This window comes from Curtobacterium phoenicis, assembly GCF_047238015.1.
Classification (GTDB): domain Bacteria; phylum Actinomycetota; class Actinomycetes; order Actinomycetales; family Microbacteriaceae; genus Curtobacterium.
In genome coordinates this window covers 1,651,324-1,707,775 of sequence record NZ_JBDFLZ010000002.1, presented here as the reverse complement: position 1 = coordinate 1,707,775, position 56,452 = coordinate 1,651,324, and the positions used below count along the sequence as shown (strand labels likewise).

Sequence of the window (56,452 nt, the reverse complement as noted above, 5' to 3'; positions counted from 1 at the left end):
GTCCGGTGCCGCCCGCTCCGCCGAGGTCGCCGCACCCACGTGCCCGGCGGCGGCGACGAAGACCGTCGGGGGCATCGCCGTGCCGGCCGGGCCGATCGCCGGCTTCTGCCAGGACCGCCTGGTGAACGCCGCGGCCGTGATCCAGGCGGCGAGGGCGCTCGGCATCGGGCCGCACACCCAGGCCGTCGGGGTGATGACGGCGATCGGCGAGTCGAGCCTGGTGAACCTCGACCACGGGGACGCCGCCGGGCCGGACAGCCGCGGGCTCTTCCAGCAGCGCGACAACGGCGCGTGGGGCACGTACGAGCAGCGGATGGACCCCTACACGGCGGCGTCGATGTTCTACGCGAAGCTCGTGAAGATCCCCGGCTGGAAGACGATGACGCCCACCGAGATGGCCCACGCGGTGCAGATCAACGCGGATCCGGGCCACTACGCGAAGTTCTGGCCGGAGGCGAAGGCCGTCGTCGAGGGCCTGACCGGCGAGACGGTCCCCGACACCGCACCGCAGAGCTGACCCCGGCGAGCACGACCGCCGCGTCCGGCACCGCCGCGCCGACCGGCGCGAGCAGCGTCATGCGCCGGCCCCCTCGAGTTCGTCGAGCTCGAGCATCTCGACGCCCCGGTCGTGCACGATCACCTGCCCGCGGAGCCGCACGTGCCGCTCTCCGAACGAGCACGAGACCGCGTCGACCCACTCCCAGTCGACGGCGTGTGCCTGGTCGTTGCCCGGCCGCTCCCACACGACGACGACGTCGTCCGCGCCGACCTGCTCGAGGACGTCGGCGATGAGCGCGGCGAAGTCGTCCACACGGTCGTCCGGTTGGTAGGGCAGGTCGGAGACGGGCAGGAGCAGTGGGATGGGCACGCCCCGTTCGGCGAGGAAGACGACCCAGCACTGGCGGGTCAGCGGGCGACCGATGAGCGTGCGGACGAGGTCGAGGACGTCGCCGTCGGTCCGGACGGGTTCGTCGGTGAGGCGGTCGATCATGTCGGTGTCTGGCATGAGCCCAGCGTCCCGCCGCGCGGCGCCGCAACCAGGCTCCAGGCGGACAGTTGTGGACAACCCCACGGCATCACGACCGTGTGCAGGAGGACGTCAGATCCCGCGCGTGACCGCCGCGTCCACCAGCAGCCGGCAGGCGAAGTACACGGCCACGATCGCCGTGATGCCCACCAGCGGGACCGGCCACGCCATCCGACGTCGGACGATCCGGAACACCGCCCACGCGATCACGATCAGCGCGACGACGCCCACGAGCACCGGCCCGACGTAGACCACCGCTCCCCCGAGTGTGGCGTTGCAGCTGTTCCCCGGGGCGTTGCACGAGCCGAACATCAGCGAGAGGAAGACGATCGCCCACCCCGCGACCAGGGCTTCGAGGACCAGCGCGACCAGCAGCACGACCGAGGCGACCACGTCCGCGACGCGGCGCCCGCCTGCCAGGGGGTGTCGTGCCTCCCGGCCGGTCCGGACAACGGACCCACCCGTCGGGCCGGTCGACGCACCATCGGGACCGGTCGACGCCCCATCGGGACGGACCGAGGCCCTGCCAGGGTCAGGCGTGCGCGCCGCCGTACCCATGCCGGTCACGACCGCTGTCCGCGGGTCGACCAGAGGGCGGCGGCGATCAGCAACGGCTGTCCGAACAGGCGGCCGATGCGCTTCGCGTCGGTGTCGAGACCGAACGCCGACCGGCGGTTGAGCCACTGCGCGACGTTGCCGGGGAAGACCGCGACGAAGAACCACGCGGCGATCGTGCCGACGCGACGCCGGGCCGAGCGCGGTGCGAGGAGCAGCGCTGACCCGAGCCCGACCTCCGCGACGCCGGAGCCGAGCACCACGGCATCGGTGTCGAGCGGGAGCGACTCGGGCACCTGAGCGCGGAAGTCCTCCCGGGCGAACGTCAGGTGCGAGACACCGGCGAACACGAGGAAGAGTCCCAGCAGGACCCGGAGGAAGGAGCGCATGCCTCCATCGTGCTCGTCGGGCAGCCCGGACGCCCGGCGACCGGCGGGAGTCGGACACATCCGTCGAGCGCGGAGGACGGCGGGCGGGGCGCTGCCGGGGTCGGTACGGTCGGGTGCATGGCTGCAGACGCCCGGGACCACGAGCCGCCCGCCGCTCTCGCGACCGTGGCCGTCGTCCTCGCCCCGGTGTCGTTCTACCTCGGCTTGTTCCTGCCAGCGGAGGGCACCGCGAAGCACCTCGTCCTCGGCACCGTGTTCGCCGTCGTCGGCGTGCTGTGTGCGTGGCGGGCGATCCGCATCGCCGGGCGTCGGCGGGCGGTGCGCGTGTGGTCCTGGGTCGGGGGCGTGGTGTGCCTGCTCGGGCTCGTGATGCTCTACTGGCAGGTCCTCGTGCTCGTCACGGGCGGGGCGTTCCCGCCGCCGTTCTGGTCGCCGTACGCGCACCGCTGACCGTCGCTTCCGCGAAAACGACAGAACGCCGCCGCGCGACGGCCAGGATCTGTCGCTTTCCGGGGGCGGTCGGCGCCACCGTCGCGCGATCTGTCACCAGCAGGCAGCGCCCCGCGCCCGGCGCGCCCGAGCACCGGCCTGGAGGCTCGGGTCGGGCCCGCACCGCGCCTCCCGGCCGCTGCTGGGTCACCACCCGGACACGTGACCAACGTCGTTCAGCCCGGTCACGCGACCCGCACGCCTGCGGCGCGTCACCAGCCGAAGGTGCCCGCACCGCCCTTGAACGGACCGACGACGTCCGAGGTGATCCAGCCGCCGTAGAAGTCGCCCTCCTGGGCCTGGACGACCTCGCCGCCGACCTCGCACGAGTCCATCGCCGACGGGTAGATCGCGACCCGGTCCCGCAGCTGCTCGTAGCCCGGCTCCGGGGTCGGGTAGTTCCACGCAGCACGTGGGGCCACGATGCCACCGCCGCGCACGTCGAAGTACCGCGCGCGGCCCTTGAACTCGCACATGCTCGACCCCTCGGCGGGCACGAGCGTGCCCTCCGTGAGGTCGGCGACCGGCAGGTAGTACACCGGCGGGTGCGAGGTCTCGAGGACCCGGACGGCATCGGTCGTGTCCGCGACGACGACCCCGCCGAGCCGGACGACCACGCGCTTCGCGACTGCCTCGACTGCGGGTGGGCGGGGGTAGTCCCACACCGACTCCTGGCCGGGTCCGGGTTCGATCCGCTGTGGTCTGCGCATGCCCCCGTTCTACTGCCGTCGGTCCGGAGTCCGCCGAGAGGTGCAGAGTGGGCGGATGACATCGACGTCACCTCGAGCGACCCTGTTCCGCCGGAAGCCCATCGACACGATCGAGGACGAGGCCGGCGACGAGGGCGGCCTCAAGCGGCACCTCGGTCTCTGGCAGCTCACCGCGATCGGCATCGGCGGGATCATCGGCGCGGGCATCTTCACCCTCGCCGGCACGGTCGCACACGGGGTCGCGGGCCCCGCAGTGCTCATCTCGTTCCTCGTGGCCGGTGTCGCGAGCGCCGCCGCCGCGCTGTCGTACGCCGAGTTCGCGGGGCTCATCCCCAAGGCCGGCAGCGCCTACACGTACGGCTACGCGGTGCTCGGCGAGATCGTCGGGTGGTTCATCGGCTGGGACCTGCTGCTCGAGTACACCGCGATCGTCGCCGTCGTCGCGATCGGCATCTCCGGGTACGTCGGGTTCCTCGTCGGACAGTTCGGCGTCGACCTGCCCGCCTGGATGCTCGGAGCACCCGGCACCGGCGACGGGCACGTGATCGACGTCTTCGCGATCATCCTGTGCCTGCTGACCGCGTTCGTCCTCACGCGGGGCATCCGGAGCGCCGCGCGGTTCGAGCTCGTCGCCGTCGGCATCAAGGTCGGGCTCGTCGTGCTCATCGTCGTCCTCGGGGTGTTCCACATCAACAGCGCGAACTACCAGCCGTACTTCCCGTTCGGGTTCGGCGGCGTGATGACCGGCGCCGCGACGGTGTTCTTCGCCGTGTTCGGCTACGACGCGATGTCGACCGCGGCCGAGGAGTCCGTCGACGCCCGCAAGCACATGCCGAAGGCGATCCTGCTGTCGCTCGGCATCGCGATGGTCCTCTACGTCCTCGCCACCCTCGTGCTCACCGGCATGCAGCAGTACACCGACATCGACCCCGCCTCCGGGTTCTCGTCGGCCTTCGCGTCGGTCGGGCTCGGCGGCGTGGCGAACGTCATCGCGATCGGCGCCATCGTCGGGATCATCACGGTCCTGCTGACGTTCATGCTCGGGGCGTCCCGCGTGTGGTTCTCGATGAGCCGCGACGGGCTCATGCCGAAGTGGTTCGCGCACACCGACCCGAAGCGGCACGTGCCCACCCGCGTCACGTGGATCATCGGCGTCGCAGCGGCAGTCCTCGCGGGCCTGCTGCCGATCGAGATCGTCGCGGAGCTCACGAACATCGGGATCCTGCTCGCGTTCGTCGTGGTGTGCTCGGCCGTGATCGTGCTCCGCTACCGGCAGCCCGACCTGCCCCGCACGTTCAGGCTCCCGTTCATGCCGGTCATCCCGGCGATCGGGGTCATCGCGTCGCTGTGGCTCGTGACGTTCCTGCAGTGGGAGACCTGGGTGCGGTTCGCGGTGTGGTTCGCGATCGGGCTCGGGGTCTACCTGGGGTACTCGCGGAAGCACAGCAAGCTGGCGGCGTCGGAGGGCGCTGTGGACGGCGGCCGCTGAGGGCACGCCCGCACCACAGGTCGTGCGCGCCGCCCGCGCGCCCTTCGCCCGCGCCGCTCGCGCGCCGTTCGTGCGCGCCGCCCGCGGGCCGTTCGCCCGCGCCGTTCGCCCGCGCCGCTCGCGCGCCGTTCGTCCACCCACCGCGGATACTGCGTTCGGGCCGCTACGGTGCGTGCCGCCCCGCTTACCCTGCTGCCGGAGGACGGCATGACCAAGGCAGACCCGAAGGAACACGAGACGAGCGACGACTTCGACGTCGTCGTCTCCACGACGCTCCACCCGGACGACGAGCACGTCATCGGTGAAGCACTGGACGGCGACTTCATCGCCTCCCGCCAGCGCCCGGGGTCGGAACGCAGCGCGACGTAGGCAGGCGCGGGTGCCGCGGGCGGGTCAGCCCTCGCGCCGGTGCTTCCCCTGCGCCGCCGACGGGTCGGCCATCGGGTGCGACCGGAACCACCGCAGCAGCTCCCGCGACCGGCTGCGGTCCGCGCTCCGGTCCCCCTCCGGCAGGAAGTCGCTGAACCCCTCCGGCGGCTGCGTGCCCTGGTCGCCGCGGTCGTACGCCATCGACCAGTCCGGGAAGCGGCGGGTGTGGATCGACTCCTCCGCGAGGAGCACGACGCTGTCGTGTCGGTCGTCGTCGAGGATCCGCCGGTACGTCGCCATCACCTGGTCGTACGGCCCCTCGAGGAGCTGCATGAACCGGCCACCCCGGGCCACGAGGAGCCCGGTCAATCCCTCCTCGGTGTTCCGAGCGCGAGCGTGCTCGAGGACCGCGTCGAGTTCGGCGTCGTCGAACGGGGTCGTGGCCGAGCTCATGTAGACGAGGGACTGCAGCATGGGGTCGATCCTGCCCTCGTTCGGCGCGCGGCGTCTCCCCCAGAACGGGCCGGACGGCGTGCCGCGGGTGCGCGGCGCGACGAAACGGGACGTCGGTGGGTGCTGGCACGATTGACGGGTGCCAGCCGCCCCGATGATCGACGCCGTCGACGTCATCCGCTTCGTCGGACCGCAGGCGTTCGGTCGTGCCCGCGACGTCGTTCGCGCAGGCCTGGTCGACGACGCCACCTGGCACGACGACGACGGCACGGTGACCGCGACGGTCTCCGGCACCGCCGACGACCCGTACGACGTCCGCATCGAGACCACCCCGGCCCGCGGCGAGTTCATCCGTCCGGTCCGCAGCTCGTGCTCCTGCCCCCTCGGTGGCGACTGCAAGCACGTCGCCGCCGCGCTCCTGACCGTCAACGCCCGCTCCCTCGCAGCGGCCGCCGGTCCGAAGACGCAGGCCCCGGCTCCGCCGGCACCGGACTGGAGGCACGAGGTCGCCCGCCTCGCCGGTGACACCGAGCAGGCGGTCGCGCCGCAGGGCACCCCCATGGGCCTCCAGTTCGAGTTGCGCGACGCGGTCACGGCGCGGTTCGCTGCGCGGGCGCGCGCGGCCGGTCGTTCGTTGCCCGCGGCCTCGCGGACGGTGCGGCTCGGCGTGCGGCCGGTCACCCGGAGCGACGCGGGCAACTGGGTCCGCGGGCAGCTGACCTGGAGCACGCTGCCGTACTCCCAGAACCGGCTCGGACTCACACCGGAGCAGCACGCGTGGTTCCTCCAGCTCGCCGCGCTCCACCGTGCCGGGGCGCTCGCCGGCCTTCCGGGTGAGAGCGACTGGATCCACCTCGACGACTTCCAGAGCCCACTGCTCTGGCCGCTGTTCCGGCAGGCCGAGGGGCTCGGGATCGCGTTCGTCACCGGTAAGCAGGCGACCGGCGTGACCCTCGGGTCCGAGGCTCGTGTGCTGCTCGACACCGCGCGCTCCGAGGACGGGCTCGTCATCGGAGCGAGTGCGGTGATCGACGGACGTCCGGTCGTCGCCGGGGCGGCACGCACGATCGGCGACCACGGTGTGTACGCCTTCCGCGAGAGCCCGGCGTTCCAGGTCGCGCTGGCCCCCACCCCGGAGCCGGTGCCGGAGGACCAGCGGCGCATGCTCGTCGAGGGCGCCCGCATCACCGTGCCCGAGGCCGAGGTGTCCGAGTTCCTGGCCGACTGGTCCCCGCGACTCCGTGGGGCCCGCGGCCTCGTCAGCTCGGACGGCTCGGTCAAGCTGCCGGAACGCGGTGCGCCCGAGCTCGTGCTCACGGCGACGTTCGAGCCCGCCCGGGCACCGCGGACGGACGACCGCGTGCACCTGCAGTGGCGCTGGCACGTCGACGGCCGGAAGGACCCGGTCGCCCTGCACGGTCCCCTGCCCGACCTCACCGGGGTCCGCGCCGCCGACGACGCCCCGGTCGGTCCGGGCGGGGGGCTCGACTGGTTCGCCGACGGGGTGATCGACGGGGCCGATGTCGCGGTGTTCGCGAACGAGCTGCTCCCCCAGTTGAGCGCGCACGGCGTCCGCACCGTGGTGCAGGGCGAACGGCTCGACTACGAGCGGCTGAGCGGTCGGCCGAACATCCGCGTGACGACCATGCCGTCCGAGAAGCACGACTGGTTCGACCTCGGCATCATCGTCAGCGTGAACGGCAAGGAGATCCCGTTCACGCCGTTGCTCCGAGCACTCGCGGGGCGTGCTCGGCGGCTCAAGCTCGTCGACAACTCGTACCTGTCCCTCGCCGACCCGGCGTTCGACCGGCTCAAGGAACTCATCGACGAGGCACGCGACCTCGGCGAGTGGGAGCCCGACCAGCCGATGACGGTCACTCCGTTGCAGGCCGGGCTGTGGTCCGAGTTCGACCAGCTCGCCGACGAGACCGCCCACGACGAGCGGTGGCAGGTGATCGCGGCGGGACTGCTCGGTGCGACCCCACCCACCGACACCCCGGTGCCGGACACGGTGCACGCGGAGCTCCGGCCGTACCAGCACGCCGGGTACGCGTGGCTGTCCTTCCTCCGCTCACACGGGGTCGGCGGCGTGCTCGCGGACGACATGGGTCTCGGCAAGACGCTCCAGGTCCTCGCCATGATCGCCGCTGCCCGCGCGGACGAACCGGACGGCAAGCCGTTCCTCGTCGTCGCGCCGACCTCGGTCGTCGGGAACTGGGCGTCCGAGGCTGCCCGGTTCGTGCCGTCGCTCCGGGTGTCGACCGTGACATCGACGTCCCTGAAGGACCCGACGCTCGTCGCCCGCACGGCCGCGGACTCCGACGTCGTCGTGACCTCGTACGCCCTGCTCCGGCTCGACGCCGCCGCGTGGTCAGAGCAGTCGTGGTCGGCGCTCGTCCTCGACGAGGCGCAGTTCGTGAAGAACCCGCAGTCGCAGATCCACCGCGTCGTGACGGACCTCCGCGCACCGGTGAAGTTCGCGATCACGGGCACGCCGCTCGAGAACGGCCTGACCGACCTCTGGGCACTCTTCCACGTCGTGGCGCCGGGGCTGCTGTCGTCGTGGACCCGCTTCGGCGACGACTACGTGAAGCCGCTCGGGTCGCCCGACCTCCGGGGCGACGCCCGACGCCAGCTGACCGAGCGGCTCCGACGACGCATCCGGCCGCTCATGCTCCGGCGGACGAAGGAGAGCGTCGCCGCCGACCTCCCGCCGAAACAGGAGCAGGTCGTCCGGGTCACGCTCGACCCGGCGCACCGAGACCTCTACGAGACGACGCTCAACCGCGAACGGCTCAAGGTCCTCGACCTCATCGACGACCTGCCCCGCAACCGCATGATCGTGTTCCGGTCCCTGACGCTCCTCCGGATGCTCGCGCTCTCCCCCGCCCTCGTGCCCACCGCCGCGCCGTCGGGTGACCTCGACGCGCCGGCCGAGGTGTCGGACATCCCGTCGGCCAAGCTCGACCTGCTGCTCGACGAACTCGACCAGCTCGCTGCCGAGGGCCGGCGGGCACTCGTGTTCAGCCAGTTCACCTCGTTCCTCCGGATCGTCGCCGAGGCGCTCGACGCCCGCGGTCTCGGGTACGAGTACCTCGACGGGTCGACGCGCCGCAGGCCCGAGGTCATCGACCGCTTCCGGAACGGCACCGCACCCGCGTTCCTCATCTCGCTCAAGGCCGGCGGCTTCGGGCTCACCCTGACCGAGGCGGACACGGTCTTCATCCTCGACCCGTGGTGGAACCCCGCCGCCGAGAACCAGGCCGTCGACCGCACGCACCGCATCGGCCAGACCCGGTCGGTGAACGTCAACCGGCTCATCGCGGAGGACACCATCGAGGCGAAGGTCCTCGCCCTCGCCGCGAAGAAGGCCGAGCTGTTCGCCACGATGATCGACGACGACGCCCTGTTCGCCGAGGACCTGTCCGCCGACGACATCCGCTCGCTGCTCGCCTGACACAGCACTCGGCTGGCCGGGCCGGGCTGGGTCGGTTCAGTCGACGTTGAGGGTGGCGATCCACTCCTCGGCGGTGACGACGTCCGCCTGTCGCGGGAACACCTTCTCGGTCAGGACCCGGTGCACCTCGGGGTCGCCGTCCGTGCAGGCGTCCGCGAGGACCGTCAGTCCGAAGTCGAGGTCGGCCGCCTGCCGCAGGGTCGAGAGCACCACGCCGCTCGTGGCGATGCCCGCGAGGACGAGGTCGGTCGCCCCGAGGCCGCGCAGGAGCACCTCGAGGTCCGAGCCCGTGAACGCGCTGACCCGCCGCTTCACGACGACGAGGTCCGCATCGGTCAGGTGGAACGCCCCGTGGACGTCGGTGGCCTCCGGCGGTTGGTCACCCATCCTCGCCCGGGCCGCGCCGAACGTCCGGTTCCGGTCGGCGATCTCCGGCGCGCCGGGCCGGAACGCGACGCGCACGAAGACGACCGGGATGCCCGTCGCTCGGGCGGCGTCGGCGGCGGCGACCGCGGCGTGCAGAGCGCTGTCGGTGCCGAGGCGGTCGACGACGCCGTTCTGGTAGTCCATGACGAGGAGTGCGGTGCTCACGTCCGGAGGCTACCGATGTCGGCAGTGTCCGGCAGGATCGTGAGTCTGCTCGACCCGCACCACCCAGGAGTCCCATCCCCCATGACGTCCCGCCGACGCCGCCGCACCGGTACCGCCTCCGTCCTGCTCGTCCTCGCGCTCGCCCTCGCTGGCTACGCACTGCACGCCGCCGGGCTCCTGCCGACCGACGAGTCCTCCGCGGCGACCGACACGCGCTCGAGCGCGACGGACGGGTCCTCCGACGACCGGGGCGACCAGGCGAGCACGGGGACCGACGTGGCGGAGCCGAGCCGCGCCTCCCGGCCCGGTCCGGACGCGGCCGCGTCGCTCCGCACCCTCGCGAGCCTGCCGGTGAAGGGGAAGGCACCCTCGACGGGGTACGACCGCACCGCGGACTTCGGTACCGCGTGGCTCGACGTCGACCGGAACGGGTGCGACACGCGCGACGACGTCCTCGCGCGCGACCTGACGCACGTCGTCCGGCAGGGGCCGTGCCGGGTGCTGACCGGGACGCTCGTGTCGCCGTACACGGGCGGGACGATCTCGTTCACGCGGGGGCAGACGACCTCGACCGAGGTGCAGATCGACCACGTCGTGGCCCTCGAGAACGCGTGGCGCACCGGTGCGCAGGAGCTGTCGCAGACCGCTCGGGAGGCACTGGCGAACGACCCGGAGAACCTCTTCGCCGTCGACCAGCACTCGAACGCGCAGAAGCGCTCCGGCGATGCGGCGACCTGGCTGCCCGCGGCGAAGGGGTTCCGCTGCACCTACGTCGGGCACCAGGTGGCGGTGAAGGCGAAGTACCACCTGTGGGTGACGCCAGCCGAGCGGGACGCGATGGTGCGGGTGCTCGACCGCTGCTGAGGCCGCGTCGACGGTCGTGGCGCAGGCACCCGCGACCTGCCGCGACCTGCCGCGACCAGGTTGTCCTTCCGAGGTCTGGCCGATCCGGTTCGCCGAGGCCGGACATCGCGCACCCGATCGGTCACTGGACGAACCAAGGTCACCGTCCCGGCAAGCAGCGGCGCGTCTCCGGCAAGCCGTCCGCACTGGCCCGCGCGGCGTCGACGCGAGCCGATCGCCGCCGACGGACGCTTCCGCTCCGCTGTGCCGATGCCGATGCCGATGCCAGCCGCACGGCCGGGCCGTGCGCTCAGCCGAGCGCCGCCATCGCTCCGACCGCGACGGCCCACCAGTACCCGAGCACCGCACCCGCGGGCAGCGCGAGCACCCCGACGACCACCGCTCGCCGGAGCAGTCGGCGCCGAGCAGCCGCGGCAGCGATGTCGCGTTCGAGCCGTTCGAACCGCTGGACGTGCCGCAGGATGTCGTTGACCACCACGGCATCGACGTGCCACGTGCCGCGCTCTTCCGCGAGCATCGAGAGGTACCGGACGGCCTCCGGCGAGTGCACTCTCGGCAAGCCTGCGATCCACGCGCCGACCTGCGCCGGCTCGAGGGTCACCGCTGCCGGGGGCTTGTCACCGAAGCGGAGCCGATCGGCAGCGACGACGATCACGGGCTGCACCGGGATCGGACCGCCGGCAGCCGCGGAGAGCAGGACCGTCGCTCGCTCGCCCTCCTGCACAGCCCGGTGCATGTGTGGTGTCCGGTGCCCGTCGACGAGCAGGGTCCGACCGCCCACCCAGACACTGTGTCCGGAGTGGTTCTTCGTGTTGATCGAGAACACCCCGGTCGGGCCGATCACCACGTGGTCGATGTCGGTCGACCGTTTGCCGACCGGCACCGAGTGCAGCACCGTGTACTCCGGACCGAGCGCCTCGAGGGCAGCGGCCACCTGCCGTTCGCCCTGCGCACCCTTGAACCAACTGGCGGCCTCGGCGCGGAGCGGGTGCGTCCCGGTGAACCGCTGCCACCTGGTCAGCGTCGGCCCCTCGGCCTGGATCGCCAGACACTCCTGCATCACCGCGTACCCGGGCTTCCGTGCTCGGAGCGTCAGGTGCGCGCCTCCGCGGGCGTTCGTCGTGTGTTCCCCCATGCAACGACCATCCCAGTGATCCGCCGGCCGACGCCCGCCCCACTTCTGGGGATCACTCATCTCGAGGTTCGGCAGTTACGCAACAGGTGTAGTCTTACTGCCGATGCAGTCGCATCGATTGGACTCGCTGCCCGCGCCGGGCGCGGACCCCGAGCCCTTCACCGCCGAAGTCCTCAGGAGGCCCCATGTCCACCAGCAGGTTCACCGACCGCGTCGTCCTGATCACGGGCGGCGGATCGGGACTCGGTCGCGCCACCGCCGTCCGGCTCGCATCGGAGGGTGCCGCACTCTCGCTCGTCGACATCTCCGCCGAGGGTCTCGAAGCAACGAAGGCCGCCGTCCTCGAGGTCGCACCCGACGCCGACGTCCTCACCACCGTCGCCGACGTCTCCGACGAGAGCCAGGTCGATGCGTACGTCCTCGACACGACCGAGCACTTCGGCCGGATCGACGGCTTCTTCAACAACGCCGGCATCGAGGGCAAGCAGAACCCGACGGAGTCGTTCACCGCGGCCGAGTTCGACCGGGTCGTGTCGATCAACCTCCGCGGCGTGTTCCTCGGCCTCGAGAAGGTCCTCGGCGTCATGCGCGAGCAGGGCTCCGGGATGATCGTCAACACCGCGAGTGTCGGCGGCATCCGCGGCATCGGCAACCAGTCCGGCTACGCCGCGGCCAAGCACGGCGTCGTCGGCCTCACCCGCAACTCCGCCGTCGAGTACGGCCAGTACGGCATCCGCATCAACGCCATCGCTCCCGGCGCGATCTGGACGCCCATGGTGGAGAACTCGATGAAGCAGCTCAACCCATCGGACCCGCGGGCTACCGCCGAGGAGTTCATCCAGGTGAACCCGACGAAGCGCTACGGCGAAGCCCCCGAGATCGCGGCGGTCGTCGCGTTCCTGCTCTCCGACGACGCCTCGTACGTGAACGCCACGGTCGTGCCGATCGACGGTGGGCAGTCGGCCAAGTACTGAACACGCGTCACGATGGCCAGGCAACGGCCTGGAGGCGCGGCCCGGCTCCGTCGTGTCCGCCGACCGTGCAGCATGGTCGGCTGACACCCTGGAGGGGAACGTATGAGCAGCAACGAGCAGCACGGGTCGGCCTTCGGCCGAGGCGTCGACCAGGCGCCGCCGACGGCGGCCACGGAACTCCGTCGGCGGATGTCGGCTTCGCCGGCGGGGTTCCTGCGCAGTGCGGCCTGGGTGCCGTGGAAGCCCGAAGGTGATCCGGAGGGCGGCAGCGTTGCACACGTGATGATCCACGGGAGGCCGTTCGTCCCGGTCTTCACCGCCCCCGGAGCACTCGCCGCCAGCCTGCCCGAAACCGAGGGACGGCCGGTGCCGATGCACGAGCTCGTGACCGCTCTCCCGGAGGAGTTCGGCATCGTGGTCGACCCGACGAGTGCTGCGGACGCGGACTTCCTGCACGCCGACGTCATCGCGACGATGCGCGCACAGACGCGCGGCGACGTCCTGGTCGAGGACACCGACGCAACACGCGGATAGTGTGGCGCCACCGCACTGAGCTGGGGAGGAGCTTGCGATGCTGACGATCACCGCACTGGCGATCGCAGCCGTCTATGTCCTGGTCATCGTCGTCAGCGCACTCGTGCTCGCACGGCGGCGGCGGCAGGTGCCCGCAGGCGATCGACCGTCACCCGGCCCATTGCTGAGCTTGCTGATCGGAGCCGTGCTCGTCGCACCGGTCGTCTGGGGTGTCGCCACCCTGGCGACCGCGAGCATCGTCGATGTGCTGACCTCAACCGGCAGCTGAAGATCCTCGCGCAGCATCCGTCGGCCACACGCCGTGTCAGTGGCGCGGCTCGACGAGCTCGATGAACCTGGACAGCAACGACAGCCCGGCGATCGACGGGGGCAGCCCCGTCGTGAGCGCCGGCGAGTAGACGAGGTACGCCGCCCACTGCGCCCGGGACAGCGCCACGTTGAGCCGGTTCGGCATGAGCAGAAAGTCGAGCCCGCGCGGGATGTCCGCCGCACTCGATGCCGCGAGCGACGTGATCGACACCACGGCCTCGCGCCCCTGGAACATGTCGACCGTGCCGACCTGGGTTCCGCGGAGACCGGCGCGGTCGAGTTCCTGACGGATGAGCGCACCCTGCGCGTTGTACGGCGCGACGACGATGACGTCCTCGTCCGTGAGAGCCCGCGACACGTCGCCGTCGACCCACCGGCGGCCGATCAGGCTCTGCGCGAGTTCGACGACCCGCGCTGCTTCTTCCGCCGAGGACGTCGTGTTCCCGCTGTGCACGACCGGCACCGGGTGGACACCCGGGCCGAGGTCGTCGAGGTACCGGCCGCTCACGATCGAAGTCAGCTGCCCGTCGTACGACAGCCCCGAGACCGAGGCGGTCAGCGCGGGCTCCATGCGCCGGGTGTGCGCGAGGAAGTAGCCGAACCCCGGCGGGAGCACGTGCTCGCCGTCCGCGAGCCACCCGAGCGCCGACTGGTCCACCGGCTCCGGGTGCGAGCCCTGCGAGACCTGCGGGAGCTGCTGCGGGTCGCCGAGCAGCAACAACCGTGAGGCGGCGATCGAGGACGCGATGGTCGGCGCGAGCGAGAACTGCCCGGCCTCGTCCACGACGAGCAGGTCGAGGGAGCGCCGTGGGATCGTGCTCTCGTTCGCGAACGTCCAGGCCGTGCCGCCGACGACTCCCCCGGTACCGGTCTCGGCGCACGACGACAGGAACGCCGAGATTGCGGCGTTGTTCTTCACCGGGGTCCAGGCGGCGGCCTCGAGCTCGTCCTCGGTCGCGCCGGACTTCGGCACCTTCACCACGCGGTCGGCGGGCACCCCGGCGCGGACGACCGACGACAGGAAGTTCTCGCTCGTCGCGTGGGACTGGCCGACGACCCCGACGTGCCAGCCGTGCTCCCGAACGAGCCGTGCGACGACGTTCGACCCGACGTAGGTCTTGCCCGTGCCGGGAGGACCCTGGATCGCCAGGTACGACCGGTCGAGCCCGAGCAACGTCGTGACGACCGCGGACACCGTGTCGTCGCCCTGCACCGGAACGATCGGCCCACGCGGCGGCACCCGCCGGAGCAGGTCGAACGCAGGGTCCGGCAGCATCGCGGGCAGCGCGTCGAGGACCTCTTGCCCCCACTCGGCGATGGCCTCGGGCTGCGGCTTCGCACGCGGCGGCGCTGCTGGTGCGAGTGCGACCGGAAACTCGGAGTGCGGCTCCCCGCTGCCGACCGGCAGGCTCTCCTTCACCAGCACCTCGAACGCGTCGTTGTTCTCCAACGCATCGAGCACGACCGCGCGGGCAGATGCGCCCTTCGACCCCGGCGCAGGGGCGGTGATCGACGGCGGGAGCGGGTCGTCGTAGACGAGGTGAGGCGTGCCTCCAGGCCGGATCCGCGAGCCGGGCGCGAGCGTCCCCGACAACCGGATCTCTCGCGACTGCGACCGGGCGCGCGGCAGCGTGCCCCAGTCGCGCTCGACCGACGCTCGTTCGACCACGAGGACGTCGCGGGTGTCCGCCCAGTCGTCCACCGGGTTGCGGAGCCGATCGAAGTGGTCCTGCCAGAAGGTCTTGGCCTCGCGGCGGTGGTAGTCGATCGCGGCCGCGGCGAGTGCCAGGGCAGTCTGGTCGTCGTCGCGGTCGAGGGGGTCGACGTCCGCGATCTGCGCGGCGAGCGCCGTGTACACGGGGTTCGGCTCCCGCTCGACGGGGATCGGCGGGAGGAGCGGCTCCTCGCTCGGCTCCTCGGTGCGCAGGGGCCGGAGCGACAGCAGCCAGTCGCGGAGCCGCAGCGTGGAGCGGCAGTCGTAGGCGTTGTAGTCGGCGACCTGGTCGAGCATGCGCTGCCCGGTGACGGGGTCGCCGTTCCGGAGTTCCTCGATCGCCTCGACGTAGGCGGTGATGCTGTCGGCGGCGTTCGTGACGTCGCTGAGGCGGAGGTCCTCGCCCATGTACAGCGGCTCGAGCTTCTTGATCGAGTAGCTGTGGCTGCCGACCACCAGGGCCTTGCGGACGATCGGGTACAGGTCGACGAGGACGCCCGCGCGGAGCAGGTCGTCGACCGCGTCCTCACCCACGCCGTGCCAGGCTGCAAGGGACAGCAGGTGCGTCCGCTCGTACGCCGCATAGTGGTAGATGTGCATGCCCGGGTGCTGGGCGCGGCGTTCCTCGACGAAGGCGAGAAAGTCGATCAGCGCCTGCCGCTCCTCGCGGATCGTGTGTGCCCAGAAGGCGGTGAAGTCGGCGCGGTCGTCGACCAGGCCGAACAGGTAGTCGAGGCCCCAGTGCACGCCGTCCTCGGTGTGCAGGGGGTCGCCCTCGAAGTCGAAGAAGACGTCGCCCGGGTCCGGCTCCGGGATCGCGTCGAGGGCGCGGGGGTCGTGGAGTTCGAAGCGGGGCTTGGTCTTGTTGCTCTGGCCCGCTTGCTGCTCCGCTTCGGTCTCGGTCTGGAGGCGCGCCTGACGAACCAGCCTCTCTTGCGTGCTCCGCGACATACCCGGCACAGCCGCGGTGCGGTCCGCCAGGTCGTCGATCGTCCGCACCCCGGCGCGGATCAGCTTCGTCCGCTGGTCGAGGCGCATGCCCGCGACGAGGACGAGGTCGCGGTGGTCGGCCACCTGCGTCGAGCAGATCGGGCAGCGGCCGCAGCTGGAGTAGCGGGGGTCACCCCAGTGCAGTTCCTCGGTCTCGCTCATGCGCTCGGCGAGCACCCGTTCGAGTTCGGCGCGCTGCGTGCGGTACACGGGGGCGATGTCGGCGAGGTCGTGCGTGGTGGTGCTGCGGTCGCCGAGGACGAGGTGGACCTGCTGCCCGGTCGGGATGCCGTGCGCCTGCATCTGCTCCGCGTAGGCAGCGAGCTGCAGCAGCGCGCTGATCTTGGCGTGGCGGGCGAGCTTGGTGTCGTAGACCTCGTACTCACCGGCGGCGTTGCGGATGATGAAGTCGGCGAAGCCGATGAAGCCCGGAGCATCCGGTGCCGCAGGTCGGTGGAACGTCGGCTGGTAGAGCACGTCCGCGCCGGCGCGCATGCCGTCGAGCGCTGCCTGCGCCGCTGCGGCGTACCCGGCAGGCTCGGGCCGGTCGAACTCGACGACCTCGTGCGACTGCTTGAGGATGTCGAGGTAGTCGAGCTCGTGCTGATCACCGAGCCGGGCCGTCCGCTCGAGCATGTCGTCGTGGACCTCGGGCAGGGGTTCGCCGCGGCCGAGCTTGGCGTCGAGGCGGCGGAGGAACGCCCACTCGCAGGCCGCCCACGTCGACAGGTCGCTCGGACTGAGCAGGACGCTGCCGTCGGTGGTGATCTGCATGCCGGTCCCCCGTCTCGTCGGTGCGTTGCGAGCCTAGGGGCGGCCGCCGACAGCATCCGCCGGGTCATCGGCAGCGAGGTCATCGCCTTCGACCCGCGCGAACCGCGGCCCCTCGTACCCGTCCCGCGACACCCAGGCCGTGAAGTCCGCGAGCGACCGCACCCAGTGCCCCCGCTCCCCGTACAGCGCCTGGTACACGACGACGGGTTCTTCGGTCTCGACGTCCTTCGCCACGAGGACCACCTCGTACTCCCCACCCTTGAAGTGTCGGTAGCGGCCGGGCTCGACCGACGCCGACGCCGACGCAGGGAGCAGCGACGCCATCAGCGCCGACACCCGTCGCTTGATGTCGTCCCGGATCGGCCGGACCTCGTCGATGGCCTTGCCCGCCGGGTCGGTCAGCTCCCAGTCCTCGTACCGCTTGCCGGGGAAGATCGGGCACGCGTCCCCACACCCCATCGTGATGACCGCGTCCGAGTCCTTGACGTCAGAGGTCTGCAGCAGCTGCGGGACCGCACCGGTGATGTCGATCCCTTCCTCCGCCATCGCCGCGACGGCCACAGGGTTGATCGCGGACCCCGGCTCACTTCCGCCCGACAGTACGCGGACCCGGTCACCACCGAGGGCACGGGCGTACCCGGCGGCCATCTGAGACCGCCCGGCGTTGTGGACGCAGACGAACAGGATCGTGGGGACGTCGCTCATGAGGACCAGCCTGCACCACGTCACGCAGTGTCACGACCCACCCGGACGACGGCGAGCCGACGTACCGTCCTGTCATGACCGTCGTCACGGCCGTCGCCGTCCTCGCGGGTGTGCTCGCCGTCGCCACCGTGCTCGGCCTCGTCCTCCGGAATCACACCGGCCGCGCCCGCACGGTCGTGAGCGCGGCAGCACCGAGCGCTGCGCGGCCGGAGCCGAAAGCGGTGAGCCCCAGCACCACCGCCCACGGCATCGCCCCCATCGAGGCCTTCGGCACCCGCGCCACCCTCGTCCAGTTCTCGACGCCGACCTGCGCCCGCTGCCCCGGCACCCGCCGCCAGCTCGACGCCCTCGCCGCCCAGCATCCCGGGGTCGCACGCCTCGAGATCGACGTGGCCGACCGGACCGAGATCGCGACGCGCTACAACGTCCTGCAGACCCCGACGGTCCTGCTCGTCGACGCCGACCACACCGTCCGGACCCGCTTCGGTGGCCCACCGAGGCCCGCCGAACTCTCCGCAGCACTCACCGCCGTCCTCCAGGAGGCTCCCGCATGAGCGACACCACCACCGGCATCGATCCGCGTTCCCCGCGCTTCGGCGCCGCGATCACGACCGTCCTCCTCGCGGTGACGATCGTCCTCACGCTGATCCCCGCGACGTACGCCGTCGGGATCGTCCTGCTCACCATCATCGTCGTGCTCTTCGCTGTCGGTGGCATCGGCGGCATCCGACGCCACCCCTACGGCGCACTCTTCCGCCGCTTCGTCCGCCCGCGCCTCGCCCCGCCCGCCGGCCTCGAGGCCCCGGAGCCCCCGACCTTCGCCCAGCAGGTCGGCCTGTTCGTCACCGCCGTCGCGCTCCTCCTCGCCCTGGTCGGCGTCCCGTACGCCGCCCCGGTCGGTGCCGCCGTCGCCCTCGTCGCCGCGTTCCTCAACGCCGTCTTCGACGTCTGCATCGGCTGCATCCTCTACGTGTGGCTGGTCCGCGCGGGCCTCCTCCGTCCGCGACGCACCACCGTCTGACCGCAGGGAGGCGCGACCCACCTCCGCAACCCACGCCGCGCCGGCAGGGTGATCCGGACTGGAGGCGCGGCCCACCTCCGCAACGCACGCCGCGCTGGCAGGGTGATCCGTGCCTCCAGACCGGGCCGACAGTCCGACTGCGCGCGTGTCCGGACGCTTCCCTAGACTCGCGACATGAGCGCACCGGCACGGACCGAACGTGGTCTCGACCGACTCGTCAACTTCTCCGACGCGACCGTCGCCATCGCGATCACACTGCTGATCCTGCCGTTGGTGGACCTCGCGGGTGAGTTCCACGGGAGCTCGGGGGCCGGCGAACTCCTCCGGGAGCACTGGGGCTCCATCGTCGAGTTCGTCGTCACGTTCTGGGTGATCTCGCGGTTCTGGCGGCTGCACCACCAGGTGTTCGAGCACGTGATGTCGTACAACCCGCTCGTGCTGCGGCTGAACTTCGTGTGGCTCATCAGCATCGTGTTCCTGCCGTTCGCCGCGAACCTGCTCGACGCCGGCGACACCGACCGGATCGCGTACGCCGTCTACCTCGGCACGATGCTCATCACGAGCCTGTCGCTCACCGCGATCGAGTTCGCGCTGCGCCGTTCGCCCGAACTGCTGTCGACACCGCTCGCCACGCGGGACAAGGGGTTCATCGCCGCGGGGCTCCTCGCGGCCGCCCTCGTGCTGGCCGTGCTCTTCCCCGACGTCGGGCTGTTCTGGGTGCTGCTCCTGCTGCTGCAGGGGCCGATCGGCGGGCTGCTGCACCGACGTTCCTCGTAGGGTGGAGCGCATGGGGGACTACGAGGACATCGCTCGCCGAGCGTGGCGGCGGACGACATGGATCGCGATCGGCGGCTTCGTCGTCGGGGCGATCGTGGGTGTCTTCCTTGCGGACGGAGAGTCGGCGCTCAGGAGCCTGCTCATCATCGTCGGGGTCGGGTTGAGCATCGGCGGCTTGAGCGGAGCGGTCTCGCTGTTCACGAGCGCTGCCCGGCTCGCACCGTCGATGCAGTGGCCCGTCCGAGAGCTGGACAGGGCTGACCGCCGGAAGGTGCGTCGGGCCGTGTACTCCGGGCAGCCGATCGAGACGAACGGTTCGGACGTCGCTCACCGTGCGGCCGACTGGGCTCGCGGAGCGGTCGTCACGCTCCCGGTCAACCTCGGGCAGTTCCTGCTGCTCTACCTCGGGATCGGCAGTGCGCAGCTGCCGAACATCATCAACGACGATCCGTGGGCGTCCGGCTTCGCCCGCATCTTCTTCGGCGCACTCGTCCTGGTCGCGATCGGGCTCAGCGTGTCGTTCGTCCGGAACATCCGCGGCGCCCGCCGGTACCTCGCTGCTGTCGGGAGCCGGTAGCCCGTGCCGTTCACCGACGCCTCCACGGTCCTGCTCGGGAAACTCGCGACGTACCTCCCCGACGAGGAGGACTCCGGCGCCGCCGACGTCATCCCCGGCTACGTCCGCGGGGCGATCCGCCGGTTCGAGATCGGCGGTCGGGTCACGCTCACGCCCGAAGTGCTCTGGTTCAGGGCGCACCCGATCAACTACGCCCCGCGCACGCGCTTCGGCATCCCCGTCGAGGAGATCGTCCGGCTCGACGACGTCTCGAGCGGCCTCCGCAGGAAGGTCCGGGTCACCATGCGGAGCGGCATGGCGCCGACGTTCCTGATGTGGGGCATCCCCCGCTTCATCGAGGCGGTCGAGCGGGCGCGCGCCGCGCTCTGACTCCTCACGGCCGGCAAGCGGTCGGCCGGGAGGCGCGGATCACCTGCGCCACGCCCGTCCGGTGCCGGAGAGTCCCCCCATCGAACCCTCCGACCCCGGCCGTGCCCTCGACCGCCGACCCGTGCATGGTCAGGCCGCCGCTGCGCGGGCGGACAACGCCTGCTCGCTCAGCGCGACGAGGTCGTCCGCGCGGAGGGCTGGCCAGCCGTGCAGGAGCTCCCGCCATTCCGTCGGGAGCGCGCTCACCCCGTACAACGCGCCCGCGAGGCCACCCGCGATCGCCGCCACCGTGTCGGTGTCGTTCCCGGTGCGGACCGCTCGGACGAGGGCATCCTCGAGACTCGTGCTCTTCCGCACCGCGGCGTATGCAGCCTGGAACGCCGACACGACCCAGCCGTTCGACTCCGTGAAGTCGACCGGCTCCGAGTGCTCCGCCGTGACGATGCGGTCGACCCAGGTGCGACGCTTGTCGAGGTCGAGCAGGTCGAGACCCGCCATGACGTCGAGCTCGCCCGTGAGGACCGCTTTCCGGATCGCCACGCACCAGAGCACGCACGCGTCCCCCGCGTCGGACTCGTAGTGCGTGAGGTCACTGATCGCTCGAGCGGCCTCGGCCAGCCGGAGCTCCTCGTCGACCGCGCCCGTCAGGTACCCGAGCACCAGCGGCGCAGTTCGCATGAGCGAGCCGTTGCCTGCCGACCGCCCCTTGACCTCATGCTCCTGCCGGGCCGAAGCTCGTGCTGCGGAGGCGACCCGTGCCTCCAGGCCGGTGAGCACGTTGCGCGTCTGGATGCCGACGTCGGGCGCGGTGCGTGCCCAGTCGACCCAAGCGGCCACCAGGCCGTCGAGGGCCGTCTCGCTGGCGGGGTCGCCGCCGCGGGCGAGGGTGCGGAGGATCGGGACGGCCATGCTCGTGTCGTCCGTCCACTCCCCCGGTGCCCAGCCGAAGGAGCCGCCGCCGGCCATCCGGATCGGAGTGGGTTCGGGGACGGCGGGACGGAACTCGTAGCCGGCGCCGAGGGCGTCGCCGGCGGCGGAGCCGAGGACGGCGCCGATCGCGCGGTCGCGGGTGGTGGGGTTCATGGCCGCCTGCCTTCCGGTCGGGGTTTGCTCGGTTCTGCGCAAACTGGGTTTCACTGTCCCACGTCCCCATGGTTTGCGCAAGTGCGCGTAAACTCGGCGGCGTGACTTCGTCTGCGTACCGCGATCCTTCCGGCAAACGCCTGGTCGACTACCCGCGCCCCTCGGTGGCTGTGGACACAGCCGTCCTGACCGTGCCTGTGGGGGAATCGCTGTCGGTCCTCCAGGTGCGCGATGCCGTCGACGGGGACTGGCGGTTGCCGGGGACGTTCGTGCACGAGGGCGAGCGGCTGGCCGACGCTGTGCTTCGGTCGCTGTCCGACAAGGCGGATGTTACCGGGCTGGCACCGTCGCAGCTGCACGTGTTCGACGATCCTGCGCGAGACAGTCGGGGGTGGGTGTTGTCGGTGGCGCATCTCGATGTGGTGCCCGCTACGTCGTTGTTGTCACCCAAGCTGGACGCTTCGCGGGCGCGGCTCGTCCCGGTCGACGACGCGACGGGGATGGTGCACGGGCATGACGAGATCGTGGCGTTCGCGGTGGCCTCGTTGCGAGCGCTCTACGCTGCGGCGCCGGACCCGCGCGGGCTCGTGGCGGAGCCGTTCACGATGACCGAGCTGCGGCGAGTGCACGAGGCGGTAGCGGGGCGGGCGTTGCAGCCGGATTCATTCCGGAGGGCCATGCTGCCGGGGCTCGTGGCGACGGAGGAGAAGCGGGCGGAGGGGCCGGGGAAGCCGGCGGGGACGTACCGGCGGGCGTTGTTCGCAGTCTCAAAGGCCCTATCTGGCACACGAGCCTATATCTCGGCACCGGCACGCCGGGCCGGCTGAACGCCCTCGACGCCAGCGAACGCCGAACCACCTTCGCCACCGACCCTCGCAGGTCCTCGGCGTAATCGCCAGCGGTCCCGTCGCCCTCACCACCGCCGACAAAGCCGCCGAGGACGATCAAGCAACGGCCGCCCGTGACTTCGACGCGCTCGATCTGAAAGCCGACGACGTCTCGACACGCGGCCCATCGGCTCCCTCAAGAAACCCAAAGCACCAGCGTCACCGCTCTACGGCTGGGTTTGGCCAGTCAATTCCGACATAATTACCCACAAACGTAGCGAACACCAGCTCACGTTTCACCCCTTGCTTCCTCGACCGCAGCAGCGAGGCTGACTTGTTGGCGGCAACTTCTCAACTAGATCAGCCAAGTCACGGACGCGACTGATCGTCGATCAAAGCGCGAAACTCGCTTGACGAAACTATCGTGAGATGCCCGCCGGTCACAGCACGAAACTCCTCAAGCAGAGAGGGGTGGCCACGACCACCAGTTTTCCAATCCGGCTTAGAATCGTTCGTGACCCATACAAAACCAGTTCTCTGAAACAGGGTACTCTCATTCTTGTCGCTGATCGGCGGCCAACCAATCGGCTCAGAGTCATTTTGAACTTCTTCCTGCGATACCGACCGTACCGCATCGCCTCCGCACTTCTCCACATCCTGGGGATTGAGCTCGTCCGCTGATCGTTTTCGAGCCATCTCGTCCTTATTGCCGGACTTCAGTCTTACGGCGAGCTGCGGCGAATCCGTCGGCCCATGATTAAGGAACCGCGCGCCTCCCGCCACCTCAGGCGCAGTGTCGAGCATGAGAGTCGAGGCACCCAAGAGGAAGTCACACCAGACGTAAAAGTCACCGAGTGAAGATGATTTCGAACGCTCGTCAGCGAAGCCGGGCGGCATTCGGCTTTCTTGCCGGGCGCGTGCCAGACCCGAGAACATTGAACGGGAAACCATAGGCTTCCGTGCTCCCTCAAGGAGAAGCTCCATCAACTCGAGCGATTTCTTGAGATAGTCCGGTGACTTTTCTGCCTCGAGGTCATCGGCGATAGACGCAATGCGTGTCTGTATATCCTGAACCGCTGCGGAATTCTGCCTGTCGAGGCCACCGTTTTCCAATTTCCTCGCAAGACGCGCAAAATCGGCACCAAACGTTGCCCACTCTTCGCTTGCGAAGACTTTATGGTTGTTCCAGTACTCAAGAACGCTTTGACCCGGGACAATGACCGCGACGCTGTTAGATTTGAGCGAAACGAGCATCGACTCCGTCCAAACACCGTCGTTACGGAATACTTTGAGCACATTGGTGTCAAATCCAACACCCGCCAAGGTAAGCACATCTACAGTCGCGTCCTCGGCGAGGGCAGCCAAATGGTGCTCGACCGAAAGCCGCGACATCGCCATGCGCTGGAAAAGCGCGCTCTCAACTTCACTCAGACGCATACCAAATCCCCACCAAAAGAGCACGCAGCTCCTCGGTCCTCCGCTCCACAGCCGACACCGTCCAATCTAAAAGATTGATAGACGCCAAATCGGAGCCATTGACCGTATCCGACAGAAGCTTCGAGCCGACAATCTCCGGGGTCTTCGCCCCCTGAGGGCGACGCTCAGCCGACGTAAGCACCCAATTACCTAGGAGCGTTCCCGCTCGCTCGTAATCAGCATCAGTGAACGTCGCCCAGGCACTCGCCGATTTTGGACGGACCTGGTGAGCATAACCCACCAAAGACGGCAGCGAGCTCCGCTGTGTCGCGGCCGAGAGGAGGACCCTCGCCTGCTGTTTGTTGACCCCACGCTTCAGTCGGTTAACGAACTCATCCCTAGACGGCCTCAGGTCAGCCAGGCGACGCAACTCACCCTCCCAGTCGTCATCCCGTAGGATCCTCCTGGTTGCTCGCGCGAATTGAGCCTCCACGCTACCGGTCCCGAAAGCGCCAGTTATCGCTCCCGGCACAACGAGGCCGCAAATTTTTTCGTACAGTTCATCTGCATCTGCTCGGAACGCTGCGGCCAGCAGGATTGGCCTGAAGCGTGCAAGAGAGAGCGTGTCAAATATAGCGAACGCACGAGCGCGCACTTCGCTTGACTCCACATCTGCCGTCTGGTCGAGCATCTGCATATACACGGGAAGGAAGGTTTCCAGAGAATCCAAGAGCTCACTGACGCCCGACTGTCCCGAGTAGGCGACGGTGACTTCTTGATACAGCTCACGCGGAATGACATAGCCGCGTCGGAGAGTGACGACATGGCGAACGAAGGTAGTGAGTTGCGCTAGGCCGCCAACAGCTTCCAGTTGACCTTCGATATTGTTCCAGCGTTCGAACGTTACATCCCGTGAGCTTCCGCTATTTCCGATTACAAAGGACTTTATGAGTTCTCCTGGCGTTAGCTCCTTGCCGCGCGTATTCACAACCTCATAAACCCGGAACGCGGCACCTCGGTCCGGGTGCGTGAAGACCGCGAAGCTCAATTGCTTTGAAATGAAGTCCGCCCACTGTCCCACTCTTAAAGCCGCATTGTTTGCCGAGGCAAGATCCGCGCCAAGGTTCTCCAAGAAGAGCTCGTGAGCCGCATGAATGAGCGACCCCTCACGCAATTGCACGTCAGTCACCGACTCCGCCGAAAATAGTGCCTCGAGATCTTCACTATCAGAAGCATCTGTCAGCTTCAATCGAGCGAACTGCTCTTCTGTTTGATAATCAATCGCGAAGAGGAAATCTGACCGCAGCCCTTCCGCGACCAAACGACGCCCTAGATGTAATGCTTTCAAACGAAGAACGTTCGCTAGGACCGACAGCGTCACTAGCCGCTGCTGCCCGTCCACAACTTCGCGCTGATTACCAGCTGTCCCACTCTCGGACTCCTTTGAAAGGATTACCAGGCCGAGGAAGTACTCGCGTTCTGCAAGAGCCGCCTGGAGATCATCCCAAAACTCGGCAACTTGTTCTTTCTTTTTCCAACTGTACTTCCGCTGGAAATCGGGCACGAAAAAGCGGTTCTCGGAGAACAGCGCGCCCGCTCGAATCGTCGAAGCTTCGACCTGAAGAGACATGTTTACCCGTTCTCGTCAAACTGATATTGCCGGTGACTCGAGCAAGGAGCCATCTCTATAATCCTATCAAGATTGAGGTGAGTCTTCGACTTTAACCAGCGATGCCGCGTCAGCGGCGAGGTGAATGTGGTGGAGCTGCGATTCTGCTAATCCTGAAACAAAGCGTTCCCTAAGCTCTTGCAGCCCCAGGTAGTAGTCCCGAAAAAGCTGAGAAGCTCTCTCCGCCGCCTGACGGTGCGGCGGGACGGGCAGCTCCAACTCGAGGAATCGCTTCCCAACGTCTTCACGGTTGGTTTGCATAAAAACGATTCGATCCCACTGCCGGCGAACCGCAGTCAGTGAAAGCGCCCAAAGTAGATAAAAGTTGTCGAAAAGCTGCGATTGCGCGCGGAGAACCAGTATCTCTTTCGTGAGAACCACACCTTCCTGTCCCGGCATGAGTACGGAGAATTCTCCGATGTTTTTGCTTGCGCGCATAGGAGTCAGGAGGTCAAACGATTTAAGGCCCGACTGACTACCTCGCCAAAACCTCTTCGCAACAGGTTCGGACACCCGATTTGTAGGGTTGATATTAACTTGACCCGCTCGAAGATCGGACACTTTTATGTAAGGCACCTCGCCGGCACGGAGGTCAGCCGAGGGGCTCCCATGGCCGACTCTCCAGGTCACCGCTCCGTCCGCAATTAACTCGGCAAGCGACCTGCGTTGGTAGCCGGCGAAGGCCTCATCGGTATCGAGCAAAGTTTGCAGCAGGTCTGAGGCACGAGTGTCGAAGTATTTAGGAACGGCCTGCAGGCGCTCACCGAGAGAGTCAGCGGAGATCCACGTACTGGTGGGGCCCGATTCGTCAGAGAGCAGCGCTTCCACGTCGCGCTCGAGTGCATTATCGATGTCGGCTGTCCTTGCGCCGGTCTCGGCATCCACGACAAAGAGGTCTGCTCCGTCCTTATTGATGCCGACAGTAGGAGCATAGGAAATGAAGACTTGGTCGTCTCTGAACCATTTGGGGCGATAAACCATCAGCGCTTCTCCATCACGTAAAAATTGGTCTTCGCGCGGCAAAACCCTTGAAAGGCTTCCATTGGGATATTCAGAGCGCCCCTCATGATGAAGCGTTCGCGTATCCACAGTGCGAGCCATTCGTATGTGCTCGAGAAGAAGTAGCTTTCAGGCAATATGATACCGAGGCGTCCTCCGGTCATGAGAAGGCGATACGCGCGCTCCAAAAAGATCAGCCCCAGTTCGACATCCGCATAGTTCTCACCACCCTTCTGGGCGAGACTATAACGATTACGGCGTGCATCACGTTTGTCGTACTTCAGATTAATTCCGAAGGGCGGGTTGGTTAAAACTACCGTGAAGGATCCATCCGCTAGGACTCTTGGCAGGTGGGGATAGTCAACCGCCCAGCGGTCCTCGCTAAGAGAATCACCCGTGTGAATATTCACCGATCCATCGCCGAGACTCACCATAATCGCACGCGCGAGTTTGATATTAATTCCGTCTTTGTCCACCCCAAACACTTGACGGTGCGCCCACGTCCTCGCCGCGGCCTCCCCCGAGCTCGCTTCTGCACGCTTTTGCATCGCCATGAATGCTTCGACGAGGAAGCCACCAGTGCCGCAAGCGGGATCAATTATCCTATCTGTGGGCTGCAGATCCATGAGCTGCACCGCAGCAGATACCACGCGCTGAGGAGTGAAATACTGCCCGTCGCCAGCTTTCAGGTTTGCGCGGCGGAAAACTTGGAACGCGGTTGCAATAGCGTCCGATCCGACTTTGATCAAATTGAGCCCTGATAGCTCGTATACGATGTCGGTTATCGTGTGGTCGTCGAGAAGCAGTTCGCTTCCGTCAAATTCTGCAAAAACCTCCGGCCTCATTAGAACCAGTTGCTTGAAATGTGCGCGAATGAGCTGAGCGGCGCCGATGGCATGCGTCACCGGGAGCTGAAACTCTACGTCTTCGCCTGGTTGCAACTCTGCATTAGTGTCCGACTCGAGCTTAAGGAGCAGCATGTTGCAGAGCTGGTCCAATTGGTTCTCAGAACGTGTGGCACGACTATCGCGAGATACAACTACGTCAAGCAGCCTTTTGAAGGTTGATGTGAGCTCTCGAACGGTTGGAACACGCAAATCTTCATACGTGATAGGCTTTAGGGCAGAGCGCTCAAGCTGCTCCTGCGGCTTCGGTAGCCCTTTACCAATCTCGTGCGCGAAATTTCCGTCGGGGAGCTTGTAAACCCGTACCTGTCTTGTGCCATTCGACCAGAATCCGAGCTTAGCGCGCGGCTCGCGCTGAAGATATATCTCAAGTTGAGAAATACCGTCGTGGAGGTTGGGTTGCTTGAATTCGCAGATGACAGCCGCATGTCTCCAATCGCCGGCGCCCCGGACGTCGTCAAACAGCACGAGGTCCACGGGCCACCCATCGAAGGCCGCGCCGCGCTCGCGTTTAGCGGCGTCGTGAGGAGTCTTCGGGACCCGCCACTCGGGCTGCCATTGGAGCTGCTCCGCGTTCCACCCCGCCGCTAGGAGAGCGTCGATCGCGGGCTGTCGTACCTGCACATGCTCGGGACCTGAAGATGTCTGCGCGACGTTCTGAGGCATGACCGGTAGCTTAGGGCTGACTCACGACACTGGCTGCACTCGCCGGGCTGTATGCGCGACCGACAATGTCGTTAAGTGGGGCGGTCGGGGGCCAAAGGTCGCTGCCTACTCACCCGCTGCGGTCCACTGCCACCGGAGGACGGACCCCGGCTGACTCGCCTCGACTTCGTTCATGACCCCACAAAGGGTACTCCCGGCCCGCTCTCTTCACCCACGAGGATGGTTCAACACCACTCGTCCCGGGGACGACGAGCGGCACCGAGGACCAGGGACTCCCGAGGGAAACACCATGACGATCGCCGGAGAATCCGCAGGCGTCGAAGCACGCCGGCAACGCAGCCACGCACAGGAACTCCGACGTCAGGCCCACGACGCTGAACAACGCGCCGCACGCTTCGAGATCGCCGAACGCACCGAGAGCGAGACCGCCCAACTCCTCGCCCCACTCGCCGGCATCGGCTACCACCTCCTCGCCGACCGCCGCTGGCCCGGCAGCCGTACCGCCCAGGTGGACATGGTCGTCGTCGGCCGCGCCGGCGTCTTCATCGTCGACACGAAGGCCTGGCGCGAGGTCGCGGTCCACGGCGACCGCATCACCCGCGGCCAGGAGGACAACACCGACGACATCGCCCGCCTCGCCGACCTCGCGTACAGCACCGAGGCCGCCCTCGCGGACATCGGGCTCGCACCAGGCGAGGTCCACGCCGTCGCTGCACTCGCTGGCCAAAAGCGCGTGCACGCTAGTGTCGCCTCCGTCGACGTCATCGGCACGCACGACCTCGTCGGTCACATCACCAAGCGCGGCGCCCGGCTCTCGGCGTCACGCGTCGACGAAGTCCTCGCCGCGATGCTCACCCACTTCCCCGTGATCGGCGAGGACGCAACGGTGCAGCCGCAGATCGTCGTGCCCGCGGCAGTCCTCCCCCGCGAACCCGCGCCGACGCCGACGCCAGCGCCTGCGCCTGCGATCCCCACGCTCGGCGACGAGCTCACGGACCAGCTCCTCGACGGCGTCCTCGAGGCACCCATCGAGGACTGGATGGCCTTCCTCGACCCCACCCAGGCCAAGCTCGTCCGCCGCAACTTCAACGGCCCGGCGCGCATCCGCGGCGCCGCCGGCACCGGCAAGACCGTCGTCGGCCTTCACCGCGCCGCCTACCTCGCACGCTCGACCGGCGGCCGCGTCCTCTTCACCACCTACATCGGAACCCTGCCGAAGGTCCTCGAGTCGCTCCTGGAGCGCCTCGCGCCCGACATGGTCGGCCGCGTCGACTTCGTCGGCGTCCATGCGTTCGCCACGCGCCTGCTGAAGGAACGCGGGATCGCGTTCCGCGTGCCCGGACGGGAGGCGCGACTCGCGTTCGACGAGGCCTGGAACGCGATCCGCGCCTCCAGCCCACTGCGGTCCTCGCGTTTCTCGCGCTCCTACTGGGAGGACGAGATCAAGCACGTCATCAAGGGGCGCGGCCTGACGCGCTTCGACGAGTACGCGGATCTGGCGCGCGTCGGGCGCAAGCACGCGCTGCCCGTGGAGACGCGGCAGGCGGTGTGGGACCTCTACGAGGCGTACTCACGCGGGCTGCGCGAGCGGCGCGCGCACGACTGGGAGGACATCGTCCTGCTCGCGCGCGACGCGGTTACGGCGGTGCCGCTCGAGCGGTACGACGCGGTGATCGTCGACGAGGCGCAGGACCTGTCGTGCGCGATGGTCTCGCTGATGCACCACCTCGTCGGGGATCGCGCCGACGGGCTGACGCTCATCGGGGACGGCCAGCAGACCATCTACCCGGGCGGCTACACGCTCGGCGAGGTCGGGATCAGCCTGTCCGGCCGCGGTGTCGTGCTCGACTTGAACCACCGCAACACGGCGGAGATCCTCGAGTTCGCGAAGGAGATGGTGGCGGACGACCATTTCGTCGACATCGAGGGCGTGGACGGCGTCGGCGACGCGGTGTCAGCGATCTCGCGCTCCGGGCCGGCGCCAGCGTTCCACCGCTTCTCGAGCCGGGCCGAGCACGACCGTTCGATGCTCGCGCAGCTGAGCGAGGTGCTGCGGCTGATCGGGACGGGGTACGGCGACGTGGGGATCCTCACGTCGACGAACCGGCAGGCGGACGACGTCCGGAGCGTCCTATGCGACGCTGGTGTCCCGGTGATCATGCTCGACGAGTACTCGGGCAGAACCTCCGGGACCGTGCGGGTCGGCACCGTGAAGCGGGCGAAGGGGCTCGAGTTCAAGCAGGTGTTATTGGCGCACGTCGATCGTCGGCTGCTCGATCCGGTGACGGTTGAATCGTCCGAGACGGATCGGGAGCGGCGAGAGCGGGGCCGGCGCGAGTTGTACGTCGGGATGACGCGAGCGCGGGACGGGCTGTGGGTCGGCGTTCGTAGTGGTGCGGCGAGCGGTCGCTGAGCGCTCCACGTCTCAGGCGGGCTCGTCCAGGCTGTCGAACGCCTCGACCATGGCCTGCGACACGTCTCGACCAGCGGCCGCGACCTGACGCACGAGGACGGCCGATGCATTGATGTGCTCGACGCGCCTCCCGAGCTGCTGCGTCTCGATGCGCGTGAGCTCCCGCGCCCAGATGATGTCGTAGGTCCGCGCGTCGAGCAGCACGAAGACCGCGAGGTCGAAGTCCCATGATCGGAACGCCGAGAACTGTTGCAAGCGCCGATCTGCGGGATCGACCAAGCGAGCCTTGACCTGAACCCTGCTGCCGTCCTCCGTGAGCAGGTCGTAGCTCTTCTCGGAGTTCGGCGCGAGCACGCCGCCGTACGCGCGGAGTGCGATGGTCTCGGCGAGGTCACCGACTGGCGCGTTCCGGGTCCGGACGAATCCGCGCCGGAGGAGCTCGTCGATCACCGCGACCGATGCGGCGAGCAACTGCCGGACGGAGAGGTCGGCGGTGTCGAAAGGGAGCACAGGCGACTTCACGACAGCACTTTACGGCTGGCGTGCTGGGCTCGCAGTCTCGGCCAAGCATCCGTGGACCGAGCGAGCACACCGCTTGATCACCGAACCGCAGGCGGTCGGCAAGCGCCGCTCGGATCAGCCACGCGCCTCCTGGTCGACATCGAGCCGTATCGCAGCAAGTACGCGCTGCCGATCAACGAAGCAAGTCGAGGACCGTGTTCCGCGCGGTGACGAGGCTGATCATCAGCAGCGGGGACGCCGCGAGCACGCACCCCACTGCGATCGCCCATCTCCGCACCGTCCGATGCCCCTGCCGCCCAACCCAGAGCAAGAGAAACAACGCCAAGAAGAAAGCAGGAATGATCCCGAAGAACGACACCTGGCCGATCACCTCGAACGGCAAGAGCGCTCCACTCAGGACCAGATTGAGCGTGCAGACAGATGCGATCGCGATCGCCGCCCAGCAGAGCCACACGCTCACAGGGCCCGAGGTCGAATCATCGGTCACGGTTTTCCTTTCATTTCGCGAAACAGGCGCTCTGAATCGTCACAACGGCGCCCTCGCGGCCGATGATCACGGTCGATATCGCTCCGGGGCCGTCACTCATGTAGACACCGTCGTGTCCGAAGGATGATTCGACGACCAAGCCGTGTTGCTCCCAGAAAGCGATGGCATTCTTCATGAGCAGCTGTCCACGCTCCTCGGACGAGTCTCGTAATTCGTCCGACCGAGGTGCGCTCTCAGCCTGGAAGACCGCTCGCTCCCCCGGCCCGAGATTGCTCAAAGTGCAGTCATCGCTGCGTAGTGTGCGCGAGTCCTCCAGGATGGTGCGGTCGATGCTCGCGAAGGCTTCCGTGGCCGTCTCGGCGACTTCTGCCTTCGCTTCGGCAAGCGTCCGACTCCGTTCCAGTGCTGTGGGCGGCTGGGCGCGCTTCACCGCCGTGGTGATGGCTGACCGGGCCTGATCGATCGTCGGCCAAAGCAAGGTGACGGAGCCGAACGAGAAGAGGATGGCGCATGCGACGAATCCGGTCCACGTCACTCCGCCGGATCGGCGCCGACGCCTGGAGAGCACGACGCATCCAATGGCGGGAGGACCGAGTGCCAGCACCGTGGCCGCTGTGAACCACGCGAGCACCTCCTCGTTGGACAGTCGATCGTCGGAGACTCCGAGCGAGGAGTTCGCCATGGCTCCGAGTGCGAAGACCCATCCGATGAACAAGCCGAGCGCGCTACCCATGATCCAGGGGACTCCGTCATCCCGCTTCGGGGGAGACTCGTTCTCGGACGAGTCCTTCACCGGTTGATCGGCGTTGGCAGGGAGCCCGCTCGAGGCGGGGAAGTCTTCAGTCATGATGTCTTGTCTTCATCGCTGATGAAGGCTCCACCGGTCGGCAGTTCCTGACGCGGAGCCCTGGCGTGGGATGACCACTAGCGGTAATTGTCAGGATCACCGACGACACAGGCAGAGTCGACGTTGACGTGTGCACGAATCTTCGTCGCGGCGATCGAGGCGCGCGGCTTGTCGTGGGCGCGGGCGCGGGCGCGGGCGCGGGCGACCACGGCATAGACGTCACCGGTCTCGGCGTCCATCTCGGTCTGCGTCTTCGAGACCTCGTACCCCTGCTTGGTCCAGTGTTCGCTCGCCTGCTCGACGAGCGACTGCGGGTCAGTCGGGTCGACGACCTCGACGTAGTAACTGAACTGCACCGCCTTCTCCCCGTCGAGCCGACAGCCGTTGGCGACCGGGGTCGGAACGTCCTGGGGCCAGACGTCAGGAGCGAGCTCCAGAACGGACCTGAGTTCGGTGACCGCTTGCGAGCGTGCTTCGTCGATCGTCATCGTGTTCTCTGCTCTCGTCGTCCCGCACCCAGCGAGCACGACGGCGATCGTGCCGCCCAGCGATGCGGCGGCTCTACCAGGATGTCTCATGGCGCCCGCATCATTCGTCGTAGTCGTCGACGGAGCCGACGGCGCAGGGCGAGGTGATCCGCACGATGATCGACTTTGCATTCACCTGGTAGGCGGCGCCAGCGGCCCCGTCGGCATCGGCAGTTGCCGAGTACAGAGTTCCGCCCTCGCCGCCAAAGTCCTTCTGTGACGGTTCGACCGTCAATCCCTCCGACTTCCAGAGGTGCTGGAGAGTCCGTGCCACCGAGCGAGCGTCCGCCTCGGTCTTCACCGCGACGAAGTAACCGAAGCGGACGCCGCCAGGGCACTTCTCGGCGGACGGCTCCGGTGTCTCAGGCCACGGCACGTCAACGACGGCCTCTGTCTTGCGCAGCAGCTCGACCGCCGCGGCCTTGGCTTCCTTCGTTGACGGCATCGTTTGGCCCCCTCCAGCACACGCCGACACGCCGAGAGCGACAAGCGTCCCCATGGCAATGACGATCCCCGACTTCCATTGAGTATTCACGGCTGCGTCACCTCCGCCACATCAGACAGCGTAGAAGTACCGACGTCCAAGTACCCTCGATCTCCTGACCCCTGTCCGGCAGTGATTCCGTGGATGTTCACGCGGTGTGGTCCGGTCGTCTCGATCCTCGTCGTCCCGTCAAAGCCATCGGCGGGGTTGGCCCGGTGTGGGACGCTGTACTTCCGGCCGATGAAAGCGACGTCGCCCTTTTCCGCCGCCTGCGCCGCGTACATGTGATCGGCGTGTGTGGCTGCGGCGTCCGGCACGGAGGACGGGATCCCGGCGGAGCCGAGAGTGACGAACGAGTGGACTCCGAGATCGGGATTCCGAGCAAGCGTGAGTGCTGCCGTCGTGGAACCGTACGAGTGCGCGATCACGTTCAGCTGCGCGTCGGGCCGTACCGCGCGGAAAGCAACGAGGTCGGAGGCGAGCTTCGATTCCCCCCGCTCCGCGTAGGCCTCGCCCAGCACGCCGAGGTTACCGGTACTCGCAGCGTTCGGCGGGGCCTCGTGACCGATCCACGAGACGATGGCTGTGTCGGCACCGTTCTGCTGTTGGGTCGCCAGAACGTTCGCTCCGGCTCGCATGTACTGCGTCGTGTCAGCGAGCGACGAGCCCATTCCCGGTACGAGGAACGACACCCCATCGACCGAGTCCAGGTCGCCCACGGAGAAAGCACCGAGCGGAGGCGCGCCATCGTGGAACGTCATCATCTGCCGGGGCACCTGATCCATCAGGTCGAGCTTGGTGCGCGCGCCAGCGGCGAAGTTCTTCAGCTGGTCGTACCGCTCCTGCGCAGCGATCAACTCCCGCTGCGCTGCAGCCTGCGCAGCCCGCCCGACCGCACTGGCGTACTTGTCCTGCGCGTCATGCAGCGCGTCCTCCGCCTGCGCGTACGCCCGCTGCGCCGCCAACCGGTTCGCCTGGTCCCGCGCCCAGTACGGCACCCCGTTGAGGTTCCCGATGACCGCCGGCAACGCCGTGATCAACGCGTCCTGCGCCGCCGAGTGTTCTCCGGCGCTCCCCCGGCCACCGAGACCGTCCCACCACGCCTGCACGGTCTCGGGTGGCATCCCTGCGAGGCGGTCGGCGACCGACCGATCCTGGGCCGCGAGGACCTCGGGCGGCATCTCGGCGACCGCAGCGAGGAAGTCTGCGTCGCTCATCGCACCGAGCGAGCCCGCGTACGAGGGCGCGACACCGAGGACGTCGGTGTCGGACAGCCCCGACGCCGCTGCCCGGTCGGCGGCCGCCCGGCGTTCGACGAGCGCGTCCCATTCCCCCTGCAGCCGTGTGGCGGTAGCCGCGAGGTCGTCAGCGTCGGACTGCAGTCGTTGGGCTCGGCGGCCGTCGGCCTCGGTGGCGTCCTTCGCCGAGGCGGCGGTCTTCGCGGTGGAGAGCGCGAGGACGCTCGCCGCGCTTTCGATGGCGGTCGTCAGCTGCGACGCCCGGATCCGCTCGGCTTCGTCTCGGATCTGCTGCACCGTGTCGGCGTAGCTGTCGAGCACGTCGATCGCGGCGTCGAGCCGACCGATGATCCGCTGTGCGGCCGGCGGGATCGTCCCGACGGTGGCGGCGAAGCGGTCCTTCGACGCACCCGTCCAGTCGGCGGCGTCGTCGGCAGTGCGCGCGACCTTCGTGGCGCCGCGTCGGATGTCGTCCTGGTGGTCGGCGAGGGCGGTCGAGAGCTTCTTGACCGCGCCGGGGTCGCCGGCGAACGGGTCGGCGGTCACTTCGTCGTCCCCGCCTTCCGCGCGAGGTCGAGGTCCGCGTCGGCGACCTGCGACTTGGTGTCGTGCGCGAACTGTGCGAGGGTGCGGCTCGTGTCGGCGAGCCATGCGGCCGACCGCTGCTGCGCGGTACGGAAGGCGGCGAACGCCTGGGCGACGTCGTCGGCGCCGAAGGATCCTCCGTCGGACGGCATCGAGTCCGTGGAGAACGTCGACGTCGCATCGTCGAGCGCGTCGAACGCCTGGTCGAGCGTGCTGTACGAGACCTTCAGCGCGGCCATCGCTCCCCTTCCGTCGTCGCGCCCCTCGCGACGACCCCCACCGGCAACATATCACGATCGTTGCTGTGCGCAACCACAGTCGACCTCCCGGTGGATGACGGACCGGCACCGAGCCTCCAGTCCGTCCGCCGAGAACGCACCGCCGCTGCGAACGCGACGCGCAACGGCGAACGCAACGCGCACGGCGAACGCAACGCGCGCGGCGAACGCAACGCGCACGCCGAACGCCGCCCAGCCGCCCCGCCTACGCTCGAACGAATGCCCGCCCCGCACGACCAGCCAGCCGACAGCAGCACCGCTCCCGCAGACAGGGTCCCGAGCCCGGACGGCTTCATCCGCGTCCGCGGCGCCCGCGAACACAACCTCCGCGACGTGGACGTCGACATCCCCCGCGACCGCATCGTCGCCTTCACGGGCATCTCCGGCTCAGGCAAGTCGAGCCTCGCGTTCGGCACGGTGTTCGCCGAGGCCCAGCGCCGCTTCCTCGAGTCCGTCGCCCCGTACGCCCGGCGGCTGATCGCCCAGGGCAGCACGCCCCACGTCGACGAGATCACGGGCCTGCCCCCGGCGGTCGCCCTGCAGCAGCGGCGCGGCGCCCCGAGCACCCGCTCGACCGTCGGCACGCTGACGACGCTGAGCAACTCGGTCCGCATGCTTTACTCGCGCGCCGGCACCTACCCCGAGGGCGCGACGCAGCTCTACTCCGACTCGTTCTCGCCGAACACCGTGGCGGGGGCGTGTCCGCGCTGTCACGGCCTCGGCACGGCGCACGAGGTGACGGAGGCCTCGGCGGTCCACGACCCCTCGCTGTCCATCCGCGAGGGCGCGATCACCGCGTGGCCGGGCGCCTGGCAGGGCAAGAACCTCCGCGATGTGACGGCGGTCCTCGGGTACGACATCGACCGGCCGTGGAGGGACCTGCCGAGGGCCGACCGCGACTGGCTGCTCTTCACCGAGGAGCAGCCGGTCGTCGAGGTGCACCCGAAGCGTGACCGCGTGGCGAAGCCGTACAAGGGGAGGTTCTGGAGCGCCCGTCAGTACACGCTGCACACCCTCGCCGACTCGCAGAGTGAGACGCAGCGGAACAAGGCCCTGCGGTTCGTGGAGTCCGGCCCGTGCCAGCTGTGCGGCGGGTCCGGTCTGACGCGGGCGGCCCTCGCGGTGACGTTCGGCGGGCTGAGCATCGCGGAGTTCAACGCGCTGCCGCTGAGCGAGCTTCGCGAGGTCCTCCGCCCTGCCGCCGAACTGACCGACCCGACGCCGGCGCAGAGCACCGTGACCTCGGGTGAGCGCTCGGAGGTGGCGAAGTCGATCACGCAGGACCTCGGTGGTCGCATCGACGTGCTGATCGGTCTGGGACTCGGGTACCTCGGGCTCGACCGCGCGACGCCGACCCTGTCGCCGGGCGAGACGCAGCGGCTCCGGATCGCGACGCAACTGCGATCGGGGCTGTTCGGCGTGGTGTACGTCCTCGACGAGCCGAGCGCGGGTCTCCACCCGGCGGACACGGAGTCGCTCGTGCAGGTCCTCGACGACCTCCGCGCAGGAGGCAACAGCGTGTTCGTGGTGGAGCACGACATGGACATCGTGCGGCGGGCGGACTGGATCGTCGACGTCGGACCGGGCGCAGGCTCGGGTGGTGGCCGTGTGCTGTACAGCGGTCCGCCGGAGGGTCTCGCCGACGTCGAGGAGAGCATCACGCGCCGTTACCTGCACCCCGGCGGCGAGCGGTCACAGCGCCAGCCCCGGACGCCCGTCGACACCCTCGAGATCCGCCACGCGAGCATCCACAACCTGGACCACCTCGACCTCGACCTCCCGCTCGGCGTACTGACGGCGGTCACCGGCGTGTCCGGCTCGGGCAAGTCCTCCCTCGTCGGCGGCGTCCTCCCCACCGTCGCGGAACACCACCCGCTCATCGCCCGCGTCGTCGAGGTCGACCAGAAGCCGATCGGTCGCACCCCACGCTCGAACCTCGCGACCTACACGGGCATGTTCGACGCGGTCCGGCAGGCCTTCGCCGCGACGGAGGACGCGAAGCAACGCGGCTGGACCGCCGGGAGGTTCTCCTTCAACGTCGAGGGCGGCCGCTGCGAGGTCTGCCAGGGCGAGGGCTCGGTCTCCGTCGAACTCCTCTTCCTCCCCGGCAGCTGGGCCCCGTGCCCGGAGTGCCACGGCGCCCGCTACAACGCCGAGACCCTCGAGGTCCGCCGTGCGGGATCGAGCATCGCCGACGTCCTCGGCATGACCGTGGACGAGGCAGCCGAAACACTCGCCGAGCTGCCCGCCGCCGTCCGTGCACTGACCGCCCTCCAGAGCGTCGGCCTCGGCTACCTCCGGCTCGGCCAGCCCGCACCGGAGCTCTCCGGAGGCGAGGCCCAGCGCATCAAGCTCGCCACGGAACTCCAACGGGCACGCTCGGGCCACACGCTCTACCTGCTCGACGAGCCCTCGACCGGCCTGCACCCGGCCGACGTCGAGCTGCTGACGGCGCAGCTCCAGCAGCTCACCGATGCGGGCAACACGGTCGTCGTGGTCGAGCACGTCATGTCGGTGGTCGCGCAGGCGGACCACGTCGTGGACATGGGGCCGGCAGGTGGCGGCGACGGCGGCCGCGTCGTCGCGGCGGGAACCCCCGCCGAGGTGGCGGCATCCGCCGTCAGTCGCACCGCGCCGTACCTGCGGTCCGCCGTCGACTCCTGACCGCCCACCGGCCTGGAGGCACGAGACCGGCCCGCCACGCACCTTCCGTCCGCCACCCGTCGACCGGGAGGAGCGGTGCCAGCCCGCCACGCGCCTCCCGTCCGCCACCATCCGCCCGCCGGGCGGATCCCCGATCGTCCTGTTGGCCGATGCGGTGCGCGATCCCCGAGGACCGAGTACCCGATCGGCCACGAGTCGGAGCGAGCGCATCCTCCGATCGGAGGATGCCGGTCGGCCGGACCGGTCGAACCGGTCCGACTCCCCACCGCGTCAGGCTGGACCCATGCCCGACACCCCCGCCATCGAGGTCCACGACCTCCGCAAGCAGTACGCCACCGGCACGGTCGCCGTCGACGCCGTGTCGTTCACGATCGCTCCCGGTGAGACCTTCGCCCTGCTCGGACCGAACGGCGCCGGGAAGTCCACCACCGTCGAGATCCTCGAGGGGTACCGGTCCCGCACGGCCGGCGAGGTCCGCGTCCTCGGTCACGACCCCGCCCACGCGAGCCGCAGCCACAACGCCCGCGTCGGCATCGTGCTGCAGACGAGCGCAGAGTCCCCGAACGTCACCGTCGCCGAACAGCTCCGGCACTTCGCGACGCTGTACCCGCGGCACCGCGACGTCGACGAGCTGCTCGACGCCGTCGGCCTCGCCGAGCAGCGGAACGCCCGCATCAGTCGATTGAGCGGAGGTCAGCGTCGGCGCGTGGACGTCGCGCTCGGCATCATCGGCCGGCCGGAGGTGCTGTTCCTCGACGAACCGACGACCGGCTTCGACCCAGAGGCCCGGCGCCGGTTCTGGGCACTGATCCGCCGCGTGCAGGCCGAGGGCACCACCGTGCTCCTGACGACGCACTACCTCGACGAGGCCGCACACCTCGCCGACCGGGCAGCGGTGATCGCGAACGGCCGGCTGCTCGACATCGCCCCGATCGACCAGATCGGCGGCCACGAGGCCCGCACCCCGATCGTCCGGTGGCGCGACGCCGCCGGCACCCGACACGAGGAACGCACGAGCGACCCGGTGTCGTTCATCCGCACCCGAACCGAGGACGGGTTCGCCGACCTCGAGGTGATCCGCCCGTCCCTCGAGGACGTCTACCTGGAGATGGTGGCCTGACCGTGCTCGCGCTCGCCCGCATCCGCTACGAGGTCCGCTCGTACTTCCGCGCCCCCGACGCGGTGTTCTTCACCTTCCTCTTCCCCATCGTCATGCTCGCCCTGTTCTCCGTCGCGTTCAGCAGCGCGCCGGACATCAGCGCTGGCCGAGGGGTCAGCGTCGACTACGCCACCTACTACCTGCCCGGTCTCGTCGCGACGGGTGTGCTGCTCTCCGGGACGCAGTCCCTCGGCGTCGACATCGCCGGCGAACGGAGCGACGGCACCCTGAAGCGCCTCGGCGGAACACCCCTGCCCGTGCTGTCGTACTTCGTCGGCAAGATCGGCATGGTGCTCGCCACCACGGTGCTGCAGACCGCGATCCTGCTCGCCGTCGCCCGCCTGGTGTTCGACGTCGAGCTGCCCACGGACGGCGGACGGTGGTGGACCTTCGCGTGGATCATGCTCGTGTCCATCGCGACGAGCAGCGTCCTCGGCATCGCCATCTCGGCACTCCCCCGCGAGGGTCGCCGAGCAACCGCCACGATCGTCCCCGTCGTCCTCGTCCTGCAGTTCATCTCCGGGGTGTACCTGCCGTTCACGCAGCTGCCCGACTGGCTGCAGGACGTCGCGAGCGTCTTCGCGCTCCGCTGGATGGCGTCGGGCATGCGGTCGGTGTTCCTGCCGTCCCAGTTCGCGTCGGCCGAGCCGGGAGGCGCATGGCACCTCGGGTGGGGAGCCCTCGTCCTGGCAGCGTGGCTGGTCATCGGTGTCGTCGTCTGCCTCCTGACGTTCCGGTGGAACCGCAAGGACGCCTGATGCCGGCCGTGGGGAACGCCCGCAGGGCCGTCGGCGGGTGGGATGCTGGGTCGATGGACCGGATCACGGCGCACCGCAACTGGGGCCTCCACGTGGCCGTCGGGGTGACGATCGCGCTCGTGGCGGTCATCGCCGTCCTCGCCTGGTCCCCGTGGGACACCCGCTGGCCGGCGTTCCTGGTGCTCGCGGTCCTCGCGCTCGCCTACCTCGCGTACGGGTGGCGCGGCTACGGGTCGCCTCGCGCCGCCGCCGGCTTCGTCCCGCTGCTCGTCGTCGCGGCGCTCGTCCTCCCGGCGGTCGTCCCCACCACGGCGTTCATCCAGTGCATGCTCTTCCCCGTCGCGTGGTGCCAGCTCGACCGCGTCCGACCCGCGATCCTCGTGTCGCTCGCGATCGGGGTCGCGTCCGGGATCGGCCTGCAGATCGCCTCCGGTCCGACCGGCCTCGTGAGCACCCTCCTCGTCGAGGCGGTCAGCGTCGTCGGCGCCTGCGCCCTCGGCCTGTGGATCACGCGCATCGCAGAGCTGTCCGACGAACGCCGACAGCTCATCGACGAGCTCCGTGCGACGCAGGACTCCCTCGCCGAGGCGCACCGTCGCGCCGGCGTGACGAGCGAACGCGAACGCCTCGCCCGCGAGCTCCACGACACCGTCGCCCAGAACCTCGCGGGCATCGTCATGCTCACCGAACGTGCTCGTGGCGACCTCGCCGCCGACCGCGTCGACCGACTCGACGAACGCCTGACCGTCCTCGAGGACTCCGCCCGCGCCGCCCTCGAGGAGTCCCGCACCCTCGTCGCCGCCGGCTCGGCCGGCATCGCCGGCGACGGACTGGCCGCCGCCCTGTACCGCCTCGGCGAACGCTTCACCCGTGAGACCGGCATCCCGGTCACGGTGGACGCACCGGACTGCGCGCTCGACCGCGACACACAGGTGGTGCTGCTGCGCACCGGCCAGGAGGCGCTGGCCAACGTCCGCGCGCACGCCGACGCCGCCTCGGTGCAGGTCGCACTGCACGTGACAGCCGACCAGGTCGGCCTGCGCATCGAGGACGACGGCGTCGGCTTCGACCCGACCGTCCCGACCGCGGGCCACGGGCTGCGCGGACTCCGCGAGCGACTCGCCCTCGCGGGCGGGACCTGCACGATCACCAGCGCACCACGGCGCGGCACCGTCGTCGCCGTGACCCTCCCCCAGACCACCCCGGGATCACAGACCACCCCGGGATCGCAAACCGCCCCGGGATCGACCCCGGGATCGCCGATGACCTCGCTCTCCGCCGCGCCGTCCGACGGGACCGAGCCCCACCGTCCGGTCCGCTCCTCGCCCACCGGGGTTCGCCGGTGATCCGCGTCGTCGTCGCAGACGACCACCCGATCGTGCGCGCCGGAATCATCGCACTCCTCCAGGACGCAGAGGACGTCGAGGTGGTCGGACAGGCTGCTGATGGTGGGGCAGCCATCTCGGTCGTCCTCGCTGAGCGGCCGGACGTCGTCCTCATGGACCTCCGCATGCCGGGCATGAACGGCGACGCAGCCACGGCGTTGATCCTCGAACAGGACTCCTCCATCCGCGTGCTCATCCTCACCACGTACGAGACCGACGACCAGATCCTCGCCGCGATCGAAGCTGGAGCCTCCGGCTACCTGCTCAAAGCTGCGCCCGAGTCCGAGATCCTCGCCGGGGTCCGAGCAACTGCGCGCGGAGAGACCGCCCTCGCCCCCTCCGCCGCAGCCGCACTCGTGCGCCGGACGGCGGGCAAGCCACCCGCTGCCGGCCCGACGCTCTCCCCGCGGGAGCTCGAGGTTCTGCAGCTGGTCGCACAGGGCAACTCGAACCCGGCGATCGGCCGCGCGCTCTTCCTCAGCGAGACCACCGTCAAGACGCACCTCGGGCACGTGTTCGACAAGCTCGGCGTGAACGACCGCACCCGAGCCGTCACCCGGGCGATGGAACTCGGACTCCTGCCCTGAACGAGCCGGTCACAGCGAACCCTCCCCGGCGGTGCACGCCCCTGGAAACGCAGAAAACCCCTGACCACGTCGTGGTCAGGGGTTCCCTGGTGTTGCAACGTTGAGTCCGGCGGCGTCCTACTCTCCCACAAGGTCCCCCTTGCAGTACCATCGGCGCTGAGAGGCTTAGCTTCCGGGTTCGGAATGTGACCGGGCGTTTCCCTCTCGCTATGACCACCGGAACACTCTCGACCCAATCAAGGGAAATCTCGAAAGCTGTTCCGCGGGTGCCCGTATCGAGCACAGCGCGGTGTTCAGTTTCGTGTTCCCGATCGTCTGTCGGGAACCACAAAGTGGACGCGAGCCCCACACCCTAAAGTGTGGGAAATCAGTGTGTTGTCAAGTCTTCGGCTTATTAGTACCGGTCAGCTCCACGGGTCGTTAGTCCCCGCTTCCACATCCGGCCTATCAACCCAGTAGTCTGCTGGGAGCCTCTCACACTCAAGGTGCATGGAAATCTCATCTCGAAGACGGCTTCCCGCTTAGATGCTTTCAGCGGTTATCCGGTCCGAACGTAGCTAATCAGCGGTGCCCTTGGCAGAACAACTGACACACCAGAGGTTCGTCCATCCCGGTCCTCTCGTACTAGGGATAGATCTTCTCAAATTTCCAACGCGCGCAGCGGATAGGGACCGAACTGTCTCACGACGTTCTAAACCCAGCTCGCGTACCGCTTTAATGGGCGAACAGCCCAACCCTTGGGACCTACTCCAGCCCCAGGATGCGACGAGCCGACATCGAGGTGCCAAACCATGCCGTCGATATGGACTCTTGGGCAAGATCAGCCTGTTATCCCCGAGGTACCTTTTATCCGTTGAGCGACAGCGCTTCCACAAGCCACTGCCGGATCACTAGTCCCGACTTTCGTCCCTGCTCGACCTGTCAGTCTCACAGTCAAGCTCCCTTGTGCACTTACACTCGCCACCTGATTGCCAACCAGGTTGAGGGAACCTTTGGGCGCCTCCGTTACTCTTTGGGAGGCAACCGCCCCAGTTAAACTACCCACCAGGCACTGTCCATGAACCCGATCAGGGTCCTACGTTAGACATCCAGAGTGACCAGAGTGGTATTTCAACAATGACTCCACGAACACTAGCGTGCCCGCTTCACAGTCTCCCACCTATCCTACACAAGCCACACCGAACACCAATACCAAGCTGTAGTAAAGGTCACGGGGTCTTTCCGTCCTGCTGCGCGTAACGAGCATCTTTACTCGTAGTGCAATTTCGCCGAGTTCGCGGTTGAGACAGCTGGGAAGTCGTTACGCCATTCGTGCAGGTCGGAACTTACCCGACAAGGAATTTCGCTACCTTAGGATGGTTATAGTTACCACCGCCGTTTACTGGGGCTTAAATTCAGAGCTTCGCCCAAAGGCTAACCCTTCCTCTTAACCTTCCAGCACCGGGCAGGCGTCAGTCCGTATACATCGTCTTGCGACTTCGCACGGACCTGTGTTTTTAGTAAACAGTCGCTTCCCACTGGTCTCTGCGGCCTTCACCGCTCACGGAGCAAGTCCGGTCACGGTTCCGGCCCCCCTTCTCCCGAAGTTACGGGGGCATTTTGCCGAGTTCCTTAACCACGATTCTCTCGATCTCCTTGGTATTCTCTACCTGACCACCTGAGTCGGTTTCGGGTACGGGCGGCTGCAACCTCGCGTCGATGCTTTTCTCGGCAGCATAGGATCACTGATTTCCCCAAAACGGGTACGCGTCGGATCTCAGGCGTGCAGACGACGGATTTGCCTATCGTCAGCCCTACATCCTTACACCAGGTTCACCTTACGGATACCATCGCCTGGCTCAGCTACCTTCCTGCGTCACACCTGTTCATACGCTAGCCGCACCAGCATGGGGTCGAGCGTTAGACCGGCCCGCATCACCCCGAAGGGATCCGCTGGTCCGGGTTAGGACTCTTAGCACCACTGGATTAGCTTGGGCGGTTGTTCGCCGGTACGGGAATATCAACCCGTTGTCCATCGACTACGCCTGTCGGCCTCGCCTTAGGTCCCGACTTACCCAGGGCGGATTAACCTGGCCCTGGAACCCTTGGTCTTTCGGAGGACGGGTTTCTCACCCGTCTTTCGCTACTCATGCCTGCATTCTCACTCGTGTAGCGTCCACGGCTGGATTCCTCCGCCGCTTCACTCGCCACACGACGCTCTCCTACCACTCCGCACGACTGAACCACGAAGGCTTATCGAGTGTGCGAAATCTACAACTTCGGCGGTGTGCTTGAGCCCCGTTACATTGTCGGCGCGGAATCACTTGACCAGTGAGCTATTACGCACTCTTTCAAGGGTGGCTGCTTCTAAGCCAACCTCCTGGTTGTCTGTGCAACTCCACATCCTTTCCCACTTAGCACACGCTTAGGGGCCTTAGTTGGTAGTCTGGGTTGTTTCCCTCTCGACGATGAAGCTTATCCCCCACCGTCTCACTGCTGCGCTCTCACTCACCGGCATTCGGAGTTTGGCTGACGTCAGTAACCTGTTGAGGCCCATCGGCCATCCAGTAGCTCTACCTCCGGCGAGAAACACGCAACGCTGCACCTAAATGCATTTCGGAGAGAACCAGCTATCACGAAGTTTGATTGGCCTTTCACCCCTATCCACAGCTCATCCCCTCCATTTTCAACTGAAGTGGGTTCGGTCCTCCACGACGTCTTACCGTCGCTTCAACCTGGCCATGGATAGATCACTTCGCTTCGGGTCTAGGACATGCGACTGAACCGCCCTATTCAGACTCGCTTTCGCTACGGCTACCCCACACGGGTTAACCTCGCCACATATCACTAACTCGCAGGCTCATTCTTCAAAAGGCACGCCGTCACCCCTACAAGGAGGCTCCGACGGTTTGTAAGCAAACGGTTTCAGGTACTATTTCACTCCCCTCCCGGGGTACTTTTCACCTTTCCCTCACGGTACTTGTCCGCTATCGGTCATCTGGGAGTATTTAGGCTTATCAGGTGGTCCTGACAGATTCACACGGGATTTCTCGGGCCCCGTGCTACTTGGGATACACATCCGGCCATAACACCATTTCGTCTACGGGGCTGGCACCCACTACGGCCCGGCTTTCAAACCGGTTCGACTATGATGCGCTGTAACCGCCCCAGTCCGGCAGAACTGAGCGACGTGTCCCACAACCCCGACCATGCAACGCCCGCCGGCTATCACACATGATCGGTTTAGCCTCATCCGCTTTCGCTCGCCACTACTCACGGAATCACATGTTGTTTTCTCTTCCTGTGGGTACTGAGATGTTTCACTTCCCCACGTTCCCTCTACCCGCCCTATATATTCAGGCGGGAGTCACCAGGTCGACAAGTCGCCTGGCGGGGTTTCCCCATTCGGAAATCCTCGGCTCACAGCTCGATTATCAGCTCCCCGAGGCTTATCGCAGATTTCTACGCCCTTCTTCGGCTCCAGATGCCAAGGCATCCACCGTTTGCTCTTAGAAACTTGACCACAAAGATTAAAATTGCGATCGACTCGAACAACAACATCAGCCCGAAAGCCTCGTCATCGTCACGAGCGATCTAAGATGCTCGCGTCCACTGTGTAGTTCTCAACATACGATCGGCACCACACTCCCCGAGCAGACAACCCGCTCGCTTCATGTGGCCCACCGAAGAACCAGCAACACCCAGCCACCCCATACAGGGAACCGACTGTCACGGCTCAACCCCCGATCATCACGACCGGGAAGCCTGGTCCCTCAGGACCCAACAACGTGCACCAGCCACCTGCGCTTCCCACCAACCCGTTCCCGACCAGCCCCGAAGGACCAGCCGTACTGAGGGTCGGCAGACGCGCCGACGACTGCACTGTCAATGTTCCACCCATGAGCTACCGGCAACCACACTCGGGTTGCATCGGCGCCTGAACCAGCCTGCGTTGAATCAACACAGTGGTCAGATGCTCCTTAGAAAGGAGGTGATCCAGCCGCACCTTCCGGTACGGCTACCTTGTTACGACTTAGTCCTAATCACCGATCCCACCTTCGACGGCTCCTTCCACAAGGGTTAGGCCACCGGCTTCGGGTGTTACCGACTTTCATGACTTGACGGGCGGTGTGTACAAGGCCCGGGAACGTATTCACCGCAGCGTTGCTGATCTGCGATTACTAGCGACTCCGACTTCATGAGGTCGAGTTGCAGACCTCAATCCGAACTGAGACCGGCTTTTTGGGATTCGCTCCACCTTACGGTATCGCAGCCCTTTGTACCGGCCATTGTAGCATGCGTGAAGCCCAAGACATAAGGGGCATGATGATTTGACGTCATCCCCACCTTCCTCCGAGTTGACCCCGGCAGTCTCCTATGAGTCCCCGCCATAACGCGCTGGCAACATAGAACGAGGGTTGCGCTCGTTGCGGGACTTAACCCAACATCTCACGACACGAGCTGACGACAACCATGCACCACCTGTACACCGACCACAAGGGGGCGACCATCTCTGGCCGTTTCCGGTGTATGTCAAGCCTTGGTAAGGTTCTTCGCGTTGCATCGAATTAATCCGCATGCTCCGCCGCTTGTGCGGGCCCCCGTCAATTCCTTTGAGTTTTAGCCTTGCGGCCGTACTCCCCAGGCGGGGCGCTTAATGCGTTAGCTACGACACAGAAACCGTGGAAAGGTCCCTACATCTAGCGCCCAACGTTTACGGCGTGGACTACCAGGGTATCTAATCCTGTTCGCTCCCCACGCTTTCGCTCCTCAGCGTCAGTTACGGCCCAGAGATCTGCCTTCGCCATCGGTGTTCCTCCTGATATCTGCGCATTCCACCGCTACACCAGGAATTCCAATCTCCCCTACCGCACTCTAGTCTGCCCGTACCCACTGCAAGCCCGAGGTTGAGCCTCGGGATTTCACAGCAGACGCGACAAACCGCCTACGAGCTCTTTACGCCCAATAATTCCGGACAACGCTTGCACCCTACGTATTACCGCGGCTGCTGGCACGTAGTTAGCCGGTGCTTTTTCTGCAGGTACCGTCACTTTCGCTTCTTCCCTACTAAAAGAGGTTTACAACCCGAAGGCCGTCATCCCTCACGCGGCGTTGCTGCATCAGGCTTTCGCCCATTGTGCAATATTCCCCACTGCTGCCTCCCGTAGGAGTCTGGGCCGTGTCTCAGTCCCAGTGTGGCCGGTCACCCTCTCAGGCCGGCTACCCGTCGTCGCCTTGGTGAGCCATTACCTCACCAACAAGCTGATAGGCCGCGAGTCCATCCCCAACCAAAAAATCTTTCCACCACCAGGCCATGCGACCAGTAGTCATATCCAGTATTAGACGTCGTTTCCAACGCTTATCCCAGAGTCAGGGGCAGGTTACTCACGTGTTACTCACCCGTTCGCCACTAATCCACCCAGCAAGCTGGGCTTCATCGTTCGACTTGCATGTGTTAAGCACGCCGCCAGCGTTCGTCCTGAGCCAGGATCAAACTCTCCGTAAAAAAATTACCAACCATGCTCCGAAGAACACAGCCGAGTTGATCTTGACTGTTGACTGTCTACTGACAATCTTCAATCCAAAAGGAATTGTCTCCGACGATCACAGCCGAAGCTGATCACGCACGGGGTCAATAAATTGGCATTGACAATGTGCACGCTGTTGAGTTCTCAAGGACCAGACGCACTCCCCCACTCGGCCCGCAGTTCAGCGGACGTCGTCAGAGAGGCTGGTTCGTTGCCCGGGCGAGACTCGGAGGTGACCGTTCCGGCCGTTCCGTTCTCCGCCTCAGCGGCAACGAGTGATTACTTTACGCAGAGGTGAACAGCAGCGCCAACACGCGTCGCATCCCGGGCGTGTCGTACCCCGACTTCCCCGGAACCGCGCGGGAGTCGGGGTACCGGAGCGGCTCGCCGTCCCACGGACGAGTCGACCCGGACGCGGCCCGGGAACGACGAGAGGCACAGTGCGGAACCGCACCGTGCCTCCTGGCTGACCTGACCAGCCGTCTACTCAGCCGCAGCCAACTGACCGCACGCTCCGTCGATCTCCTTGCCGCGGGTGTCGCGGAGGGTCGTCGGGATGCCAGCGGCGTTGAGCCGGCGGACGAACTCGTCCTGCACGTGCGGCTCGGACGAGGTCCACACGGAACCGGGCGTCGGGTTCAGCGGGATCGGGTTGACGTGCACCCAGCCACGACCCCGCGCGTTGAGCTTCTCGGCGAGCAGGTCGGCGCGCCAGGCGTGGTCGTTCATGTCCTTGATGAGCGCGTACTCGATCGAGACCCGCCGGCCGGTCTTCGCGTAGTACTCGTACGCGGCGCCGATGGCCTCGTCGGCCTTCCACCGCGAGTTCACCGGGATGAGCTCGTCGCGGAGCTCGTCGTCGGGCGCGTGCAACGAGAGCGCGAACGTGATCGGGATGTTCTCGTCGGCGAGCTTCTTGATCGCGGGGACGAGGCCGACCGTCGAGACCGTGATGCCACGCGCGCTCATGCCGAGCCCGTTCGGCTGCGGGGCGACCATCGTGCGGACGGCGTCCATGACGCGCTTGTAGTTCGCCAGCGGCTCCCCCATCCCCATGAAGACGATGTTGGTCACCCGCTCGGCGTCGACGCGGTCCTGCCCGCCCTTGCGGGGGTCACCGCCGAGCTCCCCCGCGGCGATCGCGGCGTTGGCCCGGACGATCTGCTCGATGATCTCAGCCGTCGACATGTTCCGGGTGAGTCCGGCCTGCCCGGTGGCGCAGAAGGGGCAGTTCATGCCGCAGCCGGCCTGCGACGACACGCACAGCGTGATCCGGCCGGGGTAGCGCATGAGCACCGACTCGACGAGCGCCCCGTCGTGGAGCTTCCAGAGGAACTTGATCGTGTCGCCGTTGTCGGTCGCCAGACGACGGGTCTCGGTGAGGAGCGGCGGGAGCATGCCCGCGACGAGCTCCTCCCGCTGCGCGGCAGGGAGGTCCGTCATCTTCGCCGGGTCGGAGGTGTAGTGCGTGAAGTAGTGGGTCGAGAGCTGCTTGGCACGGAACCCCGGCAGCCCGAGCTCCTTGACCTTCTCGACGCGCTCCTCGACCGTCAGGTCGGCGAGGTGCACCGGCGGCTTGCCCCGCTTGGGCGACGCGAACTGCAGGAGCGGGCGGCCCGCAGAGTCCTGCGCCTGGGTCCAGCCCTCGGTGCGCGGACGCACCTGCGGACGAGCAGAACGCTGCTCTTCGAACGGGGTGCGGGTGTCGGAGGCCATCACGCCAGTTTACGGGAGGCCCGGCGCAGCTGCAGGACGAGCGGCCCGGCCCGCTGCGGAGCGCCCGGTGTCCGTCAGGCGCCGGCGGGCAGGAGGCGGGCGAAGTGGTGCGCGGCCGGGTACATCGGCACGATGTCGACGACCTCGCCCGGGTGCGGCGCCTGGAGGACGAGTCCCTGGCCCAGGTAGATGCCGACGTGGTCCTCGTTGTCGTAGACCACGAGGTCGCCGGGCTTCGCCTCCGACTCGGGGATGGTCGTCGCCGCGGCGTCCTGCGTCGGGACGTAGTGCACGAGCGGGATCCCGACGGCGGCGTACGCGACCATCGTCAGCCCCGAGCAGTCGATGCCGGAGTGCGAGGCGCCGCCCTCGACGTACGGGTCGCCCAGGTACTGCAGCGCGGTCGCGAGGATCGTCGCGCGGTCACCTCCGGCGGACAGTGCCGCCGAGATCGCCGACTCGGCCTGCGCGGTGGTGACGCCGAACCGCGTCACGACGGTCGGGTAGGAGACCACGGTGGTCGTGGTCGAGACGCCGTCGATCGCGGTCACGGGCACCTCGACGTCGTGCGCCACGGTGTAGGTCTGCAGCTCGGTGGCCGGGACGCCGGCCAGTGCGGTCTGCGAGGTCGTCGTGCCCGAGTGCGCCTCCGTCGACGGGGTCGCCGCGTTCGCGGGGACGGCCAGCGTCAGGCTCGAGGTCACCGCGAGCGCCGGAGCGAGGAGGATCGCGGCGCGCTTGGCGTTCGCGGCACGGCGGACGTGCCGCGGATCGAGGGCCCGCTCGGCCTTGAGCGACGCGGTGCGGGACAGCACGGCGGAACCGGCGGCCGCGACGGGTACGGGACGCATCGCGACGACGCGGGCCCGCTTGGTCGGCTCGACGAAGGTCGACCGAGCGGCTGCGGGGCCGAGGGCCGAGCGACGACCGCGCGGACGGCGGAGCTCCGGGTCGGCCGCGGCGGGGGTCGGGGTGGGAGCGGCGGGTGCGGGCAGCGCCTCGGCGTGCTGGCTGTCGGCTGCTGCGGGCAGAGCGTGGCGTCCCATGGTTCCTTCCGTCGCGACCTCGGGAGAGGCGGCTCGGACCTCCCCTGGAGGGGTGGCCCGAGAAAGTAACGTATTGGTCACGGAGGACCCCGTTGCTGGGCGGTCCCGGCGTGTTCCTGCGGTTGGTCACAGGAATCGCCGCTCCTCGCAGCGTCCTCGGACGCGCCGCGCGGCCCCGGACCCGGCCGTCAGTCGGCCGTGTGCCGCATGACGGCCGCGATCCGGGCCTCCCGGTCGGACGCGAGGCGGTCCAGCCGCGACGCGACCTGCCGGACCGACGCGTCCACCGGGCTGTCCCCCGAGATGTCCCCCGGGAGCGCTTCGCCCGCGCGGAGGGCGAGGGGCAGGACGCCGGCCCAGACGGTGTGGTCCTCGCCGTCGTCGGGCGCCTCCCCGACGCCGGCGGCACGGACCTTCACGCTCGCGCGGTCGAGCGGGAGCTGGAGGACCTGGGTGGCGCGGACCTCCTTGGTGGTCATCTCGCGGACCTCTGCGCGGCGCCCGGGCATGAGGTGTTCGGAGACCTGCCACAGCGCTTCGGCCCGGCGGTCCTCGGGTACGACGGTCGCGCGGCCGACGACCATCGCGCTGCGGTAGTTCGCGGAGCTGTCGAAGGTGCTGCGGGCGAAGACGATGCCGTCGACGTGCGTGACCGTCGCCGCGACCTCGACGCCCTCGATGCCGGCGTCGAGGAAGAGGCCTCCGCCGGTCGATCCGTGGAGCAGCAGGACGGGCCCGTCCCCGAGGTCGCCGACGCCGCAGAGGAAGGGGAGCACGATCGGGTGGCCGTCGCGGACGAGGCCGACGTGCGCCACGAGGGCCTCGGCGAGGACCGCGCGCAGGGCCTCGGGGTCGGTGAGCTGGCGGTCGCGGAGGCGCCGGACGGTGAGGGACGGGGTGGTCATGCGGCAACGCTAGGGTCGGGACTGGATCAGCACGTGGTCCAGATCGAGGGTGACGGAGTGGACCAGTCGGTGGGCAAGGTCGCAGCGGTCGTCGCGCGCGTGCGGGACCTGGTGGACCGTGGTGTCCTGCGCGACGGGGACCGCGTGCCGTCGACCCGGGCCATGGCGGCGGAGCTCGGGGTCGCCCGCGGGACGGTCGTCGCGGCGTACGACCAGCTCGACGGTGAGGGATGGATCCGGACGAGGCCCGGAGCAACGGCAGTGGTCGTGGCCGGGACGGCGACGGCGGCAGCGGGAGCCGGGGCCGCATCCGCGGTGCCGGCTCCGGCTGCAGCGGCGGGCGCAGCGGGCGCGTCTCCGCTCGAACGCAGGGAGTCCGCCGGCGCACGGATGATCGACGCTCGCCCGGGCATCCCCGCCGTGACGTCGATCACACCGCGTGACTGGCGCGCGGCGTGGCGTGCCGCGGCCGACGCCCCGCTGCGCGACGGACTGTCCGACCCGCTCGGCCTGCCGGAGTTCCGCGCGCAGGTCGCCGCGCAGCTCGGACTCCTGCGCGGCTTCGCGCCGGACCTCGACCGGGTCGTGGTCACGGCCGGCACCTCGGACGCGATCTCGACCCTCACCGAGGGGCTCCGGAACCACCTCGGGCGGGCGCCGCGGGTGGCCGTCGAGGACCCCGGCTACCCCACCGGGCGGCACGCGGTCGTCTCGGCCGGCGGCGTCGTCGTCGGGGTCCCCGTGGACGAGGGCGGGCTCGACCTCACCGCCCTCGCGGCGCTGCCGGCCGTGGACGCGGTCATGGTGTCGCCCACGCACCAGTACCCGCTCGGCTCGGTGATGCCCGTGGCCCGCCGCCGTGCCCTGCTGGACTGGGCTGGACGGACCGGCACGCTGGTCGTCGAGGACGACTACGACTCGGAGTTCCGGCACCGGGGCCTCCCCGTGCCCGCACTCGCGGCGCTCGACACCGCTGGTAGCGTCCTCCACCTCGGCGGGTTCTCGAAGACGCTCGACCCGCGCCTCCGGTGCTCGTGGATGGCGCTGCCCGCCGTCGTCGACGCGCGGGCGGACGCGATGACGGCGGCGCGCCGGGCGCGGGGTCCGGTGGTCGCCGAGCCGGTGCAGGTCGCGTTGGCGTGGCTCCTGCGGAGCGGTGCGTTCCGCAGACACCTGGGGCGGGTCCGCCGTGCGGCCGCACACCGCCGCGAGCAGATCGTCGCGCGGCTCGGCGCGACGGGCGCATCCGGCGCGTCGGGCGCGTTCGGCTCGACGGGCTTGTCCGGCACTTCCGGCACCTCCGGCACGTCCGGCACGTCTGGCACATCCGGCCTGGAGGCACGTGCCCTGGACGGCGGGCTGCACGCGGTCATCACGTGGTCGGGCCCGGCGACCGGCCGGACCGTCGTCGCGCGGATGGCGGAACAGGGCGTGCTGGTGGCGGCGCTCGAGGACTACGGCGTGACGCCGGCCAGCGTGCCGGAGGGTGTCGTGCTCGGGTACGGCGCGCTGACGACGCTCGAGCTCGGCCGTGCGCTCGACGTGCTCGTGGCGGCGGTCGACGGGTAGGACCGGACCGCCCCGCGACCGTCGCAGGGACGGCGGCGCGCGCGGCTCAGCCGCGCAGGTGGTCCCGCACGCGCTCCTGCACCGCCGCGGCGTCGTGGTGCGCCCACACGGCGAAGTGGGTCCCGCCGGCCAGCCGGATGAGCTCGGCGCCGGGGACCTCGCGCAGTGCCCGCTCGCTGTGTTCGAGGAGGACGTCGGTGTCGGCGTCCCCGTGCACGAGCAGCGTCGGCGCCCGGACGGCCCCGAGGTCGAGCGTCGTGATCGCGCCGAGGTTCGCCACGTCGTTGCGCCAGCCGTCGCGGTGTGCGCCGGAGCTGTTGCCGGTGGCGGCGAGGTCGAGCATGAAGCGCCGACGACCCGGGTCCGCCATGACGTCGCGGACGTGCGCGTCGAGGGCGGCCCCGCGCAGCGAGCTCTCCCCGGCGATGGCCGTCCGGACCACGAGCCCCGGGACGATCCGGGCAGCGAGCGCGGAGGCGACGGCTCCGACCCGTGTCTGGGTGACGAACCACTCCGCCGGCGACGTCCGGGGTGGCGTCCAGCGTCCGGAGAGACCGGCCGCGACGACGAGCGAGGAGACCCGGTCGGGGTGCCGGACGGCGAGTCGGTACGCGCTCGGTCCGCCGCCGGACCACGCGAACACGCCGACCCGCTCGATGCCGAGCCGGTCGAGCAGTGCGACGGCCCGGTCGGCGTCGTCGTCGAGGCTGCTGCGGCCGTGGCGGACGGGCGTGCCGAGGTACCCCGGGCGCGAGACCGTGACGACCCGGAACCCCTCCGACGGCAAGAACCGTGCCATCACGTCGGCGGTGTCGACGCCGCCCGGGGTCCCGTGCAGGACCAGGACGGGTGCGCCCTCGCCCCGGACGCGCACGACGTCCCGGCGGAGTGTCCGCGCGTGACCGTCCGACGTCGGTCCGGTGCGGGTGTCGGGCTGCATGCCTCGACGCTAGCCTCGCCTCGCCGTGGGCGTGCCATGGATCGGTGATGGATCACCCTGGAGCCGTCGGGTGCGGGCCCGGTCGGTCAGCGCAGCGCTGTCCGCCCACGGAGGCGGAGGGTCTCCGCGGGGTACTCCCCGAACTCCTCGTGGTACGCCCCGGAGAAGCGCCCCATGTGCTTGAAGCCGCACGACAGCGCGACCGCCGCGACCGACGAGACGTCCGGGTCGGCGAGCTGCAGCCCGAGCCGGGCCTTCTCGAGGCGGATGTCCCGGAGGAACGCCATCGGGGTGACACCCTCGTGCTTCTGGAACGCCTCCTGCAGCGTCCGGACGCTCACACCGGCGGCCTCCGCGATCTCGGGCACCGTGAGCGGGCGGTCGAAGCGGGCGTGCATGAAGGTCTTCGCCCGCTGGACGGTGGTGGCGTGTGGCCCGGCGACGTGACCGTCCGGCATCGGCTCGAACGCGGCGAGGACCGCCTCGGCGAGCATGAGGTCGAGCGCGTCGCGGGCCTCCCCCACGGTGGAGCGGTCGAGCAGTGCGGGTGCGACGGCGCGGACGACCTCCTGGAGCGGCGCGAGTCGGTCGGGCTCGACGACGACCGGGAGGTTGAGCGGTCTCGGCGCGGCGTCCGAGTCCTTCGTCGCGACGGCCTCGAGGAAGTCCGCGCCGAAGTGGACGAAGTGGTGCGTCCCGGCGACGGCGTCGATCGCGAACTCCCGTCCGGTCGGGAAGGCGACGGGGACGGCCGGGTGCATCGTGACCGGATCCGGGCCGTCCGGGTCGATCACGCTGCCGCCCTCGACGGCCCACGTGAGCACGTACTGGCGTTCCGGGTGCAGCACGCCCGTGAACCGGGACGTCGTCGAGGCGGTCCGCAGACTCACCCGACCATCGCTCATCGCTCGGTAGCGCAGCCGGAACCCCGCGTGGTCCGTGAAGCGGAGGTGCCGTCCGTTGTGGACGTCCCGCAGCAGGGCGGTCGCCTCGTCCGGGTCGGTGACCGTGTGGACGACGTCCTGCACGGCCGCGCGCCGCCGGTCCGTCGTTGCCGGCGTCACGTGCGGCTCGTTCCGCCGGTGGCTCGCGACCAGCTCAGGTCGGCCAGCGTCGGCGGGGCCGCCGGCTCCTCGACCGCCCATCCGCGCCGCGCTGCCTTGCGGAGGTGCCGGTACGTCGTGATCCGGACCGGATCGACTGCTCGGTTCGACTCGTACTTCGTCATGGTGCGCTCCCTGGACGACATCATGGCGTCCAGGACACGGCATACCGACTAGTCGATTTGCGCATCCCCTGGACACGAAACGGACTTGTTGCTATGGACTGACGGTACGCGGCGAGCGGACCGCACACACCGATACGGCGTCCAGCCTGGCCGGATCCGCGCGTTCCGGATGTCCCCCGCACGGGGGTCGTCACCCGCGACCGGTGATCGGACCGGAGGCGCGGGGCGGCGCCGCCACGCGCCTCCGATCCGACGGTGCGACCGCCGCATTGTTTGCATACAATGCAAACATGCTGATCACCGTCGATCCGTCGGCCCGCGCCTCGCTGGCCGAGCAGGTCGCGACCCAGGTGCGCGTCGCGATCGCCCGCGGCGACCTCACGCCGGGCGACCGTCTCCCGTCGGCCCGCGACCTCGCCGCGTCGATCGACGTCAACATGCACACGGTGCTCCGCGCGTACGCGCGGTTGCAGGAGGACGGGCTCATCGAGCTGCGGCGCGGTCGTGGAGCGACCGTGCTCCGGTCCGGGAACGCCTCGTTCGACCGGCTCCGCGACCTCGTCGAGGAGCTCCGTGACCAGGCGGAAGCCCTCGGGGTGCCGCTCGACGAACTGTTCACGATGCTGCAGGGGGCACGATGACGACCACACGGACGACGATCGGGACACGACTGGCGGTGGTCGCGCCGAACGTGGTGGCGCTCCTGGCGCTCGCGGTGACGGGAGCGGTCGCGGCGCCGCGGTTGCCGGACCGGATCGCGACGCACTTCGGCGGTGACGGCCGAGCGGACGGGTTCGGGTCGCCGTGGCCGTTCTTCTGGGTGACGCTCGCGGTCTGCGCGGCGTCGGCCGTCGCGGTCGTGCTCGCCCTCCGAGCACGGGACCGCCGGACGGGGGCGCTGCTCGTGCTCGTCGCCGCGCTGCTCGGTCCGGTCGTCGCCGCGGCGTGGATCGTGGTCGCGGTGGTCGCACTGTCGGGCCGCGAGCGCTTCGAGCTGTGGTGGACGCCGCTGTTCCTCGGCGTCGGCGTGGTCGCGGCGGCGGTGTCCGTCCCGCCGCTGTGGCGGTCGGCGGCTCCGGTCCCGGTCCGCGAGTCCCGTCCACTCGACGTCGGACCGGAGGCCCGGGTGGCCTGGCGGTCGCACGTCGGGAGTCCGTGGTTCGCAGCGCTGGGCCTCGTCCTGCTCGTGCTCGGCGGTGCGTCGGTGTTCTGGACGGCGATGACGAGCGGCGGATCGGCGGCGTTCCCCGCGGCCGTGTCCGCGTTCGGCGGCGTCGCGCTGCTCTGGCTTGCCCGTGTCGAGGTCACCGTCGACCGTCGCGGGCTCCGGGTGACGTCGGCGTGGACGCGGATCCCGGTCATGCGGGTGCCGCTCGACCGCATCGATTCGTGCGGCTGGGAGCAGGTCTCGCCTGGCCAGTGGGGCGGATGGGGGTACCGCGTCTCGGGCCGGGGCATCGCGTACGTCACGCGGTCCGGGCCGGGGATCGTGGTGCGGTTGCGGGGCGGGGGCGCTCGGGTGGTGACCGTTGCCGACGCCGAACGAGGTTCGGCGGCCCTGGGCGCGTTGCTCGCGCGCACGTCGGCCTGAACCCGGTCGCAGCACGGGGAACGCCCCGCCGGAAGGGGGTCGGCGGGGCGTTCCGGTACGAGCGGACGCGGATCAGCGCTTGACGGCGTCGATCTTCAGCATCTTGGCGATCACCGAGTCGAGCTCGCTGTCGTCGAAGACCTGCTTCCAGTCCTCCTTGATCAGCTTCTCGCGGCCGT

52 protein-coding genes, 3 rRNA genes and 1 pseudogene (2 of these 56 running past the window's edge) are annotated in these 56,452 nt (G+C 68.4%); 24 read left to right on the top strand and 32 right to left on the bottom strand.

Features of this window, described 5'->3' with window-relative positions; all coding sequences use genetic code 11:
- Positions 1–517 carry the 3' portion of a hypothetical protein gene (locus ABC270_RS08380; protein WP_412880360.1) on the top strand. The gene continues 101 nt to the left of window position 1, outside the view, so the window shows 517 of its 618 coding nt (coding positions 102–618); the start codon falls outside the window, past its left edge; the stop codon is at positions 515–517.
- Between the two features lie 57 nt (positions 518–574).
- Here ABC270_RS08380 and ABC270_RS08375 read toward each other — a convergent pair whose 3' ends face one another.
- The 3 genes from ABC270_RS08375 to ABC270_RS08365 form a co-directional block, all read right to left on the bottom strand.
- The gene (locus ABC270_RS08375) at positions 575–1,006 is read right to left on the bottom strand and encodes a hypothetical protein (RefSeq protein WP_412880359.1); all 432 of its coding nucleotides are present in this window, start codon (positions 1,004–1,006) and stop codon (positions 575–577) included.
- A 93-nt stretch (positions 1,007–1,099) separates the two neighbouring features.
- Positions 1,100–1,420, bottom strand: a complete 321-nt coding sequence (locus tag ABC270_RS08370; protein WP_412880358.1) for a hypothetical protein — start codon at positions 1,418–1,420, stop codon at positions 1,100–1,102.
- Positions 1,421–1,590: 170 nt separating this feature from the next.
- Positions 1,591–1,971, bottom strand: coding sequence for a DoxX family protein (locus ABC270_RS08365; RefSeq protein WP_412880357.1), 381 nt, complete (start codon positions 1,969–1,971; stop codon positions 1,591–1,593).
- A gap of 117 nt (positions 1,972–2,088) precedes the next feature.
- Here ABC270_RS08365 and ABC270_RS08360 point away from each other — a divergent pair, with 117 nt between their 5' ends.
- Positions 2,089–2,421, top strand: a complete 333-nt coding sequence (locus tag ABC270_RS08360; RefSeq protein ID WP_412880356.1) for a hypothetical protein — start codon at positions 2,089–2,091, stop codon at positions 2,419–2,421.
- Between the two features lie 251 nt (positions 2,422–2,672).
- On the opposite strand, the gene ABC270_RS08355 is transcribed toward ABC270_RS08360, so the two are convergent.
- Positions 2,673–3,170: a DUF427 domain-containing protein gene (locus ABC270_RS08355; protein WP_412880355.1), complete on the bottom strand. Its 498-nt coding sequence runs from the start codon at positions 3,168–3,170 to the stop codon at positions 2,673–2,675.
- A gap of 55 nt (positions 3,171–3,225) precedes the next feature.
- On the opposite strand from ABC270_RS08355, the gene ABC270_RS08350 reads away from it, so the two are divergent.
- Positions 3,226–4,659 carry an amino acid permease gene (locus ABC270_RS08350; RefSeq protein WP_412880354.1) on the top strand — a complete coding sequence of 478 codons (1,434 nt, stop codon included), beginning with the start codon at positions 3,226–3,228 and terminating at the stop codon, positions 4,657–4,659.
- Positions 4,660–4,866: 207 nt separating this feature from the next.
- Complete coding sequence (locus ABC270_RS08345) at positions 4,867–5,028, top strand: hypothetical protein (protein WP_412880353.1); 162 nt, start codon at positions 4,867–4,869, stop codon at positions 5,026–5,028.
- A gap of 24 nt (positions 5,029–5,052) precedes the next feature.
- On the opposite strand, the gene ABC270_RS08340 is transcribed toward ABC270_RS08345, so the two are convergent.
- Positions 5,053–5,502, bottom strand: coding sequence for a BLUF domain-containing protein (locus ABC270_RS08340; RefSeq protein ID WP_412880352.1), 450 nt, complete (start codon positions 5,500–5,502; stop codon positions 5,053–5,055).
- Positions 5,503–5,620: 118 nt separating this feature from the next.
- On the opposite strand from ABC270_RS08340, the gene ABC270_RS08335 reads away from it, so the two are divergent.
- Positions 5,621–8,938, top strand: coding sequence for a DEAD/DEAH box helicase (locus ABC270_RS08335; protein ID WP_412880351.1), 3,318 nt, complete (start codon positions 5,621–5,623; stop codon positions 8,936–8,938).
- 36 nt (positions 8,939–8,974) lie between these two features.
- Here the strand turns inward: ABC270_RS08335 and ABC270_RS08330 are convergent, their stop codons facing one another.
- Positions 8,975–9,529: a cysteine hydrolase family protein gene (locus ABC270_RS08330; RefSeq protein ID WP_412880350.1), complete on the bottom strand. Its 555-nt coding sequence runs from the start codon at positions 9,527–9,529 to the stop codon at positions 8,975–8,977.
- An 81-nt stretch (positions 9,530–9,610) separates the two neighbouring features.
- Here ABC270_RS08330 and ABC270_RS08325 point away from each other — a divergent pair, with 81 nt between their 5' ends.
- Positions 9,611–10,393, top strand: coding sequence for an HNH endonuclease family protein (locus ABC270_RS08325; RefSeq protein WP_412880349.1), 783 nt, complete (start codon positions 9,611–9,613; stop codon positions 10,391–10,393).
- A 289-nt stretch (positions 10,394–10,682) separates the two neighbouring features.
- Here ABC270_RS08325 and ABC270_RS08320 read toward each other — a convergent pair whose 3' ends face one another.
- Positions 10,683–11,528: a nuclease-related domain-containing protein gene (locus tag ABC270_RS08320; RefSeq protein WP_412880348.1), complete on the bottom strand. Its 846-nt coding sequence runs from the start codon at positions 11,526–11,528 to the stop codon at positions 10,683–10,685.
- 185 nt (positions 11,529–11,713) lie between these two features.
- On the opposite strand from ABC270_RS08320, the gene ABC270_RS08315 reads away from it, so the two are divergent.
- The 3 genes from ABC270_RS08315 (at position 11,714) to ABC270_RS08305 (ending at position 13,304) form a co-directional block, all read left to right on the top strand.
- Positions 11,714–12,502 carry an SDR family oxidoreductase gene (locus tag ABC270_RS08315; protein ID WP_412880347.1) on the top strand — a complete coding sequence of 263 codons (789 nt, stop codon included), beginning with the start codon at positions 11,714–11,716 and terminating at the stop codon, positions 12,500–12,502.
- A 102-nt stretch (positions 12,503–12,604) separates the two neighbouring features.
- Positions 12,605–13,036, top strand: a complete 432-nt coding sequence (locus ABC270_RS08310) for an SseB family protein (protein WP_412880346.1) — start codon at positions 12,605–12,607, stop codon at positions 13,034–13,036.
- A gap of 37 nt (positions 13,037–13,073) precedes the next feature.
- Positions 13,074–13,304, top strand: coding sequence for a hypothetical protein (locus ABC270_RS08305; RefSeq protein ID WP_412880345.1), 231 nt, complete (start codon positions 13,074–13,076; stop codon positions 13,302–13,304).
- Between the two features lie 36 nt (positions 13,305–13,340).
- Here ABC270_RS08305 and ABC270_RS08300 read toward each other — a convergent pair whose 3' ends face one another.
- From ABC270_RS08300 to ABC270_RS08290, 3 genes and pseudogenes are all read right to left on the bottom strand, one after another.
- Positions 13,341–16,823: a TM0106 family RecB-like putative nuclease gene (locus tag ABC270_RS08300; RefSeq protein WP_412880344.1), complete on the bottom strand. Its 3,483-nt coding sequence runs from the start codon at positions 16,821–16,823 to the stop codon at positions 13,341–13,343.
- 33 nt (positions 16,824–16,856) lie between these two features.
- Positions 16,857–17,147: a DUF1653 domain-containing protein gene (locus ABC270_RS08295; protein ID WP_412882059.1), complete on the bottom strand. Its 291-nt coding sequence runs from the start codon at positions 17,145–17,147 to the stop codon at positions 16,857–16,859.
- Positions 17,127–17,528 (bottom strand): annotated as a pseudogene (locus ABC270_RS08290) (arsenate reductase ArsC); the annotation flags it as partial. The pseudogene ABC270_RS08290 and the gene ABC270_RS08295, both read right to left, overlap by 21 nt.
- A 74-nt stretch (positions 17,529–17,602) precedes the next feature.
- Between ABC270_RS08290 and ABC270_RS08285 the strand changes: the two are divergent.
- The 5 genes from ABC270_RS08285 (at position 17,603) to ABC270_RS08265 (ending at position 20,272) form a co-directional block, all read left to right on the top strand.
- Positions 17,603–18,082, top strand: coding sequence for a TlpA family protein disulfide reductase (locus ABC270_RS08285; RefSeq protein ID WP_412880343.1), 480 nt, complete (start codon positions 17,603–17,605; stop codon positions 18,080–18,082).
- Positions 18,079–18,549 (top strand): DUF4395 domain-containing protein, encoded by a 471-nt coding sequence (locus ABC270_RS08280; RefSeq protein ID WP_412880342.1) that lies wholly within the window; start codon positions 18,079–18,081, stop codon positions 18,547–18,549. Before ABC270_RS08285 ends, ABC270_RS08280 begins: the two co-directional genes overlap by 4 nt.
- A 174-nt stretch (positions 18,550–18,723) precedes the next feature.
- Entirely contained in the window at positions 18,724–19,326 is a 603-nt protein-coding gene (locus ABC270_RS08275; RefSeq protein WP_412880341.1) for a TMEM175 family protein, read from the top strand.
- Positions 19,327–19,336: 10 nt separating this feature from the next.
- Positions 19,337–19,903, top strand: a complete 567-nt coding sequence (locus ABC270_RS08270; RefSeq protein ID WP_412880340.1) for a hypothetical protein — start codon at positions 19,337–19,339, stop codon at positions 19,901–19,903.
- Positions 19,904–19,906: 3 nt separating this feature from the next.
- A complete protein-coding gene (locus ABC270_RS08265) occupies positions 19,907–20,272 on the top strand; it encodes a hypothetical protein (RefSeq protein WP_412880339.1) in 366 nt (121 codons plus the stop codon).
- A 129-nt stretch (positions 20,273–20,401) separates the two neighbouring features.
- On the opposite strand, the gene ABC270_RS08260 is transcribed toward ABC270_RS08265, so the two are convergent.
- Positions 20,402–21,355 (bottom strand): ADP-ribosylglycohydrolase family protein, encoded by a 954-nt coding sequence (locus tag ABC270_RS08260; protein ID WP_412880338.1) that lies wholly within the window; start codon positions 21,353–21,355, stop codon positions 20,402–20,404.
- A gap of 101 nt (positions 21,356–21,456) precedes the next feature.
- Here ABC270_RS08260 and ABC270_RS08255 point away from each other — a divergent pair, with 101 nt between their 5' ends.
- Positions 21,457–22,182, top strand: coding sequence for an NUDIX hydrolase (locus ABC270_RS08255; RefSeq protein WP_412880337.1), 726 nt, complete (start codon positions 21,457–21,459; stop codon positions 22,180–22,182).
- A gap of 369 nt (positions 22,183–22,551) precedes the next feature.
- On the opposite strand, the gene ABC270_RS08250 is transcribed toward ABC270_RS08255, so the two are convergent.
- The 4 genes from ABC270_RS08250 to ABC270_RS08235 all read right to left on the bottom strand — a co-directional run bounded on the left by ABC270_RS08250 (position 22,552) and on the right by ABC270_RS08235 (position 27,837).
- A complete protein-coding gene (locus ABC270_RS08250) occupies positions 22,552–23,619 on the bottom strand; it encodes a PIN-like domain-containing protein (RefSeq protein WP_412880336.1) in 1,068 nt (355 codons plus the stop codon).
- On the bottom strand, positions 23,606–25,228 hold the full coding sequence (locus tag ABC270_RS08245) for a DUF262 domain-containing protein (protein WP_412880335.1): 1,623 nt from the start codon (positions 25,226–25,228) through the stop codon (positions 23,606–23,608). The genes ABC270_RS08250 and ABC270_RS08245 overlap by 14 nt, the downstream gene beginning before the upstream one ends.
- A 66-nt stretch (positions 25,229–25,294) precedes the next feature.
- The gene (locus ABC270_RS08240) at positions 25,295–26,248 is read right to left on the bottom strand and encodes a restriction endonuclease subunit S domain-containing protein (protein ID WP_412880334.1); all 954 of its coding nucleotides are present in this window, start codon (positions 26,246–26,248) and stop codon (positions 25,295–25,297) included.
- Complete coding sequence (locus ABC270_RS08235; protein WP_412880333.1) at positions 26,248–27,837, bottom strand: HsdM family class I SAM-dependent methyltransferase; 1,590 nt, start codon at positions 27,835–27,837, stop codon at positions 26,248–26,250. The genes ABC270_RS08240 and ABC270_RS08235 overlap by 1 nt, the downstream gene beginning before the upstream one ends.
- A gap of 289 nt (positions 27,838–28,126) precedes the next feature.
- Between ABC270_RS08235 and ABC270_RS08230 the strand changes: the two genes are divergently transcribed.
- On the top strand, positions 28,127–30,250 hold the full coding sequence (locus tag ABC270_RS08230) for a nuclease-related domain-containing DEAD/DEAH box helicase (RefSeq protein ID WP_412880332.1): 2,124 nt from the start codon (positions 28,127–28,129) through the stop codon (positions 30,248–30,250).
- Between the two features lie 12 nt (positions 30,251–30,262).
- Here the strand turns inward: ABC270_RS08230 and ABC270_RS08225 are convergent, their stop codons facing one another.
- From ABC270_RS08225 to ABC270_RS08195, 7 genes are all read right to left on the bottom strand, one after another.
- Positions 30,263–30,772, bottom strand: coding sequence for a DUF6998 domain-containing protein (locus tag ABC270_RS08225; protein ID WP_412880331.1), 510 nt, complete (start codon positions 30,770–30,772; stop codon positions 30,263–30,265).
- 172 nt (positions 30,773–30,944) lie between these two features.
- Positions 30,945–31,259, bottom strand: coding sequence for a hypothetical protein (locus ABC270_RS08220; protein WP_412880330.1), 315 nt, complete (start codon positions 31,257–31,259; stop codon positions 30,945–30,947).
- A 10-nt stretch (positions 31,260–31,269) separates the two neighbouring features.
- A complete protein-coding gene (locus ABC270_RS08215) occupies positions 31,270–32,106 on the bottom strand; it encodes a hypothetical protein (protein ID WP_412880329.1) in 837 nt (278 codons plus the stop codon).
- A gap of 77 nt (positions 32,107–32,183) precedes the next feature.
- Positions 32,184–32,594: a hypothetical protein gene (locus ABC270_RS08210; RefSeq protein ID WP_412880328.1), complete on the bottom strand. Its 411-nt coding sequence runs from the start codon at positions 32,592–32,594 to the stop codon at positions 32,184–32,186.
- 100 nt (positions 32,595–32,694) lie between these two features.
- Complete coding sequence (locus ABC270_RS08205; RefSeq protein ID WP_412880327.1) at positions 32,695–33,078, bottom strand: hypothetical protein; 384 nt, start codon at positions 33,076–33,078, stop codon at positions 32,695–32,697.
- A gap of 86 nt (positions 33,079–33,164) precedes the next feature.
- Positions 33,165–34,901, bottom strand: coding sequence for an alpha/beta hydrolase (locus ABC270_RS08200; protein ID WP_412880326.1), 1,737 nt, complete (start codon positions 34,899–34,901; stop codon positions 33,165–33,167).
- Positions 34,898–35,179 carry a hypothetical protein gene (locus ABC270_RS08195; protein WP_412880325.1) on the bottom strand — a complete coding sequence of 94 codons (282 nt, stop codon included), beginning with the start codon at positions 35,177–35,179 and terminating at the stop codon, positions 34,898–34,900. The genes ABC270_RS08200 and ABC270_RS08195 overlap by 4 nt, the downstream gene beginning before the upstream one ends.
- A gap of 258 nt (positions 35,180–35,437) precedes the next feature.
- On the opposite strand from ABC270_RS08195, the gene ABC270_RS08190 reads away from it, so the two are divergent.
- The 5 genes from ABC270_RS08190 to ABC270_RS08170 all read left to right on the top strand — a co-directional run bounded on the left by ABC270_RS08190 (position 35,438) and on the right by ABC270_RS08170 (position 41,771).
- Positions 35,438–37,882, top strand: a complete 2,445-nt coding sequence (locus ABC270_RS08190) for an ATP-binding cassette domain-containing protein (RefSeq protein ID WP_412880324.1) — start codon at positions 35,438–35,440, stop codon at positions 37,880–37,882.
- Positions 37,883–38,165: 283 nt separating this feature from the next.
- Entirely contained in the window at positions 38,166–39,002 is an 837-nt protein-coding gene (locus ABC270_RS08185; RefSeq protein ID WP_412880323.1) for an ABC transporter ATP-binding protein, read from the top strand.
- A gap of 2 nt (positions 39,003–39,004) precedes the next feature.
- The gene (locus ABC270_RS08180) at positions 39,005–39,799 is read left to right on the top strand and encodes an ABC transporter permease (protein ID WP_412880322.1); all 795 of its coding nucleotides are present in this window, start codon (positions 39,005–39,007) and stop codon (positions 39,797–39,799) included.
- Positions 39,800–39,852: 53 nt separating this feature from the next.
- Positions 39,853–41,145 (top strand): sensor histidine kinase, encoded by a 1,293-nt coding sequence (locus ABC270_RS08175; protein WP_412880321.1) that lies wholly within the window; start codon positions 39,853–39,855, stop codon positions 41,143–41,145.
- Entirely contained in the window at positions 41,142–41,771 is a 630-nt protein-coding gene (locus tag ABC270_RS08170) for a response regulator (RefSeq protein ID WP_412880320.1), read from the top strand. The genes ABC270_RS08175 and ABC270_RS08170 overlap by 4 nt, the downstream gene beginning before the upstream one ends.
- A 104-nt stretch (positions 41,772–41,875) precedes the next feature.
- Here ABC270_RS08170 and rrf read toward each other — a convergent pair.
- From rrf to ABC270_RS08140, 6 genes are all read right to left on the bottom strand, one after another.
- Positions 41,876–41,992: ribosomal RNA gene (gene rrf, locus ABC270_RS08165) — 5S ribosomal RNA — on the bottom strand.
- Positions 41,993–42,145: 153 nt separating this feature from the next.
- Positions 42,146–45,273 (bottom strand): 23S ribosomal RNA (locus ABC270_RS08160).
- A gap of 461 nt (positions 45,274–45,734) precedes the next feature.
- Positions 45,735–47,256: ribosomal RNA gene (locus tag ABC270_RS08155) — 16S ribosomal RNA — on the bottom strand.
- The 16S, 23S and 5S rRNA genes sit together here, the layout of an rRNA operon.
- Positions 47,257–47,761: 505 nt before the next feature.
- Positions 47,762–48,994: a dual-specificity RNA methyltransferase RlmN gene (rlmN, locus tag ABC270_RS08150; protein WP_412880319.1), complete on the bottom strand. Its 1,233-nt coding sequence runs from the start codon at positions 48,992–48,994 to the stop codon at positions 47,762–47,764.
- A 74-nt stretch (positions 48,995–49,068) separates the two neighbouring features.
- A complete protein-coding gene (locus tag ABC270_RS08145; protein WP_412880318.1) occupies positions 49,069–50,040 on the bottom strand; it encodes a C40 family peptidase in 972 nt (323 codons plus the stop codon).
- 188 nt (positions 50,041–50,228) lie between these two features.
- Entirely contained in the window at positions 50,229–50,945 is a 717-nt protein-coding gene (locus tag ABC270_RS08140; RefSeq protein ID WP_412880317.1) for a pyridoxamine 5'-phosphate oxidase family protein, read from the bottom strand.
- A 33-nt stretch (positions 50,946–50,978) separates the two neighbouring features.
- Here ABC270_RS08140 and ABC270_RS08135 point away from each other — a divergent pair, with 33 nt between their 5' ends.
- Positions 50,979–52,514 (top strand): aminotransferase-like domain-containing protein, encoded by a 1,536-nt coding sequence (locus ABC270_RS08135; RefSeq protein ID WP_412880316.1) that lies wholly within the window; start codon positions 50,979–50,981, stop codon positions 52,512–52,514.
- A 46-nt stretch (positions 52,515–52,560) separates the two neighbouring features.
- Here ABC270_RS08135 and ABC270_RS08130 read toward each other — a convergent pair whose 3' ends face one another.
- From ABC270_RS08130 to ABC270_RS08120, 3 genes are all read right to left on the bottom strand, one after another.
- Positions 52,561–53,454 carry an alpha/beta fold hydrolase gene (locus tag ABC270_RS08130; RefSeq protein ID WP_412880315.1) on the bottom strand — a complete coding sequence of 298 codons (894 nt, stop codon included), beginning with the start codon at positions 53,452–53,454 and terminating at the stop codon, positions 52,561–52,563.
- An 86-nt stretch (positions 53,455–53,540) separates the two neighbouring features.
- Positions 53,541–54,518 (bottom strand): helix-turn-helix transcriptional regulator, encoded by a 978-nt coding sequence (locus tag ABC270_RS08125; RefSeq protein WP_412880314.1) that lies wholly within the window; start codon positions 54,516–54,518, stop codon positions 53,541–53,543.
- Positions 54,515–54,682, bottom strand: coding sequence for a hypothetical protein (locus ABC270_RS08120; RefSeq protein WP_412880313.1), 168 nt, complete (start codon positions 54,680–54,682; stop codon positions 54,515–54,517). Before ABC270_RS08120 ends, ABC270_RS08125 begins: the two co-directional genes overlap by 4 nt.
- 290 nt (positions 54,683–54,972) lie before the next feature.
- Here ABC270_RS08120 and ABC270_RS08115 point away from each other — a divergent pair, with 290 nt between their 5' ends.
- Together ABC270_RS08115 and ABC270_RS08110 are read left to right on the top strand one after the other, a co-directional pair.
- Positions 54,973–55,323, top strand: coding sequence for a GntR family transcriptional regulator (locus ABC270_RS08115; RefSeq protein ID WP_412880312.1), 351 nt, complete (start codon positions 54,973–54,975; stop codon positions 55,321–55,323).
- The gene (locus ABC270_RS08110; protein ID WP_412880311.1) at positions 55,320–56,273 is read left to right on the top strand and encodes a DUF1648 domain-containing protein; all 954 of its coding nucleotides are present in this window, start codon (positions 55,320–55,322) and stop codon (positions 56,271–56,273) included. The genes ABC270_RS08115 and ABC270_RS08110 overlap by 4 nt, the downstream gene beginning before the upstream one ends.
- 72 nt (positions 56,274–56,345) lie before the next feature.
- Here ABC270_RS08110 and ABC270_RS08105 read toward each other — a convergent pair whose 3' ends face one another.
- Positions 56,346–56,452: the end of a phosphogluconate dehydrogenase C-terminal domain-containing protein gene (locus tag ABC270_RS08105; RefSeq protein ID WP_412880310.1), read on the bottom strand. It continues 811 nt past the right edge of the window; 107 of the gene's 918 nt are visible here — the last part of the coding sequence; its start codon lies off the right edge, out of view; it ends in the stop codon at positions 56,346–56,348.

Coding starts and splice junctions, on each gene's coding strand:
- ABC270_RS08375 (WP_412880359.1), bottom strand. CDS start 1,006: ATGCCAGACACCGACATGATCGACCGCCTCACCGACGAACCCGTCCGG.
- ABC270_RS08365 (WP_412880357.1), bottom strand. CDS start 1,971: ATGCGCTCCTTCCTCCGGGTCCTGCTGGGACTCTTCCTCGTGTTCGCC.
- ABC270_RS08360 (WP_412880356.1), top strand. CDS start 2,089: ATGGCTGCAGACGCCCGGGACCACGAGCCGCCCGCCGCTCTCGCGACC.
- ABC270_RS08355 (WP_412880355.1), bottom strand. CDS start 3,170: ATGCGCAGACCACAGCGGATCGAACCCGGACCCGGCCAGGAGTCGGTG.
- ABC270_RS08350 (WP_412880354.1), top strand. CDS start 3,226: ATGACATCGACGTCACCTCGAGCGACCCTGTTCCGCCGGAAGCCCATC.
- ABC270_RS08345 (WP_412880353.1), top strand. CDS start 4,867: ATGACCAAGGCAGACCCGAAGGAACACGAGACGAGCGACGACTTCGAC.
- ABC270_RS08340 (WP_412880352.1), bottom strand. CDS start 5,502: ATGCTGCAGTCCCTCGTCTACATGAGCTCGGCCACGACCCCGTTCGAC.
- ABC270_RS08325 (WP_412880349.1), top strand. CDS start 9,611: ATGACGTCCCGCCGACGCCGCCGCACCGGTACCGCCTCCGTCCTGCTC.
- ABC270_RS08320 (WP_412880348.1), bottom strand. CDS start 11,528: ATGGGGGAACACACGACGAACGCCCGCGGAGGCGCGCACCTGACGCTC.
- ABC270_RS08315 (WP_412880347.1), top strand. CDS start 11,714: ATGTCCACCAGCAGGTTCACCGACCGCGTCGTCCTGATCACGGGCGGC.
- ABC270_RS08310 (WP_412880346.1), top strand. CDS start 12,605: ATGAGCAGCAACGAGCAGCACGGGTCGGCCTTCGGCCGAGGCGTCGAC.
- ABC270_RS08305 (WP_412880345.1), top strand. CDS start 13,074: ATGCTGACGATCACCGCACTGGCGATCGCAGCCGTCTATGTCCTGGTC.
- ABC270_RS08300 (WP_412880344.1), bottom strand. CDS start 16,823: ATGCAGATCACCACCGACGGCAGCGTCCTGCTCAGTCCGAGCGACCTG.
- ABC270_RS08295 (WP_412882059.1), bottom strand. CDS start 17,147: ATGGCGTCGCTGCTCCCTGCGTCGGCGTCGGCGTCGGTCGAGCCCGGC.
- ABC270_RS08285 (WP_412880343.1), top strand. CDS start 17,603: ATGACCGTCGTCACGGCCGTCGCCGTCCTCGCGGGTGTGCTCGCCGTC.
- ABC270_RS08280 (WP_412880342.1), top strand. CDS start 18,079: ATGAGCGACACCACCACCGGCATCGATCCGCGTTCCCCGCGCTTCGGC.
- ABC270_RS08275 (WP_412880341.1), top strand. CDS start 18,724: ATGAGCGCACCGGCACGGACCGAACGTGGTCTCGACCGACTCGTCAAC.
- ABC270_RS08270 (WP_412880340.1), top strand. CDS start 19,337: ATGGGGGACTACGAGGACATCGCTCGCCGAGCGTGGCGGCGGACGACA.
- ABC270_RS08260 (WP_412880338.1), bottom strand. CDS start 21,355: ATGAACCCCACCACCCGCGACCGCGCGATCGGCGCCGTCCTCGGCTCC.
- ABC270_RS08250 (WP_412880336.1), bottom strand. CDS start 23,619: ATGCGTCTGAGTGAAGTTGAGAGCGCGCTTTTCCAGCGCATGGCGATG.
- ABC270_RS08245 (WP_412880335.1), bottom strand. CDS start 25,228: ATGTCTCTTCAGGTCGAAGCTTCGACGATTCGAGCGGGCGCGCTGTTC.
- ABC270_RS08240 (WP_412880334.1), bottom strand. CDS start 26,248: ATGGTTTATCGCCCCAAATGGTTCAGAGACGACCAAGTCTTCATTTCC.
- ABC270_RS08235 (WP_412880333.1), bottom strand. CDS start 27,837: ATGCCTCAGAACGTCGCGCAGACATCTTCAGGTCCCGAGCATGTGCAG.
- ABC270_RS08230 (WP_412880332.1), top strand. CDS start 28,127: ATGACGATCGCCGGAGAATCCGCAGGCGTCGAAGCACGCCGGCAACGC.
- ABC270_RS08215 (WP_412880329.1), bottom strand. CDS start 32,106: ATGACTGAAGACTTCCCCGCCTCGAGCGGGCTCCCTGCCAACGCCGAT.
- ABC270_RS08210 (WP_412880328.1), bottom strand. CDS start 32,594: ATGACGATCGACGAAGCACGCTCGCAAGCGGTCACCGAACTCAGGTCC.
- ABC270_RS08205 (WP_412880327.1), bottom strand. CDS start 33,078: ATGCCGTCAACGAAGGAAGCCAAGGCCGCGGCGGTCGAGCTGCTGCGC.
- ABC270_RS08195 (WP_412880325.1), bottom strand. CDS start 35,179: ATGGCCGCGCTGAAGGTCTCGTACAGCACGCTCGACCAGGCGTTCGAC.
- ABC270_RS08190 (WP_412880324.1), top strand. CDS start 35,438: ATGCCCGCCCCGCACGACCAGCCAGCCGACAGCAGCACCGCTCCCGCA.
- ABC270_RS08185 (WP_412880323.1), top strand. CDS start 38,166: ATGCCCGACACCCCCGCCATCGAGGTCCACGACCTCCGCAAGCAGTAC.
- ABC270_RS08175 (WP_412880321.1), top strand. CDS start 39,853: ATGGACCGGATCACGGCGCACCGCAACTGGGGCCTCCACGTGGCCGTC.
- rlmN (WP_412880319.1), bottom strand. CDS start 48,994: ATGGCCTCCGACACCCGCACCCCGTTCGAAGAGCAGCGTTCTGCTCGT.
- ABC270_RS08145 (WP_412880318.1), bottom strand. CDS start 50,040: ATGGGACGCCACGCTCTGCCCGCAGCAGCCGACAGCCAGCACGCCGAG.
- ABC270_RS08140 (WP_412880317.1), bottom strand. CDS start 50,945: ATGACCACCCCGTCCCTCACCGTCCGGCGCCTCCGCGACCGCCAGCTC.
- ABC270_RS08130 (WP_412880315.1), bottom strand. CDS start 53,454: ATGCAGCCCGACACCCGCACCGGACCGACGTCGGACGGTCACGCGCGG.
- ABC270_RS08120 (WP_412880313.1), bottom strand. CDS start 54,682: ATGACGAAGTACGAGTCGAACCGAGCAGTCGATCCGGTCCGGATCACG.
- ABC270_RS08115 (WP_412880312.1), top strand. CDS start 54,973: ATGCTGATCACCGTCGATCCGTCGGCCCGCGCCTCGCTGGCCGAGCAG.
- ABC270_RS08110 (WP_412880311.1), top strand. CDS start 55,320: ATGACGACCACACGGACGACGATCGGGACACGACTGGCGGTGGTCGCG.